This window comes from Streptomyces hydrogenans, assembly GCF_014656075.1.
Classification (GTDB): domain Bacteria; phylum Actinomycetota; class Actinomycetes; order Streptomycetales; family Streptomycetaceae; genus Streptomyces; species Streptomyces hydrogenans.
In genome coordinates this window covers 84,827-141,209 of the sequence record NZ_BNBS01000007.1, presented here as the reverse complement: position 1 = coordinate 141,209, position 56,383 = coordinate 84,827, and the positions used below count along the sequence as shown (strand labels likewise).

The 56,383-nt window shown below is 73.6% G+C and carries 47 protein-coding genes, 1 tRNA gene and 2 pseudogenes (1 of these 50 only partly in view); 23 read left to right on the top strand and 27 right to left on the bottom strand.

Going from position 1 to position 56,383, the window contains the following annotated elements:
- Nucleotides 1-301, top strand: the 3' portion of a protein-coding gene (locus IE321_RS05740; RefSeq protein WP_043228698.1) for a MarR family winged helix-turn-helix transcriptional regulator. Its footprint begins 206 nt before the window's first position; the window shows 301 of its 507 coding nt (coding positions 207-507); its start codon lies off the left edge, out of view; the stop codon is at nt 299-301.
- Nucleotides 302-424: 123 nt separating this feature from the next.
- Here the strand turns inward: IE321_RS05740 and IE321_RS05735 are convergent, their stop codons facing one another.
- Nucleotides 425-1,966 carry an MFS transporter gene (locus IE321_RS05735; protein ID WP_190221992.1) on the bottom strand — a complete coding sequence of 514 codons (1,542 nt, stop codon included), beginning with the start codon at nt 1,964-1,966 and terminating at the stop codon, nt 425-427.
- 268 nt (nt 1,967-2,234) lie between these two features.
- Nucleotides 2,235-2,915 carry a TetR/AcrR family transcriptional regulator gene (locus tag IE321_RS05730; protein WP_051842589.1) on the bottom strand — a complete coding sequence of 227 codons (681 nt, stop codon included), beginning with the start codon at nt 2,913-2,915 and terminating at the stop codon, nt 2,235-2,237.
- Nucleotides 2,916-3,186: 271 nt separating this feature from the next.
- Between IE321_RS05730 and IE321_RS05725 the strand changes: the two genes are divergently transcribed.
- A complete protein-coding gene (locus IE321_RS05725; RefSeq protein ID WP_043228702.1) occupies nt 3,187-4,458 on the top strand; it encodes a M6 family metalloprotease domain-containing protein in 1,272 nt (423 codons plus the stop codon).
- Nucleotides 4,459-4,520: 62 nt separating this feature from the next.
- On the opposite strand, the gene IE321_RS05720 is transcribed toward IE321_RS05725, so the two are convergent.
- Nucleotides 4,521-6,179: a class I adenylate-forming enzyme family protein gene (locus tag IE321_RS05720; RefSeq protein WP_372470251.1), complete on the bottom strand. Its 1,659-nt coding sequence runs from the start codon at nt 6,177-6,179 to the stop codon at nt 4,521-4,523.
- A 79-nt stretch (nt 6,180-6,258) separates the two neighbouring features.
- Between IE321_RS05720 and IE321_RS05715 the strand changes: the two genes are divergently transcribed.
- A tRNA-Arg gene (locus IE321_RS05715) sits at nt 6,259-6,334 on the top strand.
- Between the two features lie 66 nt (nt 6,335-6,400).
- Here the strand turns inward: IE321_RS05715 and IE321_RS05710 are convergent.
- The 4 genes from IE321_RS05710 to IE321_RS05695 form a co-directional block, all read right to left on the bottom strand.
- The gene (locus IE321_RS05710; protein ID WP_190221990.1) at nt 6,401-6,694 is read right to left on the bottom strand and encodes a hypothetical protein; all 294 of its coding nucleotides are present in this window, start codon (nt 6,692-6,694) and stop codon (nt 6,401-6,403) included.
- Nucleotides 6,695-6,729: 35 nt separating this feature from the next.
- The gene (gene lepB, locus IE321_RS05705) at nt 6,730-7,524 is read right to left on the bottom strand and encodes a signal peptidase I (protein WP_107063340.1); all 795 of its coding nucleotides are present in this window, start codon (nt 7,522-7,524) and stop codon (nt 6,730-6,732) included.
- Nucleotides 7,525-7,604: 80 nt separating this feature from the next.
- The gene (locus IE321_RS05700) at nt 7,605-9,293 is read right to left on the bottom strand and encodes a DUF8823 domain-containing protein (RefSeq protein WP_190222004.1); all 1,689 of its coding nucleotides are present in this window, start codon (nt 9,291-9,293) and stop codon (nt 7,605-7,607) included.
- A 679-nt stretch (nt 9,294-9,972) separates the two neighbouring features.
- A complete protein-coding gene (locus IE321_RS05695) occupies nt 9,973-12,396 on the bottom strand; it encodes a D-alanyl-D-alanine carboxypeptidase (RefSeq protein ID WP_372470252.1) in 2,424 nt (807 codons plus the stop codon).
- Nucleotides 12,397-12,669: 273 nt separating this feature from the next.
- Between IE321_RS05695 and IE321_RS05690 the strand changes: the two genes are divergently transcribed.
- From IE321_RS05690 to IE321_RS05680, 3 genes are all read left to right on the top strand, one after another.
- Nucleotides 12,670-13,368 (top strand): GOLPH3/VPS74 family protein, encoded by a 699-nt coding sequence (locus tag IE321_RS05690; protein ID WP_190221989.1) that lies wholly within the window; start codon nt 12,670-12,672, stop codon nt 13,366-13,368.
- A 317-nt stretch (nt 13,369-13,685) separates the two neighbouring features.
- Nucleotides 13,686-14,546, top strand: coding sequence for a helix-turn-helix domain-containing protein (locus tag IE321_RS05685; protein ID WP_043228709.1), 861 nt, complete (start codon nt 13,686-13,688; stop codon nt 14,544-14,546).
- 305 nt (nt 14,547-14,851) lie between these two features.
- Nucleotides 14,852-15,052, top strand: a complete 201-nt coding sequence (locus IE321_RS05680) for a DUF397 domain-containing protein (protein ID WP_043228711.1) — start codon at nt 14,852-14,854, stop codon at nt 15,050-15,052.
- A 130-nt stretch (nt 15,053-15,182) separates the two neighbouring features.
- Here the strand turns inward: IE321_RS05680 and IE321_RS05675 are convergent, their stop codons facing one another.
- Nucleotides 15,183-16,019 (bottom strand): hypothetical protein, encoded by an 837-nt coding sequence (locus IE321_RS05675; RefSeq protein WP_043228713.1) that lies wholly within the window; start codon nt 16,017-16,019, stop codon nt 15,183-15,185.
- Nucleotides 16,020-16,101: 82 nt separating this feature from the next.
- Between IE321_RS05675 and IE321_RS05670 the strand changes: the two genes are divergently transcribed.
- Nucleotides 16,102-16,887, top strand: a complete 786-nt coding sequence (locus IE321_RS05670; protein WP_190221988.1) for an SDR family oxidoreductase — start codon at nt 16,102-16,104, stop codon at nt 16,885-16,887.
- A gap of 15 nt (nt 16,888-16,902) precedes the next feature.
- Here the strand turns inward: IE321_RS05670 and IE321_RS05665 are convergent, their stop codons facing one another.
- The gene (locus IE321_RS05665; RefSeq protein ID WP_190221987.1) at nt 16,903-17,997 is read right to left on the bottom strand and encodes an ADP-ribosylglycohydrolase family protein; all 1,095 of its coding nucleotides are present in this window, start codon (nt 17,995-17,997) and stop codon (nt 16,903-16,905) included.
- Nucleotides 17,998-18,166: 169 nt separating this feature from the next.
- Between IE321_RS05665 and IE321_RS05660 the strand changes: the two genes are divergently transcribed.
- Nucleotides 18,167-19,222, top strand: a complete 1,056-nt coding sequence (locus IE321_RS05660) for a tyrosine-protein phosphatase (protein WP_190221986.1) — start codon at nt 18,167-18,169, stop codon at nt 19,220-19,222.
- A 6-nt stretch (nt 19,223-19,228) separates the two neighbouring features.
- On the opposite strand, the gene IE321_RS05655 is transcribed toward IE321_RS05660, so the two are convergent.
- On the bottom strand, nt 19,229-21,871 hold the full coding sequence (locus IE321_RS05655; protein ID WP_190221985.1) for a bifunctional FO biosynthesis protein CofGH: 2,643 nt from the start codon (nt 21,869-21,871) through the stop codon (nt 19,229-19,231).
- Between the two features lie 64 nt (nt 21,872-21,935).
- Nucleotides 21,936-22,769, bottom strand: coding sequence for an LLM class F420-dependent oxidoreductase (locus IE321_RS05650; protein ID WP_043228722.1), 834 nt, complete (start codon nt 22,767-22,769; stop codon nt 21,936-21,938).
- Nucleotides 22,770-22,870: 101 nt separating this feature from the next.
- Here IE321_RS05650 and IE321_RS05645 point away from each other — a divergent pair, with 101 nt between their 5' ends.
- Nucleotides 22,871-23,692: a GNAT family N-acetyltransferase gene (locus tag IE321_RS05645; protein ID WP_308076691.1), complete on the top strand. Its 822-nt coding sequence runs from the start codon at nt 22,871-22,873 to the stop codon at nt 23,690-23,692.
- 162 nt (nt 23,693-23,854) lie between these two features.
- On the opposite strand, the pseudogene IE321_RS05640 reads toward IE321_RS05645, so the two are convergent.
- Nucleotides 23,855-24,310: pseudogene (locus IE321_RS05640) on the bottom strand (GNAT family N-acetyltransferase); the annotation flags it as partial.
- A 58-nt stretch (nt 24,311-24,368) separates the two neighbouring features.
- Between IE321_RS05640 and IE321_RS05635 the strand changes: the two are divergent.
- On the top strand, nt 24,369-24,584 hold the full coding sequence (locus IE321_RS05635; RefSeq protein ID WP_043228727.1) for a hypothetical protein: 216 nt from the start codon (nt 24,369-24,371) through the stop codon (nt 24,582-24,584).
- Between the two features lie 95 nt (nt 24,585-24,679).
- Here IE321_RS05635 and IE321_RS05630 read toward each other — a convergent pair whose 3' ends face one another.
- From IE321_RS05630 to IE321_RS05605, 6 genes are all read right to left on the bottom strand, one after another.
- On the bottom strand, nt 24,680-26,245 hold the full coding sequence (locus IE321_RS05630; protein ID WP_190221982.1) for an APC family permease: 1,566 nt from the start codon (nt 26,243-26,245) through the stop codon (nt 24,680-24,682).
- A 384-nt stretch (nt 26,246-26,629) separates the two neighbouring features.
- Nucleotides 26,630-28,087, bottom strand: coding sequence for an aldehyde dehydrogenase family protein (locus tag IE321_RS05625; protein ID WP_190221981.1), 1,458 nt, complete (start codon nt 28,085-28,087; stop codon nt 26,630-26,632).
- On the bottom strand, nt 28,084-29,823 hold the full coding sequence (locus IE321_RS05620) for an N-acyl-D-amino-acid deacylase family protein (RefSeq protein ID WP_190221980.1): 1,740 nt from the start codon (nt 29,821-29,823) through the stop codon (nt 28,084-28,086). Before IE321_RS05620 ends, IE321_RS05625 begins: the two co-directional genes overlap by 4 nt.
- Before the next feature lie 169 nt (nt 29,824-29,992).
- A complete protein-coding gene (locus tag IE321_RS05615; RefSeq protein WP_043228731.1) occupies nt 29,993-31,117 on the bottom strand; it encodes an LLM class flavin-dependent oxidoreductase in 1,125 nt (374 codons plus the stop codon).
- A 90-nt stretch (nt 31,118-31,207) separates the two neighbouring features.
- A complete protein-coding gene (locus tag IE321_RS05610) occupies nt 31,208-31,969 on the bottom strand; it encodes an SDR family NAD(P)-dependent oxidoreductase (protein ID WP_043228732.1) in 762 nt (253 codons plus the stop codon).
- Between the two features lie 11 nt (nt 31,970-31,980).
- Entirely contained in the window at nt 31,981-32,898 is a 918-nt protein-coding gene (locus tag IE321_RS05605; protein ID WP_043228733.1) for a TIGR03619 family F420-dependent LLM class oxidoreductase, read from the bottom strand.
- Nucleotides 32,899-33,048: 150 nt separating this feature from the next.
- Between IE321_RS05605 and IE321_RS05600 the strand changes: the two genes are divergently transcribed.
- Nucleotides 33,049-33,321: a hypothetical protein gene (locus IE321_RS05600; RefSeq protein WP_190221979.1), complete on the top strand. Its 273-nt coding sequence runs from the start codon at nt 33,049-33,051 to the stop codon at nt 33,319-33,321.
- Nucleotides 33,318-33,710, top strand: coding sequence for a type II toxin-antitoxin system VapC family toxin (locus IE321_RS05595; protein ID WP_190221978.1), 393 nt, complete (start codon nt 33,318-33,320; stop codon nt 33,708-33,710). The genes IE321_RS05600 and IE321_RS05595 overlap by 4 nt, the downstream gene beginning before the upstream one ends.
- Before the next feature lie 21 nt (nt 33,711-33,731).
- Here the strand turns inward: IE321_RS05595 and IE321_RS05590 are convergent, their stop codons facing one another.
- Nucleotides 33,732-34,958: an amidohydrolase family protein gene (locus IE321_RS05590; protein WP_190221977.1), complete on the bottom strand. Its 1,227-nt coding sequence runs from the start codon at nt 34,956-34,958 to the stop codon at nt 33,732-33,734.
- Between the two features lie 472 nt (nt 34,959-35,430).
- Here IE321_RS05590 and afsR point away from each other — a divergent pair, with 472 nt between their 5' ends.
- The 3 genes from afsR (at nt 35,431) to IE321_RS42750 (ending at nt 39,306) form a co-directional block, all read left to right on the top strand.
- Entirely contained in the window at nt 35,431-38,451 is a 3,021-nt protein-coding gene (gene afsR, locus IE321_RS05585) for an SARP-family global regulator AfsR (RefSeq protein ID WP_491590480.1), read from the top strand.
- A gap of 222 nt (nt 38,452-38,673) precedes the next feature.
- Entirely contained in the window at nt 38,674-38,868 is a 195-nt protein-coding gene (locus tag IE321_RS05580) for a hypothetical protein (protein WP_043228789.1), read from the top strand.
- Between the two features lie 306 nt (nt 38,869-39,174).
- Nucleotides 39,175-39,306, top strand: coding sequence for a hypothetical protein (locus IE321_RS42750; RefSeq protein WP_264202460.1), 132 nt, complete (start codon nt 39,175-39,177; stop codon nt 39,304-39,306).
- A 6-nt stretch (nt 39,307-39,312) separates the two neighbouring features.
- Here IE321_RS42750 and IE321_RS05575 read toward each other — a convergent pair whose 3' ends face one another.
- Both IE321_RS05575 and IE321_RS05570 read right to left on the bottom strand, forming a co-directional pair.
- On the bottom strand, nt 39,313-39,996 hold the full coding sequence (locus tag IE321_RS05575; protein WP_190221976.1) for an LppU/SCO3897 family protein: 684 nt from the start codon (nt 39,994-39,996) through the stop codon (nt 39,313-39,315).
- Nucleotides 39,997-40,147: 151 nt separating this feature from the next.
- On the bottom strand, nt 40,148-41,698 hold the full coding sequence (locus IE321_RS05570) for a FadD3 family acyl-CoA ligase (protein WP_190222001.1): 1,551 nt from the start codon (nt 41,696-41,698) through the stop codon (nt 40,148-40,150).
- A 92-nt stretch (nt 41,699-41,790) separates the two neighbouring features.
- On the opposite strand from IE321_RS05570, the gene IE321_RS05565 reads away from it, so the two are divergent.
- Genes IE321_RS05565 through IE321_RS05555 form a run of 3 tightly spaced genes read left to right on the top strand, consistent with a single transcriptional unit; the run spans nt 41,791 to nt 44,154 of the window.
- The gene (locus IE321_RS05565; RefSeq protein ID WP_043228744.1) at nt 41,791-42,933 is read left to right on the top strand and encodes a lipid-transfer protein; all 1,143 of its coding nucleotides are present in this window, start codon (nt 41,791-41,793) and stop codon (nt 42,931-42,933) included.
- A gap of 13 nt (nt 42,934-42,946) precedes the next feature.
- Nucleotides 42,947-43,372, top strand: a complete 426-nt coding sequence (locus tag IE321_RS05560) for a Zn-ribbon domain-containing OB-fold protein (RefSeq protein ID WP_043228746.1) — start codon at nt 42,947-42,949, stop codon at nt 43,370-43,372.
- Nucleotides 43,369-44,154, top strand: coding sequence for an enoyl-CoA hydratase/isomerase family protein (locus IE321_RS05555; protein ID WP_190221975.1), 786 nt, complete (start codon nt 43,369-43,371; stop codon nt 44,152-44,154). Before IE321_RS05560 ends, IE321_RS05555 begins: the two co-directional genes overlap by 4 nt.
- A 9-nt stretch (nt 44,155-44,163) precedes the next feature.
- Here IE321_RS05555 and IE321_RS05550 read toward each other — a convergent pair whose 3' ends face one another.
- Nucleotides 44,164-44,730 (bottom strand): hypothetical protein, encoded by a 567-nt coding sequence (locus IE321_RS05550; RefSeq protein ID WP_226652104.1) that lies wholly within the window; start codon nt 44,728-44,730, stop codon nt 44,164-44,166.
- Nucleotides 44,731-44,864: 134 nt separating this feature from the next.
- Here IE321_RS05550 and IE321_RS41810 point away from each other — a divergent pair, with 134 nt between their 5' ends.
- The gene (locus IE321_RS41810; RefSeq protein ID WP_226652105.1) at nt 44,865-45,551 is read left to right on the top strand and encodes a hypothetical protein; all 687 of its coding nucleotides are present in this window, start codon (nt 44,865-44,867) and stop codon (nt 45,549-45,551) included.
- On the opposite strand, the gene afsK is transcribed toward IE321_RS41810, so the two are convergent.
- Together afsK and IE321_RS05535 are read right to left on the bottom strand one after the other, a co-directional pair.
- Nucleotides 45,548-47,887, bottom strand: coding sequence for a protein serine/threonine kinase AfsK (afsK, locus tag IE321_RS05540; RefSeq protein ID WP_190221974.1), 2,340 nt, complete (start codon nt 47,885-47,887; stop codon nt 45,548-45,550). The two genes, IE321_RS41810 and afsK, sit on opposite strands and share 4 nt — an antisense overlap.
- Before the next feature lie 284 nt (nt 47,888-48,171).
- Nucleotides 48,172-48,945, bottom strand: a pseudogene (locus IE321_RS05535) (VOC family protein); the annotation flags it as partial.
- 355 nt (nt 48,946-49,300) lie between these two features.
- Here IE321_RS05535 and IE321_RS05530 point away from each other — a divergent pair.
- The gene (locus tag IE321_RS05530) at nt 49,301-49,948 is read left to right on the top strand and encodes a TetR family transcriptional regulator (protein ID WP_190221972.1); all 648 of its coding nucleotides are present in this window, start codon (nt 49,301-49,303) and stop codon (nt 49,946-49,948) included.
- Nucleotides 49,949-50,056: 108 nt separating this feature from the next.
- Here the strand turns inward: IE321_RS05530 and IE321_RS05525 are convergent, their stop codons facing one another.
- Together IE321_RS05525 and IE321_RS05520 are read right to left on the bottom strand one after the other, a co-directional pair.
- Nucleotides 50,057-50,530: a nitroreductase/quinone reductase family protein gene (locus IE321_RS05525; protein WP_043228758.1), complete on the bottom strand. Its 474-nt coding sequence runs from the start codon at nt 50,528-50,530 to the stop codon at nt 50,057-50,059.
- Nucleotides 50,530-51,732: an acyl-CoA dehydrogenase family protein gene (locus IE321_RS05520; RefSeq protein ID WP_190221971.1), complete on the bottom strand. Its 1,203-nt coding sequence runs from the start codon at nt 51,730-51,732 to the stop codon at nt 50,530-50,532. Before IE321_RS05520 ends, IE321_RS05525 begins: the two co-directional genes overlap by 1 nt.
- 106 nt (nt 51,733-51,838) lie before the next feature.
- Between IE321_RS05520 and IE321_RS05515 the strand changes: the two genes are divergently transcribed.
- The 3 genes from IE321_RS05515 to IE321_RS05505 all read left to right on the top strand — a co-directional run bounded on the left by IE321_RS05515 (nt 51,839) and on the right by IE321_RS05505 (nt 54,211).
- Nucleotides 51,839-53,014, top strand: a complete 1,176-nt coding sequence (locus IE321_RS05515) for a thiolase C-terminal domain-containing protein (RefSeq protein WP_190221970.1) — start codon at nt 51,839-51,841, stop codon at nt 53,012-53,014.
- Nucleotides 53,015-53,267: 253 nt separating this feature from the next.
- Nucleotides 53,268-53,930: a pyridoxine/pyridoxamine 5'-phosphate oxidase gene (locus IE321_RS05510; protein WP_190221969.1), complete on the top strand. Its 663-nt coding sequence runs from the start codon at nt 53,268-53,270 to the stop codon at nt 53,928-53,930.
- Between the two features lie 32 nt (nt 53,931-53,962).
- Nucleotides 53,963-54,211 carry an SCO4226 family nickel-binding protein gene (locus IE321_RS05505; RefSeq protein WP_190221968.1) on the top strand — a complete coding sequence of 83 codons (249 nt, stop codon included), beginning with the start codon at nt 53,963-53,965 and terminating at the stop codon, nt 54,209-54,211.
- Between the two features lie 140 nt (nt 54,212-54,351).
- On the opposite strand, the gene IE321_RS05500 is transcribed toward IE321_RS05505, so the two are convergent.
- Nucleotides 54,352-56,229, bottom strand: a complete 1,878-nt coding sequence (locus tag IE321_RS05500) for an AMP-dependent synthetase/ligase (RefSeq protein WP_190221999.1) — start codon at nt 56,227-56,229, stop codon at nt 54,352-54,354.
- Nucleotides 56,230-56,383 lie beyond the last annotated feature (154 nt).

The following is a 56,383-nucleotide window of genomic DNA, read 5'->3' as shown; positions in this document are numbered from 1 at the left end:
CGCGAAGAGCGCCAAGATCACCCGCTCCCGGCTCTCGCACGCCGTCGCCCGTCTGGAGAAGAACGGCTGGGTCCGGCGCGAGGACTGCCCCTCCGACAAGCGCGGCCAGTTCGCCCAGCTCACGGACGAGGGCGTGGAGGTCCTGCGGCGCACCGCGCCCGGGCACGTGGCGGCGGTGCGCCAGGCGATGTTCGACCGGCTCAGCCCCGAACAGGTCGAGCAGCTCGGCACGATCATGCGGGTGATGGCCGAGGGCCTGGAGCCCGCGGGCCCGGACGCGGACCTGCCCTGGCTCCGCTGAGCGGGACGCGACGCGGAACCGCCCCGGGCCCGGCGAGCGGGACGCGACGCGGAACCGCCCCGGGCCCGGCGAGCGGGACGCTCGGCGGAGCCGGGGCAGGGGGCGCGTGGGGCCACCGGAGGGTCAGTGCGCGATGACCGGCACCTTCACCTCGTCCTCGGCGCCCGCGCCGGAGCCGGCGACCGCACCGGTGTCCGGCTTCCCGGTGGTGATCAGCACGGCCGCGAGGCCCGCGGCGACGGCCAGGATGCCGACCGCCCACCAGATCGCGGCGGTGTAGCCCTCGACCATGCCCTGGAGCTGGAGCAGCTTCTGGGCGGCCGGGGTGGTCGCGCCGGCGGCGTGGTCCGTGAGGTACGCGGTCGTCGCGGAGGCGGCGATCGTGTTCAGCAGGGCCGTACCGATGGCGCCGCCGACCTGCTGCGAGGTGTTGACCATCGCGGAGGCCACACCGGCGTCCTTCGGGTCCACGCCGTGCGTGGCCAGCGACATGGCCGGCATGAACGCGGTGCCCATGCCGAGGCCGAGCAGCAGCTGCGCCGGCAGGATCAGCCCGGCGTACGAGGTGCCGACCTCCAGCTGCGTCAGGAGCAGCATGCCGACGGCGGCGGTCAGGAAGCCGGGGGCCATGAGCAGCCGCGGCGGGACCCGGGTCATCAGCCGGGTGCCGATCTGGGTCGAGCCGATGATCATGCCCGCGATCATGGGCAGGAACGCGAAGCCGGTCATGACCGGCGAGTAGCCCTTCACGACCTGGAGGTAGTACGTCAGGAAGAGGAAGAGGCCGAACATCGCGATGACGGCGAGGCCGAGCGAGAGGTAGACGCCGCCGCGGTTGCGGTCGGTGAGGACGCGCAGCGGCAGCAGCGGGCTCTTCACCTTCGCCTCGACGAGCACGAAGGCGCCGAGCAGCACCACCGAGCCCACGAACATGGCGATCGTGCCGGCGTCGCTCCAGCCCTCGGACTCGGCGCGGGTGAAGCCGTAGACGAGCGCGACCAGACCCAGGGTGGAGAGGATCACGCCGGGGATGTCGAGCGCGGAGCGGTTGCGGCCGCCGGCCGGCTCGCGGATCACCAGGTACGCGCCGACGGCGGCGACGATCGCGAACGGGATGTTGACGAAGAAGGTCCAGCGCCAGTTCAGGTACTCGGTGAGGAAGCCGCCGAGGATCAGGCCCACGGCGCCGCCACCACCGGCGATCGCGCCGTAGATGCCGAACGCCTTGGCGCGCTCCTTGGCGTCGGTGAAGGTCACCGCGAGCAGCGACAGCGCGGCGGGCGCGAGCAGCGCGCCGAAGGCGCCCTGGAGCGCGCGGGCCCCGAGCATCATGGCCTCGCCGGTGGCCGCGCCACCGAGGGCGGAGGCGGCGGCGAAGCCGATCAGACCGACGACGAAGGTGCGCTTGCGGCCCCAGAGGTCGGCGATCCGGCCGCCGAAGAGCAGCAGGCCGCCGAAGGCGAGGGCGTAGGCCGTGATGACCCACTGCCGGTTGCCGTCCGAAATGCCCAGGTCCTGCTGGGCGGAGGGGAGGGCGATGTTCACGATGGTCGCGTCGAGCACGACCATCAGCTGGGCGAGGGCGATGAAGACGAGTGCCTTCCAGCGACCGGGGTCGGGCTGGAGGGCGGCCGTCGACCGGGAGGTCTCGGCGGTTTCGGGCATGGGAGTAGCCACCTCTTGGTGCGTACGGGAAGAAAAGGGACGTTCTCGGGAACGTTTCAAGAAGTCGGGGGGCTCGGTGGAGCGGGGGCGCCGAAGGGGCGACCGGTCGCGCCGGGGCCTTTCACTGGCGGGCCGGGGCCTTTCGCGGGCCGGGGCCTTTCGCGGGCCGGGGCCTTTCACGGGCGGGCCGGGCCTTTCACGGGCCGGGGCCTTCACCGGTGAACCGGGCCGGAACCCGTCACCCGCCCCGCGGTCGGGCCGGCGCCCGTCACGCGTCGCGTCTCAGGTCCTCCAGGGTCGCCGCCGCGCCGGGCAGCGTGGAGCGGGCGGGCGCCTCCAGGCCGTCGAGGAAGAGCTGGAGATGCCGGTGGACGAAGGGGGCGAAGTCCTCGCAGCCGGTGCCCGGCAGCGGCCGGGTCAGCTGGGAGACGCCGACCATGAGGTCGCCGACGCCGATGTCGGCACGGAGCCGGCCGGCCGTCTGCGCCCGCCGGACGAGGCCCTCGACGGCCTCCTCCAGGCGCTCGCTCTCGACGACCAGGTCGGGATGGTCCTTGTCGAAGGTGCCGTCGAGCATCGGGCAGAGCGCGCCGACCCTCTCGTCGGCCGCCGCGTGGACGAAGCGGCTGACGGCGGCGAAGGTGTCCGCCTCCTCGGCCGCCGCCCGCTCGGCCCGCTCGGTGAGCCGGGCGAGGATCGAGAGGACGACCTCGTGGACGAGCTCGGGGCGCTCGGGGAAGTTCCGGTAGAGCGTGGCGTTGCCGACGCCGGCCCGGCGCGCGATCTCGTCGTAGGGCACGGCGCAGCCGAACTCCACGAACATCTCGCGGGCCGCCGTCACCAGCCGCTCGCGGTTGCGGAGCGCGTCGGCGCGCGGCCGGGGCACGCGGCGCACGGGCGCGGCCTCGGCCGCGCCGTCGCCCGCGGGAGCTTCTCCGTCGGTGCGGATCACGCCACGACCTCCTCAGCCGTCGGGCCCCCGGCCTCTCAGCCGTTCGGAGCCATCCGGGGAAACAGTCCCCACTTCGTCGAACTCTCTTCTAAACGGGGAAGCAATCCCCGCTTATTTCGACTACGGATGTGACCTGGATCACTTTCTACGCTCCGTGCGGGGATACCCACGATCGGTCCACCCGGCGCGCGCCCCCGCGCCGCTCCGCACAGGCTGAGCCCACGGCGCACCACGCCGCTGACCTGGCCCCGACCGGAGAGGCGACCGCATGCAGCACACCCGCCGGCGGATACGCAGACCGGTCGCCCTCGCGGCGACCGCGGCCCTTCTGCTCACCGTGCTCGCCTCCGCGAGCACCACGCTCCCCGGGCCCGCCCCGGCCTCGGCCGGCCCGGTGGCCGCCGCGCCGGACACCACCCGGCTCGGACCGTGCCGCATCGCCACCACCCTCGGTGTGCAGATGTCGGAAGGGCTGCCGACCGCCCCCGGGTACGCCCGCTCCACCGGCGCCGTCCGCGCCCTCACGCTCATGGTCGACTTCCCCGACGCCCGCGGCGAGGGCACCGCCATGTCCCGCTTCCGGGAGTTCTTCCCGCAGACCTCCGACTGGTTCCGCGTCAGCTCCTACGGCCGCCTCCAGTACCGCGCCGAGACCCCGATACCCGACTGGCTGCGGATGCCGCGGCCGTTCTCCTCGTACGGCATCGAGCGCGGCGCCCCGTACGAACCGGGCTACCGCTCCTTCGTCGAGGACATCGTGAAGGCGGCCGACCCGAAGGTCGACTTCAGCGCCTACGACCTGGTCAACGTCCTGGTCACGCCGAACGCCGGCCCCTCCGCCCTCGACACCGTCCTGTCCGTGACCTTCTCCGGCAACGACGACGCCCCCTACGCCGACGGCGTCCCGCTCGCCAACACGTCCTTCGTCTACAGCCGCCAGGACGACGGCTCCGGCACCTACGCCCAGACCGGCTACCGCGTCCTGCCGCACGAGAACGGCCACGTCTTCGGCCTGCCCGACCTCTACACCGCCGACGGCGGCGGCACGGTCGGCCACTGGGACATCATGTCCGAGGACTGGGGGGCCAACAACGACCTGCTCGGCTGGCACAAGTGGAAGCTCGGCTGGCTCGACAACGACCAGATCCGCTGCGCCTCCGTCACCGGCACCAGCGAGCACCTGCTCACCCCGCTGGCCGTCGCCGGCGGCCCCAAACTGGTCTTCGTCCCGCTCTCCGACACCACCGGATACGCCGTCGAGGTCCGCACCCGCGAGGGCAACGACGAGGCCGTCTGCGAGCCGGGCGTCCTCGTCTACCGCGTCGAGTCCGACGTGGACACCGGCCACGGCCCGGTGACGGTCGCCGACAGCGACCGCACCAGCGGCGGCTGCACCCGCCGCCCCAACGTCCACGCGGAACTCTCCGACGCGCCCTTCCGCCCCGGCGAGACCTTCACCGACCGCACCAACGGCATCCGCATAGGCGTCGTCGACGAGGACGCCGCCGGCAACTTCCGCATCCGCGTCAGCCGCGACTGAGCACGACGGGCCCCTCCCCCGGCCCTCATGGCTCCCGCGACCCCTCCGACTCCCCGCGACTCCTACGGCTCGCCCGGCTCCCCCGGCTCCCGCCCGGCGACGGCGGACACCACCAGCTCCCGCAACTCCCCCTTGAGCAGCTTCCCCGCCCGGTTCCGGGGCAGCTCCGCGTCCGGCACGAGCACGACGTGCGCGGGCACCTTGAAGGCGGCGAGGCGCGCGGCGACGTGCGCCCGCAGCCCCTCCACACCCACCGGGGAGCCCGCCCGGAGCCGTACGACCGCCCCGACCTCCTCGCCCAGCAGCGGGTGCGGGACCCCGACGACGGCCGCGTCGAGCACGTCCGGGTGCGCGTGGAGCGCCTGCTCGACCTCCACGCAGTACACGTTCTCGCCGCCCCTGATCACCAGGTCGGTGAGCCGGTCGACGATCGAGACCCGCCCCCCGGCGTCCACCGTGGCGAGATCACCGGTACGGAACCACCCGCCGGGCGCGAACACGGCCCGGGTCGCCTCCGGATCCCCCCAGTACCCCCGGAAGAGCGACTGCCCCCGCAGCCACAGCTCGCCGACCCCGTCCTCCCCCGGCGCCTCGATCCGCGCCTCGGTGGCCGGCGAGGGCCGCCCCACGCTCCCGGGATGCTCGCGGTACTCGGCACCGACGTTGGCGAACACCCCGCCGCAGGTCTCGGTGAGCCCGTACCCGTTCCGGGGCGCGATCCGCTCCCCGTACCCCGCCGCCAGCTCCCCGGTGATCGCCGGCGGCGCGGCGGCCCCGCCCGTGCTCAGCAGCACGAGGCTCTCCAGCCCGTCCCCCGCCTCCCGGGCGAGCGCGAGCAGCTGCAGCGCGGTGGTCGGCACCCCCGCGTAATGGGTCACGCCGTGCTCCCGGATCAGCTCCAGGGCCCGCCCCGCGTCCCACTTCCGCATCATGACGAGCGTCCCCCCGGCCGCCATCACGGCGTACAGCGAGGTGAAGGCGGCGACGTGGAAGAAGGGAAAGGTCGTCAGGGACACCACCGGCGCGCCGCCCCCCGGCCGCTCCCCCCGCGCGATCGCCGCGGCGGCGGCGAAGTACCGCGGGTGCACCGCGGCCCCGGCCTGCGCGAGATGCGTGGCGACGGCCCCCTTGGGCCGCCCGGTCGTCCCGGACGTGTAGAAGATCGTCGCGTCGTCCTCGGGCGCCACCTCGACGTCGGGCGGCCCGAGCAGCGGATCGTCGTCCACCTCGTACGCCACGAACCCGGCCTCGGCCTCACCCCGGAACACGATCCCCGGCACCCCGGCGGCCCGCGCCCACTCCCGCACCCGCCCGACCCGCTCGCCGTCCACCAGCAGCATCCGCGGCGCGCAGTCGTCCAGCGCGTACGCGAACTCCTCCTCGCTCCACCACGCGTTCAGCGGCACGACGACGAGCCCCGCCAGCTGAGCCCCCCAGAACGCCACCTGCCACTCCGGCAGGTTCCGCATCGCGACCACGACCCGGTCCCCCGGCCGCAGCCCGTACTCCCCCACCAGCCGCCGCCCCAGCCCACAGGCGGCGTCGAAGAACTCCCGGTAGGTGACGCTCTCCCCCTCACCCACCAGAAAAACCCGGTCCCCGAACCCCCACACCACCTCGACGAACTCCCGCAACGTCCGAGGCCCCCGCACGTACACCCCGTCCACGACCTCGAACGGCGCCCCCTCGCCCGTCAGCACACCCACACCCCTCTCACCCACCCCACCGAAGCTACGCACCCCCGACCCCCACCCACAACCCCACCCCCCAACCCCCCATCCGCTAGGCTGTCCAAGCCCCGCCTCCGTAGCTCAGGGGATAGAGCACCGCTCTCCTAAAGCGGGTGTCGCAGGTTCGAATCCTGCCGGGGGCACCAGATCAGAAGGACCCCGTCTCCGGATTGCCGGAGACGGGGTCCTTCTGGGTTTCGGGGTGGGGCGGCTCAGCGGGTGACGTAGTGGTGGGCCGGGATGATCGTGGGCTTCAGGTCGGTGTGGCCGAGGGCGGCCAGGACCGGGGCGAAGGTCCGGGCGTGGTGGGCGAGGGCCTCCTCGCTCTCCCAGATCTCGGTGACGCGGAAGCCGCCGTCGACCGGGCCGGCCGCGTGGGAGAGGAGGCCGGGGTTGGGGAGGTCCGCGAAGCGGGTGAAGCCCTGGCCCTGGGTGACGCGGTCGATGACCGTGTCGTAGAGGTCCTGGCCCGCGCCGGGGAGGTCGAAGGTGACGATGATGGCCATGGGGTTGTCCTTCTGTGCGGGGGGCGCGGTCGCCGTCAGTTCCGGGAGTCGAAGGCGTCCGGGACCGGGAGGGTGGACCAGTGGGGGACGGGCCAGGCCACGACGACCGCCCGGCCGACGACGTCGGTGAGGGGGAGCATGCCGCCCTGGCCGTCGTCCTGGTGGTAGCGGGAGTCCTGGGACGCCTGGCGGTGGTCGCCCATGACCCAGAGGTGGCCGGCGGGGACGGTGACCTTGAACTGGCCGCCCGCGTCGTTGCTGCAGGGGGTGTTGCCCGCGTAGACGTACGGCTCGTCCAGGGGGGTGCCGTTGAGCTTCAGCGGGCCGGTGCCCCGGCACTCGATCGTGTCGCCCGCCACGCCGATCACGCGCTTGATCAGGTGCTGTTCGCCGGCCGCCGGCATCAGGCCCACGAAGCCGAGGGCCTTCTGGACGGTGGTGGGGGGCTTCATCTCGTGGCCGGCGAGCCAGTCGGCGGGGTCGCGGAAGACGACCACCTCGCCGCGGTCGGGTTCCGAGCCGAACCAGGGGGTGAGCTTGTCGACCAGGACGCGGTCGTCCTCCTGGAGGGTGTTCTGCATGGACCCCGAGGGGATCAGGAACGCCTGGAGCAGGAAGGTCTTGATCAGGAAGGCGAGGCCCAGGGCGACGACGGCCAGGAGGGGGTACTCCGCCCAGGGGGAGAGCCGGCGGCGGCGCCTGGGGGGCGGGGCCGGGGTCTCCCGCTCTTCCGGGGCCGGCCTCGTCTCCGTCGCCACGTCCCCCGCGTCCGCCGCGTCTCCCGCGTCCGTCACGTCCGCCCGCCCCGATTCAGTTGGTTCCTGCCGCATGGGACGACCCTAGGGCCCGTACCCGGGGGTGAGCAGCCCCCTGCCGCGTTCACCCTCCTTATGGGTGACCGCGCCGGGGGTCAGCGCAGTTCCTCCGGGCAGGCCGTGCCGCGCGGGAAGAGCTTGTAGGGGGCGGCCAGACGGTACGTACCGGCCTTGGGGGCGACCAGTTCCGTCCACTCGTCGCCCTCCTCGTCCGGCTCCGCCTTCACCAGGCAGCCGTTCTCGTTGGCGAAGACCTTCGGGATCTCGGTCTCGGACTCCTCCCGGGCCAGCTTGGACTCCTCCGTCTCCTGCGGGGGCTCCAGCTTGCCGCCGTTCTCGTCCATCAGGGCGAGCCAGGGCGAGTAGGGGACGCGGATCTTGATCCGGGCCGGGCGGTCGAGGTGGAGGACGACCTCGTTCTCGGCGGCACGCTCGACCTGGGCGGGGGCGTCGGCGAGGGGGGTGGCGCCGGCGACCTCGTACAGCCGCCAGTTCGCGTCGGACCACACCTGGTTCAGGTACGGCAGGCCCTTGTCGACCAGCTCCGCCTCGCGCTCCGCGCCCGAGTCGGGGGCGCCGGTCGGCAGGACGACGTACCGGACGGCCCAGCGGTGGAGCCACTCGCGGTAGTTCACGGCGTTGAGGGTGTCGTCGTAGAAGAGCGGGTTGCGCTCCATGTCGGCCTGGCGGTTCCAGCCGCGCGCCAGGTTGATGTACGGGCTGAGCGCCGAGGACTCGCGGTGGCTGGAGGCCGGGACGACCTCGACGCGGGCCTTACGGGCGTCCCGCACCTGGAGCTGGTTGATCAGCGGCGCCACCTCGAAGGCCCAGGAGGCGTCCGGGCGGGTGCGGATCACGTCGTCGACGCCCTTGAAGCCGATCCAGAAGTTCAGGCCGAGGAAGGCGACGACCAGCGCGTACCAGCGGACCGAGCGCGGGCGCGTGTACGGCAGGGCCGCCAGCAGCGCCACGCCCGCGAAGAGCATCGGCAGCCGCGAGATGTTCGACCCGATCTGGGAGTCGATCAGCCAGGTCAGGAAGGTGCCGAAGGTGTAGCAGGCGGCGGCCGTGCGGACCGTGCGCCAGTCCCTCGGGACGAGGACCAGGACGAGGATCCCGAAGAGCAGCGGCAGCGACGTCGACGCGAAGGACATCGGCTGCGTGCCGGAGAAGGGGAACAGCCAGGAGGAGAGCGCGACGACGGCGACCGGGGCGAGGCCGATGGCGTACGCGCCCGGCCTCCGCTTGTTGAGGAAGAGCGCCGCCGCCACCACGCCGAGGAACAGGCCCGCGACCGGGCTGCACGCCGTCGCGAGCCCGGCGAGCGGCGCCGCCACGGCGGCCTTCGCCCAGCGCCTGCGGCGCCAGCGGTGCGGCCAGCAGAAGACGGCGGCGACCGCGCCGACCGCGAACATCATGCCGAGCCCGAAGGTCACCCGGCCCGACAGCGCGTTGCAGAGGAAGGCGAAGACGCCCGCGAGGGAGCACGCCATGGGGTTCCGGACCGCCGGGACCCGCACCAGGATCAGCGCGGTCAGGGCGGCGGAGAGCGTGCCCGCGATCATCATCGTCGAGCGGACGCCGAGCACCGACATCACGTACGGCGAGACCACGCTGTACGAGACCGGGTGCATGCCGCCGTACCAGGCGAGGTTGTAAGCGGAGTCGGGGTGCCGTCCGACGAACTCGGCCCAGGCGTCCTGCGCCGCGAGGTCCCCACCGCTGTTCGCGAAGTAGAAGAACCAGAGGACGTGCAGGAGCGCCGCGACGCCCGTCGCCACCATCACGGGGTAGCGGCGCTTGCGGCGCCGCGGCGGAGGCGGGGACGGGTCCTGCGGCTGGGGCGAGGTCCGCTCGGGGGCGGTGCGCTGGTTCGGGAGCACTATTCGCGAAGGTGAACCGGGGGTGGTGGGAGCGGGGACGGTGGGGGCGTAGGCCGTGGTGGCGGAGGTCGGTGGCGCCTCCTGGATGCCATCCTGCGCGACGTCCGGCCCGGCGTCCTGCGGGGAGCGCGTGACGGTGGACCGGCCGGCGTCCGGTGCGCCGTTCCGGACGGCGTCCCGGTCCTGGTCGGCGGCCTGCTCGGGGAGGGGGGCGGCGGCCGTTCTGCGGCCCGCGCGTGTCGGCTCGGCGGTGGTCACTGCGGCCCTTTCCCGTGCTGCTTCCGTACTGCTTCCGTGCGGCTGTCGTGCGGCTCTCGTGCGACTTCCGACCACGTGTCCCCCGCGGCTTCCGGCCGCGTGTCCTCGCGGCTTTCCCTGCGGTTTCCGGCCGCGTTCCCGTGCGGCTTTCCTGCCGCTTTCCTGCCGCTTCCCTGCGGCTTCCCTACGGCGTCTCTCGGCTTGCCCGTGGCTTCCGGACGCGTTCCCGCGCGGCTTCGCGGGGCTCGTCCGGACCCGAAGACGCTAACAGCAGGGCGCCCCGGTCGTCCGGGGCGCCCTGCTGTTTCGAACACCCGGCCGGTCAGCTCACGCGGGTCAGCTTCTTGTCGAAGCCGGGTTCCAGCAGGTCGGCCTGGAGCGCCACCGGGGCGCTGACCTTCCCCGCGCCCTCGCCGATCGAGACCGTGCCGACGACGTCCCCGGCCTTGCCGGTGTGCGGGACGGCCTTGCCGCCGTCGGTCAGCGCCAGCTTGACCTTCAGGCCCGGCCAGCCGATCGCCTTGATCTCCTTCGTCGCCACGACCGGCGTCCGCCCGCCGAGACCGTCGTCGACGTAGCCGACGACCTGGCCCTTCTTCACGACGGCCGCGGACGTGACGCCGTCCTGCGCCTTCTTGATCAGCTCGTAGCTGTAGTCCAGCGACAGTTCCAGCTTCTTGTTCAGGGTCTCGGCGTTCTGCGCGCCCATCACGATGCCCAGGACGCGACGGGGCTTGTCGTCGACGATCGTGTTCGCCGACCAGAGCAGATTGCCGCCCGCCGGGGTGGAGGAGCCGGTCTTGATGCCGCTCACGCCCGACTTGAGCAGGAGCCGGCTGTTGTTGTTCTCGATGTAGCCGACGCCCTCGATGGTCGCGTTCGGCATGTCCACGATCTCGCGGAAGACGTCGTACTGCATGACGGCCTTCGCCAGCTTCAGCTGGTCCTGCGGGGTGGAGACGGTCGAGTCGAGCAGACCGGACGGGTCGGTGTACCGGGACTGGGTCATGCCCAGGTCCTTCGCGGCCGCGTTCATCTTGTCGACGAACGCCTGCTCCGAACCGGCGTCCCAGCGCGCGAGCAGCCGGGCCACGTTGTTGGCCGACGGGATCATGAGGAGCTGGAGGAGCTCCTTCTCCGTGTAGGTCTGGCCCTCCTTCACGGGCGCCGTCGACTCGTGCACCGCCTTCGCCTGGTCGGCGGCCTTCTTGTCGATCTTGATCTCGGGGCCCTGCTTCTTCCCCTTGATCGGGTGGTCCCGGAGGATCACGTACGCGGTCATCGTCTTCGTCACGGACGCGATCGGGGCCGGCTTCTGCGGACCGTACGTCCCCATGGAACCGACGCCCTCGACCTCCACCGCGCCCTGGCCCTCGCCGGGCCACGGCATCTTGAGCGCGCCGCCCTCGAAGGTGTACGTCGGGGAGGTGGAGAGCGTCAGGACGGGCGCCGGCAGCGGCCGGACCATCTGCACGATCGCAAAGACGATCAGGAGGAGCAGGACCAGCGGGGTCCAGATCCGGACCCGGCGGATGGTCGTGCGCCAGGCGTTCGGCGGCGGGGGCGGGGTGTTCGTCAGTTCGGCGAGCAGGTCGAGCGGGGGCAGCGGCGGGAGCGGCTGCTGCCGCGTCCGCTCGGGCTCCCCCAGCGCGGGCGCGACCGCGGCAGCGGGGGCGTCCGCCTTCGCCGGGGCCGACGGCTTCGGCGCCTGGGGGGCCTTCGCCGTCCCGGGGGCCTGCGGAGCCTTCGGGGCGGCCGGGGCGACGGGGGCGGCCGGAGCGGCCTGAGCGGCCGGCTCGTCAGCGGCCTTCGCCGCCTTCTGGTCGGCCGGGATGTCCGGACGCAGCGGTACGAAGGTGCTCGTCCGCTCGCTGTCGGAGTCGGGTCCCACGACGTCACGGGGCAGCTTGAGCGCGGTCGTCGGCTGGTCCACGGCGGGCGCGGCCGGCGGACGGACCGCCCGGAACATGGTGGTCGGCTGGTCGACCGGGCCCCGGGCGGAGGGCTTGGCGGCGGGCTCGGCGTCGGCGTCGGCCGTCGGGGCGGGCTTCGCGCCGCCCGCAGGCGCGTCGGTCTTCGCGGCCTCGGTCTTCGCGGCCTCGGTCTTCGGAGCCTCGGTCTTCGGAGCCTCGGTCTTCGGAGCCTCGGTCTTCGGAGCCTCGGGGGTCGCCGTCCCGCCCTTCGGCGCGGACTGCTCCCCGGTCTTCTTCGCGGCGAACCACGAGGGCTCAGGCGCCTTGGGCGCCCCGGCGGCCGCCTCAGGGGCCCTCTCGGGCTCCTCGGCGCCCTCGGCGGCGTCCTCGCCCGCTCCGGCGGCCGCAGCGGGCTCCTCGGACGCCTCGGCGGCACCCGGCTTCCCGTCGCCGCCCTCGGCGGCCTCGGCCCGACGGTCGCCCACGGCCTCGTCCTCGCCCGAGCCCTTGCCCGGGTTCTCGCCCGAGCCCGCCTCCGAGTCCTCGGCCGAGTCCGCGGCGGAGTCCGCGCCCCGGCCCCGCTCCCCGGCCCCGGCCCCGGCCCCGTCCGCGTCCGCGTCCGCTTCGGTGTCGCCGTCCGGCTTGGCCGTCGCGACCCACGCCGCGACGGCCTGCTTGAGGCGGTCGGCGCCGGGCTCGGGGGTGCCGGAAGCGTCCGGGGTCTCCGGAATCGATTCCTCAGCCGTCGTGGCCGTGTCGGCCGGTGCCTTCTCCGCGTCGTCCTCCGGAGTGCGCGGCGCCAGGGTCTTGAAGACCGCCGTCGGCTGGTCCACCTGAGCCGGCGCAACCGTCGACGACGTTCCCGTCGTCCTGCCCTCCGACGACCCCTGCTGCTCCGCCCTGTCGGGGGACTCGCCCGCCACCGTGCCTCCTCCATGCGTCATGCGTACGTCCGAACCGTCTACCAGTGTCCTGTGTGAACCCCTTGGCTCCCGTGCTAGACGAGAACGACATACCTACTGGTTCCCGGACTAACCACCCAGGCACTCTCGACAGATGAATGTGAGAGGGGTCACCCTGTCATTCATCCACGCGGGGAGGCATGGATGGGCAGGAGCCGCAGAAGTATTCCGGAAGAGCTTCTACTGCTCGCTCTGGACCCGACCACGGGTACCACAGCGCAGCCGCAGTCGCTCGATCTGGGCCTGGCCGGAGCACAGCTAGTAGAGCTGGCCCTGGCAGGACGGATAGCCCCTGACGGGGATCGTATCGCCGTGGTGATGCCACGGCCGACCGGAGATCCGACTCTGGACTCCGCACTGGAATTGCTGCGCAGGCGCGGCAGTCCGGTCCGGGCCGTCCATTGGATCGGCGGGCCCCGACTGGGGCTCCGCCAGACGTATCTCTCGCATCTGGAGCGATGCGGCATGGTGCATGCCGTGGAGGGCCAGATGTGCGGGGTGCTGCCGACGACTCGCTACCAGGCGACGGACACGGCGATCAGCCGGGAGATCAGAACCCGGCTGGACAGTGCGATCCGCACCGGCGTACCGCCGGACCCGCGGACCGCGGCGCTCGCCGCGCTGGCCCACGCGGTCGGTCTCGGCAAGCACCTGTACCCCGGCAACGAAGGACGGTCGTCGCGGTCCCGGCTGCGCGACCTGATCCGGCACGACCCCATGGGCGGTCTCGTGGCGCACGCCGTGATGGACGTCCAGAACGGCGCGGCCGCTCAGCCGCGCCGGGGCGGCCCGGGCGTACCCGCCCAGCCGCGCGGCAGCATGGCCCGCGCCGCCGCCCACTGAGGCCGGCGCACCACGCACGGCCACGCACCGCCGCACCACGTACGACCACGCACCGCCGCACCACGAACACCCGCACCACGCACGGCCACGCACCGCGCACCAGCGCACCGCCGCCGCGCACTCGCACCGCCGCACCACATACCCCTTCCGGGAGCCGCACAGGGTGTGCGGGGCGCCTCCGGGCGTCCCGCACATCCGCGTCCCCCGCACCGCGTTGTCGGGTTTTCCCAGCGCACGCGGCACCTTTGGTGGCAGTCTGCCAAGCAGTAGATACTCACAGCTACGCATCGCAGACAGCAGCAGGAGGTGCAGTTTCCGTGGCGTCCAGTGTCAACCCCACCGTCAGGCGACGCCGATTGGGCCAGGAGCTGCGCAAGCTCCGCGAGGGCAAGGGCATGACGGCCGAACAGGTCGCCGAGCGCCTCCTCGTCTCCCAGTCCAAGATCAGCCGTCTCGAGAACGGCCGCCGCTCCATCAGCCAGCGCGACGTGCGCGACCTGTGCGGGGTGTACGAGGTCGACGACGAGGCCATGGTCAACTCCCTCATGCAGATGGCCAAGGACTCGCGCCAGCAGGGCTGGTGGCACGCCTTCGGCGACATCCCGTACAGCGTCTACATCGGCCTGGAGACGGACGCGCAGAGCCTGCGCGTCTACGAGCCGCAGATCATCCCCGGCCTGTTGCAGACCCGCGCGTACGCCACCGCCGTCATCTCCGGCGCGCTGCCCGAGTCGACGCCGGCGGACATCGAGAAGCGGGCCACGGTCCGCACCCGCCGCCAGGACCGGATCCGCGACGACGAGCGTCCGCTGCGGCTGTGGGCGGTCATCGACGAGGCGGCGCTGCACCGGGTCGTGGGCAACCGGCAGGTGATGGTCGAGCAGCTGGAGCACCTCGTCGAGCAGTCGCACCTGCCGCACGTGACCGTGCAGGTGCTGCCCTTCGACACGGGCGCGCACCCGGGCATCAGCGGCCAGTACTCGATCCTGGAGTTCCCGGACGCCTCCGACTCCAGCGTCGTCTACATCGAGGGCGTGACGAGCGACCTGTACCTGGAGAAGGGGCCGGACGTGTCGAAGTACAGCTACATGTACGAGCACCTGCGGGCGCAGGCGCTGGGCGTGGAGCAGACGCGGGACTTCGTGGAGGGCATCGCGAAGAAGTACGCGCAGGGCTGACAGTCCCGGCAGTCGGGGCGCTTCCGGCACTCGGGGGCGCTTCCGGCACTCGGGGGCGGTCCCGGCACTCGGGGCGGTTCCGGCAGGTCAGGCAGGTGGAGACGGGTCGGACAGGTCTGAACCACAGGGGGCGAGTACGGTACACCCCCGACTCGGCCCGATGGAAGCTCAGTTGGAATATGCCACCCGGTCGTGTGAACGCCGGTCCCGTCGCTCGGGACCGGCGAGTAGCGTCGATCAGGCCGGTGGAGACAACCCCGGCGATGATCCCGACGCCTACGGGCAGAACCGGAGTTGAGCACATCATGGCCATCTTCCAGGGTGCGACCGACAACTGGACCAAGTCCTCCTACTCCGGCGGCAACGGCGCCTGCGTCGAGGTGAAGTCCCCGGTCGTCGCCGCCATCGCCGTCCGCGACTCCAAGGCCCCCGAGGGTCCGGCCCTCTCTTTCGGGCCGGGATCGTGGAACGCGTTCGTCGGCCAGGTGAGCAACGGGGCCCTCTGAGGTCCGCAGAGCCCCGCACGCCCCGTGTGACGCCGCCCTCTCGACCGGTCCGCCGTCCTGGCCGAGAGGGCTCGCCCATGCCCGGGGCCGCGCGCTCCTCCCGGAGCGGTCGGCCCCGGCGCCGCTCCCCCTACCGGCGCAGCCGGTCCACGTACGTGTCCGTGCCCGGGACGGTCGGGACGAAGGGCGCCACCAGCTCCACCCGGCCCTCCTCGCCCGCGAGGCCACCGAGGTCCGCGAAGTGCTCGGCCCAGCAGTCGCGCGGGTCCCGCTCCAGGAACCAGAGCAGGGTGAGCCGGGTGTCGACGCCCTCCACCTGCTTCACGTAGGTCATGCGGTCGCCGGGCAGCGGCGTCGGACGGAAGACGGTGACCATCGCCGCCGGCGAGCCCGCCAGACGGCGCGGGAGTTCCCGGGCGGCGAGCCGTTCGAGGAGGGCCTCGCGCTCCTCGGGGCCGGCGCAGTCCACGACCTGGAGGACCAGCCCCGCGTAGGGGTGGTCGAGGGCGTGGAAGTCGCGCGGGCCGGCCGCCCCGTCCCGGTACACCGTCGCCCGGTGGTCCTGGAAGGACGTGAAGACGTGGGTGCGGTCGTGGTAGACGCGGGCGTCGCGGTTGAGCCGCTTGTTGATGGCGACCGTCCACTTCATGTGCTCGTCGTAGCGGCCGTCGGTGATCCAGTACGTGGAGAGGTAGCAGCCGGCGGTGACCGGCTGCGCGACGGCGGACTTCTCGGGCGTCCGGAGCTCCTGGAGGTCGCGGGTGGCGACCCAGCGGCGGCCCGCGAACATCCAGGGCATCGCCATCGCGCCGGCGTAGTAGTGGTCGTCCTCGTACCAGCGGTTGTAGGCGTACTCGTGGCCCGGGTGCGGCTCCACCATGGTGATCAGGGCGTGGCCCGGGCGGATCCCGTACGGCCCCGTGGCGGCCAGCTCCCCGTACCTCTCGGCTCCTTCGGCGGTGCTCATCGCCGTCTCCCTTCCCTGTGCGGCTCGGGGCACCTACTCTGACGGACCGTCAGATCAGTGACCAGAGGCGGGAGACACCCGGATGCTGCTCCAGGGGAAGACGGTCGTCGTGTCGGGCGTCGGGACCGGACTCGGTCACCGGGTCGCCGAGGCGGTGGTGCGCGACGGCGGCAACGCGGTCCTCGGCGCCCGGACCGAGGCCAACCTCGTCAAGACCGCCGCCGCGATCGACCCGGCGGGCGGCAGCACCGCCCACCTCGCCACCGACATCACCGACGAGGCGCAGTGCGCGGCGCTCGCCGCGCTCGCCGTCGACCGCTTCGGCGGGATCGACGCGGTCGTGCACGTCGCCGCGTGGGACTCCTACTTCGGCGGGCTCGCCGACGCGGACTTCGCGACCTGGCAGGGCGTCCTCGACGTCAACCTCTTCGGGACCCTGCGGATGACCCGGGCCTGTCTGCCGGCGCTGCGGGACGCGGGCGGCGGGTCGGTCGTCTTCATCGGCACGCAGTCGGCGGTGGCCGCGCCGACCCAGGTCCAGCAGGCGGCGTACGCGGCGTCCAAGGGGGCGCTGACCTCGGCGATGTACTCGCTGGCGCGCGAGCTGGGACCTGACCGGATCCGGGTCAACACCGTGCTGCCCGGGTGGATGTGGGGGCCGCCGGTCGAGGCGTTCGTCCGCTTCACCGCGCAGGCGGAGGGGGTGGAGGAGGCCGAGGTGCTGGCCCGCCTCACCTCCCGCATGGCCCTGCCGGACCTGGCGGGCGACACGGACGTCGCCGACGCGGTCGCCTTCCTCGCCTCCCCCCGCGCCCGCGCGATCACGGGACAGTCGCTGCTGGTCAACGCGGGCGAGCTGATGCGGTGACGGCCCGCCCCGGCCTCACGACGTCGGGTAGCGGGTGTGCCAGGTCGGGGTGTGCAGGGTGCTGGACTGGGTGAGCTCCATCGCGAAGTCGTCCGAGAGCTCCAGCAGCGTCGCGCGGCCCTCCAGCGCGGCCAGCCAGGCCGGCGGGAGGGCCGTCTCGCCGTGCTGGGCGCCCAGCAGCGCGCCGGTGACCGCCGCCGTGACGGCCGAGGGGCCGTCGTGGTTGACGGCCAGGCGCAGTCCGTGGCGGACGTCCTCGCCGACCAGGGCGCAGTAGACGGCCGCCGCCAGCTGGCCCTCCGCGCGGTCCTCGCCGGCGCCGAGGGCGGTGACGCGGTCCGCGTCGGGGACGCCCTCGCGCACCGCCGCGAGCGCGCGCGTCAGCGCCTCGGTCACCGGCTCGTGGCCGGGGTGGGCGGCCAGCAGGCCCAGGGCCGTACCGGCGGCGGCCTCGACGGAGGCGCCGCGGGCCACGCCGTCGGCGGTGACGGCGCGGGCGCCGTCCGCGAGGGTCGCGGCGGGCGCGCCGTGCGTCTGGGCGGCGCACTCGACGGCCAACTGGCAGACGAGCTGCGGCTCCCAGCCGACGAGCAGACCCAGCGGGGCGGAGCGGGCGAGCGCGCCGGAGTCGTCGGCGTCGGGGTTCTTGGGCTGGTCGAGGGTGCCGAGGCGTTCGTCGCCGAGGCCGGTGAGGCAGGCGCGGGCGGGCCGGCGGCGGGCGTAGAGCCACTCCTGGCGGCCGAGCCAGCCGTTGTCGCGGCGCCGTTCGTCGGGGCCCCAGTCGCGCTGGGTGGCGGCCCAGCGCAGATGGGCGCGGTGGACGTCGCTGGGCGGGTGCCAGACGCCGGTGTCGCGGCGGACGTGGGCGCGGATGAGGCCGTCCAGGGTGAAGAGGCTCATCTGCGTGGCGGCGGTGACGGGCAGGGTGCCGTCGGGAGGCTCGGCGAGGCCCGCCTCGCCGTGCTCCGCGCGGATCTCCTTCAGCGTCCGCTCGTGCACGCCCGCGCCGACCGCGTCGCCGACGGCCGCGCCGAGCAGGCAGCCGCGGACGCGCGAGCGGAAGTCCTGTTGTTCGGTGCGGCCCCACACGGCCGCGGCAGTGGTGGTCACGACGTGCCCTCCCCCGTCCGAGGTCCCGTTCTCTCACCGGTCTCCGCAGCACTCTAATCGACCGGCTGTGTCCGTTCGGGGGTCGGAGACTTATGTGATCGGACGCCCTTCAGGCCGCTTTTGACCACAGTTCACCCGAGGTTCGCCGTTGGCCTGAACCATCCGCCGCATGACCCCCGTGACACGAGTCAAGTACCCCTCCGCCGCGCTCGCCGCAGCCCTCCTCCTCGGCCTGGCCGCCCCCACCGCCTCCGCGCACCCCGGGCACCGCGTCCCCTTCACCGCCGCCACCGTCACCGACCACGCCGACGGCACCTCCACCATCAGCTGGGACGCGCCCGGCACCCACCGCGTGACCGTCCGCTCCGAGGGCCGCACGGTCGCGCGCGGCGGCGCCACCGGCTCGGTCACCGTCCCGACCCGCGCCGGCGCCGACCGCCACTGGTTCGACCTGGTGCCCGACCGCGGTACGCCGCTCCGCCTCGCCGACCGGCTGATCCGGCTCCAGGGCACGGCCAACTTCCGCGACGCGGGCGGCTACCGCACCCGCGACGGACAGTGGGTGCGGATGGGCGAGGTCTACCGCTCCGACGCGCTCGACCGGCTCACCGACGCCGACCTCGCCAAGCTGCGGCGCCTCGGCGTCCGCACCGTCCTCGACCTCCGCATGGAGTCCGAGCGCGCCGCCGCCCCCGACCGCGTCCCGGTGGGCGCCACGCACACCGTCGCCGACGTGCTGGCCGGCAGCGGCACCTTCACCTCGATGCCGAAGTCCCCGGCCGAGGCCGAGGCGATGATGACCGGGGGCAACCGCTTCATGGTGAGCGGGGACACGGCGAGGGCCGCGTACGCCACCGTCCTCGACGAGATCGCCGACGGTGACGGTGACGGGGTCGTCTTCCACTGCACCGCCGGCAAGGACCGCACCGGCTGGGCCGAGGCCGCGCTCCTCACCGCCCTCGGCGTCCCCGAGGAGACGGTCATGGCCGACTACCTCGCCAGCAACACCTACCGCGCCGCCGCCAACGAGGCCGCCCTCTCCCACCTGCCGCCCGACCGGGCCGCCGTCTACAAGCCGCTCCTGGACGTCCGCCCCGGCTACCTCAACGCCTCCTTCGACGAGGTCCGCGAGGAGTTCGGCTCCTTCCGCGCCTACCTCCACGAGGGCGTGGCGGTCGACGCCCACCAGCTCAAGGCCCTCAAGCGCGACCTGCTGGTGGGCTGACCCGGCTCAGCCCTCGATCACCGGAAGCAGTTCCGGCAGGTGGCCGTCCGAGGCGCGGGCGGTCTCCTGGCGTTCCTTCGGGACCTCGCCGTAGAGGGTGGTGCGGGGGCGGGAGGGCCGGCCGGCCGCCTCCGCGATGGCCTCCAGGTCGCGGATCGAGCGGTACGAGCCGTAACTCGACCCGGCCATGCGCGAGATGGTCTCCTCCATCAGCGTGCCGCCCAGGTCGTTGGCGCCGGAGCGGAGCATCTCGGCGGCGCCCTCCGCGCCCAGCTTCACCCAGCTGGTCTGGATGTTGGGGATGTGCGGGTGGAGCAGCAGGCGGGCCATCGCCGTCACCGCGCGGTTGTCGCGGATCGTCGGGCCGGGCCGGGCGATGCCGGCCAGGTAGACCGGCGCGTTGGTGTGGATGAAGGGGAGGGTCACGAACTCCGTGAAGCCGCCGGTCCGCTGCTGGAGGGAGGCGAGCGTGCGGAGGTGGCCCAGCCAGTGGCGGGGCTGGTCGACGTGGCCGTACATCATCGTCGAGCTGGACCGCAGGCCCAGCTCGTGCGCGGTGGTGATGACCTCGATCCAGGTGGCGGCGGGCAGCTTGCCCTTGGTCAGCACCCAGCGGACCTCGTCGTCGAGGATCTCGGCGGCGGTGCCGGGGATCGAGTCGAGCCCGGCCTCCTTCGCCGCGGTCAGCCACTCCCGGATCGACAGGCCCGTGCGGGTCGCGCCGTTGACGACCTCCATCGGGGAGAAGGCGTGCACGTGCATGCCGGGGACGCGTTCCTTCACCGCCCGGGCGATGTCGAAGTACGCGGTGCCGGGCAGGTCCGGGTGGATGCCGCCCTGCATGCAGACCTCGACCGCGCCGACCTCCCACGCCTGCTGGGCCCGGTCGGCGACCTGGTCGAGGGAGAGGGTGTACGCGTCGGCGTCGGTGCGGCGCTGGGCGAAGGCGCAGAAGCGGCAGCCGGTGTAGCAGACGTTGGTGAAGTTGATGTTCCGGGTGACGATGTACGTCACCTCGTCGCCGGAGACCGACTTCCGCACGTCGTCCGCGACTGCGCACAGCGCGTCGAGGGCGGGCCCGTCAGCGTGGAAGAGGGCGAGGGCCTGGGCGTCGGTGAGCCTCGTCGGGTCGTCGGCGGCGACGGCCAGCGCCTCCCGCAGGTCGGCGTCGATCCGCTCGGGGACCGCGTCGGGGACCATGCCGGGCGCGGCGGCCTCCCGGAGCGCCTCCCAGTCGCCGTACACCTCGTCGAAGTCCTCGCGCCGGTCACCGGTCCGGCCCTCGGTGTCGATGGTGGCGTGCAGGTCGGTGCGGCCGGTGGCGGCGAAGGTCTCGTCCGGTTCCTGCCAGGGCAGGCCGCGGACCACCGCGTCCGGGTTCGCGAGGCCGGTCTCCGGGTCGGCCAGGGCACGGACGTGCGGCACGATCCGCGGGTCCAGCCAGGGCTCGCCGCGCCGGACGAACTCCGGGTAGACGCAGAGCCGTTCGCGCAGCTCGAAGCCGGCGGCGGCGGAGCGCTCCGCCAGCTCCTCGATCCGCGGCCAGGGGCGTTCCGGGTTGACGTGGTCGATGGTCAGCGGCGAGACGCCGCCCCAGTCGTCGACGCCGGCCGCGATCAGCCGCTCGTACTCGGCGTCCACCAGGTTCGGCGGCGCCTGGAGGCAGGCGGAGGGGCCCATGATGAGCCGGGCGACGGCCACCGCCGCGACCAGGTCGTCGAGCTCGGCGTCGGGCATCGCGCGCATGGCCGTGTCCGGCTTGGCGCGGAAGTTCTGGATGATCAGTTCCTGGATGCCGTGGTAGGCGCGGGCGGTCCGGCGGAGCGCGAACAGCGACTCCGCCCGCTCCTCGTACGTCTCCCCGATCCCCAGGAGCAGCCCCGAGGTGAAGGGGACGGACGAGCGCCCCGCGTCCTCCAGGACCCTCAGCCGCACGGCCGGTTCCTTGTCGGGCGAGCCGAAGTGCGGGCCGCCGGGCTCGGACCACAGGCGGGTGGCGGTGGTCTCCAGCATCATGCCCATCGACGGGGCGACCGGCTTGAGCCGCTGGAAGTCCGTCCACGACAGGACGCCCGGGTTGAGGTGCGGCAGGAGGCCGGTCTCCTCCAGGATCCGCACCGACATCGCCCGCACGTACGCGAGGGTGTCGTCGTAGCCGTGCGCGTCCAGCCACTCGCGCGCCTCCGGCCAGCGGTCCTCCGGCTTGTCGCCGAGGGTGATGAGGGCTTCCTTGCAGCCGAGCGCGGCCCCCTTGCGCGCGATGTCCAGCACCTCGTCCGGGGACATGAACATGCCGTGGCCCTCGCGCCGCAGCTTCCCCGGCACGGTGACGAAGGTGCAGTAGTGGCACTTGTCCCGGCAGAGCCGGGTGAGGGGTATGAACACGCTCTTCGAGTACGTGATCACGCCCGGCCGCCCGGCGGCTTCGAGCCCGGCGTCCCGGACCCGCCCCGCGACGGCCACCAGCTCCGCCAGGTCCTCGTCGCGCGCCCGCAGCAGCACCGCCGCCTCGCCGACGTCGAGCGCGACGCCGTCCCGGGCGCGCCGCAGCGCCCGGCGCATCGCGTTCCTGGTCGGGGGCGGGGCCGTCGGTCCGCTGTGCCGGTCGGCCCGGGGGTCGGTCTGCTGGTCGGCCTGGTGGTCCGTCATGCACCGAGCATACGAGCGGCCCCCGGACGCGGAGGAGGCATCCCCGGGGCTTGTCACGCGCCCGTCACGGCAGGAACTCCGCGTACGCGTCCAGCACCCGCAGCACCTCGTCCTCGCCGGCCGGCGGCAGCTGGAGGACGGTCTCCTCGCAGCCGAGCTCCGCGTAGTGGGCGAGCTTCCCGGCGCTCGGGAGGACGGCGTACGGCACGACCTGGAGGGCCTTCGGGTCGCGCCCCGCCCGCTCCCACTCGGCCCGCAGCACCGGCAGGGACTCCGACAGGCCGCGCCCGCCGATCGGCATCCAGCCGTCCGTCTGCCCGGCGACGGCCGCGAACAGCTTCGGCCCCGCGGCCCCGCCGAGGAGCACCCGCGGCGCCCCGCCGGCCGGCTTCGGCCACACCTCGGAGGCGCGCGCGGAGTAGCCGTACTCCCCTTCGTACGCCGTCGGCTCCGGCGCCCACAGGGCCCGCATGAGCGCCAGCCGGTCCGCGACCAGCTCCCGCCGCGTGCTCCAGGCGACGCCGTGGTCGGCAGCCTCCTCCTTGTTCCAGCCGTACCCGAGGCCGAGGGTGAACCGGCCGCCGGAGAGGTGGTCGAGCGTCGCGATCTGCTTGGCGAGGGCGATCGGATCGTGCTGCGCGAGCAGCGTGATGCCCGTCCCCAGCGCGATCCGGTCGGTGACGGCGGCGGCCTGCGCGAGCGCGACGAACGGGTCCAGCGTCCGCGCGTACTCGCGCGGGAGTCCGCCGCCCGCCGGGTAGGGCGTGGCCCGCTCGACGGGGATGTGGGTGTGCTCGGGGAGGTAGAGCCCGGCGAAGCCGCGCTCCTCCAGCTCGCGGGCGAGCCGCACGGGCGAGATGGTCTCGTCGGTCAGGAAGATCGTGGTCGAGATCCGCATGAGGGCACGCTAGGGGCTCCGGCCCGGGATTCCGAGGGGTGCGGCACCACGGCGGCGAAATCCGCGTGCCCTCCTCCCCGGCCGCGCCTACGGTGGCGCGCGTGCTGAATCGAATCGAGGCGTACTACGACGCCGTGCCCCGCTCCTCCGCCCGCGCGGAGGACTTCGGACCGCTGACCTTCTTCGTGCGGGAGGGGACCGACGGCTGGCCGTTCTACGCGCGGCCCACGCTCGGCCGCACCGGCGGGGTGTCGGTGGCGGACGTGGAACGGGTACGGGCCCGGCAGCGGGAGCTGGGGCTGCCGGAGGCGTTCGAGTGGGTGGCCGAGACGAGCCCCGGGCTGCGCGCGGCCGTGGCGGCGAGCGGGCTCGTCGTGCACGCGCACCCGCTGATGGTGCTGGACGGCGCCCCGCTCCCCGTGCCGGAACCCGTCGACGCCGTCGTGCGGACCGTCGACGCCGCCGACCCCCGGCTCGCGGACGCCGTCTCCGCGCCGTACGCGGCCTTCGGGGCCACCCCGGGGCCGGACGATGCCCGGCGGGTCGGCGACCGGATCGCGGCCGGACTGGCCGTCCTCGCGGCCGGCTTCGACACGGAGAGCGGCGAGGCGCTGGCGGGCGGCCAGCACCAGCCCGTCGGGGACGTGGCGGAGGTCGTCGGGGTCGGCACCCGCCCCGGCGCCCGCCGGCGCGGCCTGGGACTCGCGGTGACCGCCGCACTGGTCGCGGACGCCCGGGCGCGCGGCGTCGACCTGGTCTTCCTGACGGCCTCGGACGCGTCCGTGGAACGCCTCTACGCCCGCCTCGGCTTCCGCACGATCGCGACCGCCCTCATCGCGGAGGCACCGGAGACGTCGGAGGCGCTGGAGACGTCTGAGGCGACTGAGGCGACTGAGGCGACTGAGCGGTCAGAGGGCGTCTGAGCCGGAGCCGACGGTCGGATCCGGCCGAGGCATCCGAGGCACCGGATCCGGCTATGCCGTCCGCGGTGTCTGGACCGTCCGTGATGTCTGGACCGTCAACGGCGTCCAGGCCGGCCGCAGCGTCTGATCAGTCCGCGGCGTCTGGGCCGTCCGCGGCGACGCCGGCTCCCTGACCATGAACACGTCCACCGCGTCCTCCGCCTCCCGTACGAACCCCTCGCGTTCGTAGAGGCGGCGGGCCGGGCTGCCCCGGAGCACTTCGAGCCGGACGGGGGCGGACCGCTGGTCGGCCCCGGCCAGGAGGTGGCGCAGGACGGCGGTGCCCAGGCCGCGGCCCTGGAGGGCGGGCCGCAGGAGGAAGTGCTCCAGGTGGAGGGCGTCGCCGTCCGGGCGGAGGGTGACGCACCCGGCGAGGGCGTGTTCCGGGGTCTCGATGACGGAGGTGTGCGCGGGCGAGAAGCCGTCCCGCAGCCGCTGCCGCACCCGGTGCTCGTCGTAGCGGCCGAGCCGCTCCAGGTCGGCGCGCATGACCACCGCGCGCAGGTCGGCGATGGCCTCGACGTCCTCGGGCCGGCCCGGCCTCAGCCGCCAGCCCCCGCTTCCGTACCCCTGGTCCATGGCCTGATCGTAGGGAGCCGGTCGTAACCGCCCGCGCGGGGGTCGCGTTGGACCGGCCATGAAGAGGATCCTCACCGCAGCCGCCCTGACCGCCTTCGCCGCCACCGCCGGCCTCGCCTCCGCCGGAAGCGCCGCCGCCGACACCGGTGGCATGAACCTCCCGTCGGTCGTCCCGCTCAGCGGCGTCCTGGCCCCCAAGCCGAAGCCCGCCGCGGCCGCCGACCTCCCCGAGGCCAACAAGGCCGTGGAGGGCCTGCTGCCCGGCCGGCACTGACCTCGCCCCAAATAGGACGAAAGCGGCGATACCCCCCACGGGATCGCCGCTTTCGCGTTTCTGGATGACTCAGCCGTGCGGACGGCCCGGACCGGTCAGTCGGCCACCACCAGGGACGGCGTCTCCTTCGTCAGGACCTCGCCGCGGAAGAAGGCGGGGCTGCGGCGCTGCATGACGAGCATGAGGATCGCGCCGAGGACGAGGAGGCCGACGGCGATGACGAAGACGGAGCCGACGCCGAAGACGGCGGAGCCGGAGCCGTAGGCCGGGTCCCACATGTCGTAGAGGGTCTTGCCGAAGACGGCCGTGAGCATGACGCCGCCGAGGGCCGGCATGAGGCCCTTGAAGGCGAAGTCGCGGACGGAGCGGAAGAGCTCGGCGCGGAAGTACCAGACGCAGGCGAAGGCGGTGATGCCGTAGTAGAAGCAGATCATCAGGCCGAGCGCGTAGATGGTGTCGACCAGGACGTGCTCGCTGACCAGGGTCATCACGGTGTAGAAGGCGCCGGTCGCGATGCCCGCGACGACGGTGGCCCGGCCGGGGGTCTTGAAGACCGGGTGGACCTCGGTGAAGGACTTCGGCAGCGCCTCGTACGTGGACATGGCGAGGACCGTGCGGGCGACCGGGATGAAGGTGGTCTGGAGGCTCGCGGCGGCGGAGGCCAGGACGGCGACGAAGAGCAGGATGCCGAGGACCGGGCCCATGACCGGGCCGGCGAGGGCGGCGAAGACGTTGTCGGAGGTCTCCGGGTTGGCGAGGCCGAGGCCCTCCCCGCCGGAGCCGACGGCCATCTGCGCGGCGATGCCGGTGGCCAGGTAGGAGCCGACCAGGACGACCATCGCGATGAGCGCGGCGCGGCCGGGGGTCTTGTCGCTGCCGACGGTCTCCTCGTTGGACGCCATGCAGGTGTCCCAGCCCCAGTACATGAAGATCGAGAGGGAGAGGCCGGCGGTGAAGGCGGCGAAGGACTGGACGGCGAAGGGGTTCATCCAGGACCAGGAGAAGTCGACCGAGGTCTCGAAGGAGCCCGCCTTGCTCAGGGCCAGGGCGACGAAGACGGCGAGGACGACGAGCTGGAGGATGACGAGGGTGTACTGGACGCCCTTGGTGGCCGTCATGCCGCGGTAGCTGATCGCGGTGGCTGCGGCGATGAGGGCGAGGCAGGTGAGGATGTGGACGGCCTTGTTGTCGTCCAGGGCCGCGATCGACTCACTGCCGGTGATCTCGCCCGCGAGGAGCCAGAAGTACGAGGTGGCGACGCCGGCCAGGTTGGAGAGCACGATGATCGTGGCGATCACCAGGCCCCAGCCGCACATCCAGCCGATCTTGGGGCCGAACGCCTTCACGGTCCAGGTGAAGGAGGTGCCGCAGTCCGGCATGGCCTTGTTGAGCTCCCGGTACGCGAAGGCGACGAGGAGCATCGGGAGGAAGCCCGCGAGGAAGACGGCGGGCATCTGGAGGCCCACCTCGCCGGCCGTGGAGCCGAGGGTGGAGGTCAGGCAGTAGACCGGGGCGACGGTGGATATGCCGATGATCGCGTTGCCGAAGAGGCCGACGGAGTTGCCGCCGAGGCCCTTCTTGCGCACGCCGTGCGTGTCCCCCGGGGCGGTCTCGCCCCTTACCGTGTCTCCGGCCTGGGGCCGTACGTCCACCTGAGTCATGAACTTGACGTTAAATGCTGCGGTTTCCTTATCCGGAGGACTTGACTCCGCTCACTTGATCGATCATCGCCTTGCATTGCGAGGTCAGATCCGGGCACGCGCCAATGATTGAAAGATCGACGAACCCGACGGACCGACCAACTGGTAGGTCGGCCGCCGGGTGTCCGATATGCGGGAACCGCAGCCAGGCCCGAAATGTCCGGTTTCAAATTTTCCCGTGTGACTTTCCGGTGACCTCCGGACGGCTGTCGGACGACCGTCCGACGACTCCTTGATGACCCCCTGATGACCCCCCGACGACCGCCCGACGACCGTCGGACGGCCGTCGGAAGACCACCGCGAGCCCCTTCGGGCGGGGCCGGGCAGGGCCCCGCCCGTGGCCGCTCAGCCCGGCCAGACCACCGCCTGCAGCTCGCTGTAGGCGTGCAGCGCGTACGAGCCCACGTCCCGGCCCACGCCGCTCTTCTTGAAGCCGCCGAAGGGCGCCTCCATGTTCCGGCCGATGGTGTTGATCCCCACCCCGCCGGCCCGCAGCCGCCCCGCGATGCGGAAGGCGCGGGCGACGTCGCCGGACCACACGTAGTCGAGCAGGCCGTAGTCGCTGTCGTTGGCGAGCGCGATCCCCTCCTCCTCGTCGTCGAAGGGGACGACCACGACGACCGGGCCGAAGATCTCCTCGCGCACCACCCGCATCTCGTTGGTGCAGTCGGCGAGCAGCGTCGGCGCCACGTAGAAGCCGCGCGCGAGGTCCGGGCGCTCGCCGCCGGTCACGATCCGCGCCCCCTCCTTGCGGCCCAGTTCCACGTAGGACTCCACCCGGTCGCGGTGGGCCGCCGAGATCACCGGTCCGACGACCGTGCCCTTCTCCGCCGGGTCCCCCACCTTCAGGTGGCCGGTGTAGGCGGCCAGCTTCCCGACCAGCCGGTCGTAGATCCCGCGCTGGGCGAGCACCCGGGTCGGGGCGGTGCAGATCTGGCCGCTGTAGAAGGAGAAGGTGGTGCCGATCCCCATCACGGCCGCGTCCAGGTCGGCGTCGTCGAGGACGAGCGCGGCGCCCTTCCCGCCCAGCTCCATCAGCTGGCGCTTCATGGCGCGGCCGCAGACCTCGCCGATGGCCTGGCCGACGGCGGTGGAGCCGGTGAAGGAGACCATGTCGACGTCCGGGGAGTCGACGGCCGCCTCGCCCACGGCGGGCGCCGAGCCGGTGACCAGGTTGACCACGCCGGGCGGGGCGCCGGCCTCCTCCAGGGCGCGGACCATGGCGAAGACGGACAGCGGGTCCTGCGGGGCGGGCTTCACGAGGACGGTGTTGCCCATGGCGAGCGCGGGCGCGATCTTGCCGGCCGGGTTGGCCCAGGGGTTGTTGTACGAGGTGACGCAGGTGACGACGCCGACCGGGCGGCGTACCGCGACCGCCCCGAAGACGCCGGCCTTCCCCATCGGGCCGGCCTCGTTGATCTGCGGCGGCAGGGCCTCCTCGACCGGTTCCAGGGCGCCGCGCGCGTACCTCCGGAAGCGGGAGGAGCCGACGGCGACCTGCATGCCGCGGGCGGTGGCGGTGGTGGCGCCGGTCTCGGCGCGGGCGAGGAGGGTGTGTGCGTCGGCGTCCCGGGCCATGATCGCGGCGGCCCGGTCGAGGATCGCGGCGCGCTCCTCGGGCCTCGTGCGCGACCAGGTGCCGAACGCCTGGCGGGCGGCGGCGGCGGCCTCGTACACCTGGGCCCGGGACGCCTCGGGCGCGAGGCCGACGACCTCCTCGGTGGCCGGGTTCACCACCTCGTAGTGGCCGCCGTCGGGCTCGGTCCACGCGCCGTCGATGTAGAGCTTCTCGCGGATGGTCATCGGGTGTTCACCGTCCTCGTGTCGCGGCCCGAGCGCAGGACGCGCCCGGGTGTCGCCCCGGTCACCTCGTCGTCGCGGACCGTCTCGACGCCGTTGACGCGGACGGAGACGATGCCGACCGCCCGCGAGTCCAGGCGCGGGCTGTCGCCGGGGAGGTCGTGGACGAGGATCGCCGGGCCCGCGTCGATCCGCTCGGGGTCGAAGAGGACCAGGTCGGCGTGGAAGCCCTCGGCGATCCGGCCGCGCTCGCGGAGCCCGAAGAGCCGGGCCGGATCGTCGCTGAGCATCCGCACGGCCCGCTCCAGCGGCACCAGCTTCCGTCCGCGCAGGCAGTCGCCGAGGAAGCGGGTGGTGTACGGGGCTCCGCACATCCGGTCCAGGTGGGCGCCGGCGTCGGAGCCGCCGAGGAGGACGTCCTCGTGGTCCCAGGTCTCGCGGCGCAGCGCCCAGGAGGCCGGGTCGTTGTCGCTCGGCATCGGCCACAGGACGGTCCGCAGGTCGTCGTTGGCGCAGATCTCGACGAGGCACTGGAAGGGGTCCTGGCCGCGCTCGGCGGCGATGTCCTTCACGACGCGGCCGGTCAGGCCCTCGTTCTCCCGGCTGTAGGTGTCGCCGATGACGTACCGGCCGAAGTGGGCGAGGCGGCGGAAGACGCCGGCCTCCTTGGAGTCGGCGCGGCGCAGCATCTCGGCGCGCACGTCGGGGTCGCGGAGCTTCGCGACGCGCTCGGGGACGGGCAGGGCCAGGATCTCGCCCCAGCCGGGGATGAGGTTGAGGGCGCAGAAGGTGCCGAGGGACATGTTCATGGGGGTGAGGATCGGCATGGTGAGGGCGACGATCCGGCCGCCGGACTTGCGGGCCCGTTCGGAGGCGGTGAGCTGGCGGGGGACGCGTTCGGGGACGGCGGCGTCGATGGTGAGGACGTTCCAGTTCAGGGGCCGTCCGGCGGCGGCCGACATCTCGACGAAGAGGTCGATCTCGGCGTCGGAGAACTGGTCGAGGCAGCCGGCGAGGATCGCCTCGATCTGGGTGCCCTCGTGCTCGCCGACCGCCTTGGAGAGGGCGATCAGCTCGGCGGGGCTCGCGTGCCGGGAGGGGACGGGGGCGCCGTCGCCGTCGGAGTGGGTGGACGACTGGGTGGTGGACAGGCCCCAGGCGCCGGCCTCCATGGCCTCCTTGAGGAGGGCGGTCATCCGCGCGAGCTGGTCGTCGGTGGGCTGCCCGCCGACGGCGTCCTCGCCCATGACGTACCGGCGCAGGGCGCAGTGGCCGACCATGAAGCCGGCGTTGACGGCGATCCGGCCCTCCAGGGCGTCGAGGTACTCGCCGAAGGAGGACCAGCTCCAGTCGACGCCCTCTTCGAGGGCGGTGAGTGCCATGCCCTCGACCTTGGACATCATGCGGCGGGTGTAGTCGGCGTCCTCGGGCCGGTCGGGGTGGAGCGGGGCGAGGGTGAAGCCGCAGTTGCCGCCGGCGACGGTGGTGACGCCGTGGTTCATGGAGGGGGTGGCGTACGGGTCCCAGAAGAGCTGGGCGTCGTAGTGGGTGTGCGGGTCGACGAAGCCGGGGGCGAGGACGAGGCCGGTGGCGTCCTCGGTGGTGCGGGCCTCCTCGGTGACGGTGCCGGGTTCGGCGATCACGGCGATGCGGCCGTCCCGCAGTCCGACGTCGGCGGTGCGGGCGGGGGCGCCGGTGCCGTCCACGACGGTGGCGCCCGTGATGAGGTGGTCGAGCATGACGTCCCTCTCTCCGTTTCCGTACGGGGTGCGCGGGCCGCGCGGGAACGCGGATGCGCCCCGGACCGGGGCCGCCGCGGGGCTCCGGCCGGGGCTGCGCGGGCGGCGGTCCGGGAAGACGCCGCCCACGTGGGGTGCCCCCGGGGCGATGACCTCGGGGGAGGGTCCGCTACTGGCCGGCCGCCTGGCGGAAGCGGGTGGTGCGGTGGACCGGGTCGGTGTCGATCTCGGGGATGACGTGCTCGCCGATGAGCCGGATCGAGTTCATCGTGTCCTCGTAGGAGATGCCGATCGGGAGGCCGAAGGAGAGCTGGTCGGCGCCGGCCCGCTCCCACCGCTTGCACTGGGCGAGGACCTCGGAGGGGTCGCCGCAGATCATGAGTTCCTCGGCTATGAGGAGTTCGATGATCTCGGCCGAGTACTCGGGGAGCAGCTCGGGCCACTCGGGGATGCCCTCGGGGCGGGGGAAGGTGTCGTGGTAGCGGAAGAGCAGTGACTGGAGGTAGTTGAGGCCGCCGCCGACGGCGATCTCGACGGCCTTGTCGTGGGTCTCGGCGCAGATCGCGGTGGAGGTGACCATGACGTTGTCGTTGACGAAGTCGCCGACGGCCTTGGCCTCCTTGATCGCGTTCTTGTAGGACTCGACGACCCATTCCATGTCGGAGACCTTCTGGACGCTGAAGCCGAGGACTCCGAGGCCCATCTTCCCGGCCATGGCGTAGGAGGACGGGGAGCCGGCGGCGTACCACATGGCGGGGTGGGACTTGCCGTACGGCTTGGGGAGGATCTTGCGGGGCGGCAGGGACCAGTGCTTGCCCTGGAAGCCCGCGTACTCCTCCTGGAGCCACATCTTGGGGAACTCGGCGATGGTCTCTTCCCAGATCTCCTTGGTGTGGTTCATGTCCGTGATGCCCGGGAAGAAGCCGAGGATCTCGTGGGAACCGGCACCGCGGCCCGAGCCGAACTCGAAGCGGCCGCCGGAGAGGTGGTCGAGCATGGCGACCTTCTCGGCGACCTTGACCGGGTGGTTGACCTGGGCGAGCGGGTTGAAGATGCCGGAGCCGAGGTGGATGCGCTCGGTGGCGTGGGCGAGGTAGCCCAGGTAGACGTCGTTGGCCGAGAGGTGCGAGTACTCCTCCAGGAAGTGGTGCTCGGAGGCCCAGGCGTACTTGAAGTTGTACTTGTCCGCCTGGATGACGTACTCGGTCTCCTCCATGAGCGCCTTGTGCTCGGCTTCGGGATCGGTCTCGGCGCGCTTGCCGACGTATCCCTGTACGAAGATCCCGAATTCCACGGAAGTCACCGTCCTCGTGAGTTTCTGACGTGTCGTCAGATTCTTGGATGCACTGCGCCGTGTCAATACCTGATGGATCGTCAGATCAGTTCAGAACAGGGAGACGCCGGCCAGCCAGCCGCCGTCGATCACGAACGGCTGCCCCGTCACGTACGAGGAGTCGTCCGAGGTCAGGAAGAGGGCGAGGGCCGCCACCTCCTCCGGGCGGCCGATCCGGCCGAGCGGCACGAGCTTGCGGTAGAGCTCGCCGGTCGCGGCCGGGTCCACCCCCTCCGGGTTGCTCATGGCGGTGTCGATCGCGCCCGGGCAGACGGCGTTCACCCGGATCCCCTTCGGGGCCAGCTCCAGGGCCGCCACCCGGGTCAGCCCGAGCACCGCGTGCTTGGAGGCCGCGTAGGCGCCGACCCCGGCCATGCCGGTCACCCCGGTGTACGAGGCGGTGTTGACGATCGTGCCGCCGCCGGCCGCCGCGATCTCCGGCGCCACCGCCCTGATCCCGAGGAAGCAGCCCGTCTGGTTGACCGAGACGATCGCCTGGAACTCCTCCAGCGGGGTCGCGAGCAGTTCGTTGAAGCGGAGGATGCCGGCGTTGTTCACCAGGCCGTCGATCCGCCCGAACCGCTCCTTCGCCGCCGCCACCGCGGCCGCCCACTCCTCCTCGCGGGTCACGTCCAGGTGGACGTAGGACGCCCGCTCCTCCCCCAGCTCCTTGGCCAGGGCCTCCCCGGGGCCGTCGAGCACGTCCGCGAGGACCACCCGCGCCCCCTCGGCGGCGAAGAGCCGCGCCTCCTGCTCGCCCTGCCCGCGCGCCGCGCCCGTGACGATCACGACCCGCCCGTCCAGCTTGCCCATGCGCCTGCTCCCTACAGATGCGGGGCGACCCCCTCGGCGAAGGCCGCCATCTGGTCGATGAGTTCGCTGCGGCTCCGGCTGCGGAACCGCACCTGGATCTGGTCGACGCCCATCGCCCCGTACTCCCGGAGCGACGCCGCCAGCTCCTCCGGCGCGCCCGCGCGCGTGCGTCGGCCGACCTCCCAGCCGGGGGCGCCGACGTACAGCGGCTCGGCGATCGCGCCGAAGACGAAGGGCTCCGCGATCCCGGCCTCCTCGCGCAGGCGCCGGATCCGCTCGATCCGGCGCGCCAGCACGTCCCGGGGGTCGCCCTGCGGCAGCCAGCCGTCGCCCTTGAGCGCGGCCCGCCGCACCGCCGCCGGGGAGGAGCCGCCCACCCAGACCGGGACCCGCTCCTGCGCGGGCCGGGGCCGCTGCCCCAGGTCCTTGAAGGCGAAGCGCTCCCCCAGGTGCTCCGGGTACTCCTCCGGGCCGAGCGCCGCCCGCAGCGCGTCGAGCGTCTCGTCCAGCACCGCCCCGCGCCCCTCGAAGTCCGCCCCGACCGCCTCGAACTCCTCCTGGACGTGCCCGGCGCCCACCCCGAGGACCAGCCGGCCGCCGGAGAGGTGGTCGACGGTCGCGTACGCCTTCGCGGTGACCAGCGGGTGGCGCAGCCCCACGACGGCGACGTGCGAGAGCAGCCGGACCCGCTCGGTGGCGGCGGCCAGGAAGGAGAGCGTGGCGACCGGGTCGTACCAGACGGTGCTCATCCCGGCGGCGAGCCGGCGCGGGATGGCCACGTGGTCGCAGCAGGCGACGTAGTCGAAGCCGTGCGCGTCGGCGGCCCGGGCGATCGCGAGCAGGTCCGCGGGCCCGGCACCGGCCTCCCAGGGCTCGGCGTAGATCGCGGACTGGGACTGGACCGGCAGCTGCATGCCGTAGACCACCATGGGGACCCCCTTGTCTGACGCTTCGTCAGTTATGGCGACGGGGCCATGCTGTCGCCTGACGGTCCATCAGGCAAGGGGCGCGGAGGAGGGCGGGCACGCCACGGATGCAAATAACAATCGAATTATTAGTCGCCTGGTATCCTTCGCTCCATGAGCGAGCAGCCCGGCCCCGGCGAGGGTCCGACCCGTCCCGTCTCCGTCTCCCTCCACGAGGGGACGATCGCCGCGCTCAAGGAGCGCACCGGCAGGCGCGGCATGTCCGCGTACATCGAGGCGCTCGTCCAGCGCCAGCTGGAGCGGGAGCGGCTGCGCGAGCTGATCGAGGACGCCGAGGCGGAGCTCGGCCCCGCCGACGCCTCCGGCGTCGAGGCGAAGCGCGCGTTGCTCCGCGGCGAGGCCGCGAAGCCGGCGGACACCGCGTGAGCGGGACCCTCGTCCTGGACCGCGAGGGCCTGTCGCTGCTCGTACGACGCTCCGCCGACCTCCTCGAATGGCTCGTGGCGGCCGAGGCCGAGGACGTCAGGGTCGTCACCAGCTCCGTCACCCTCGTCGAGGCCCGGGACGCCCGGGTCCCGCAGGCCCGTTTCGACTACGCCGCATCGCGCGTGAACGTGATCCCTCCGAGCGAGGCGATCGCCCGCCTGGCCTGCAAGCTCCTGGCGGGCGCCGGCCTGCACGGCCACAAGTACGCCCTGGACGCCCTCGTGGCCGCGACCGCGCTGTCCTCTCCGGCACCGGTGACGGTGCTGACCTCGGACCCGGAGGACCTGACCGTCCTGTGCGGGCCCGGCATCCGCGTGTTCAAGGTCTGAGCCGGGCCCCCGCCCCTCGCCTCACGGCCGCCACAGCCCCTCCGGGCTCAGCCCCAGCAGGTCGACGGCGTTGCCGCGGACGATGCGCTCGACGACGTCCGGCGACAGGTGGCCCATCTGCGCCTCCCCCACCTCCTTGGACTTCGGCCAGGTGGAGTCCGAGTGCGGGTAGTCCGTCTCGTAGAGGACGTTCGCCGCGCCGATCGCGTCGAGGTTGCGCAGCCCGAAGGCGTCGTCGAAGAAGCAGCCGAAGACGTGCCCGGCGAAGAGCTCCGACGGCGGACGGGTGACCTTGTCGGCGACCCCGCCCCAGGCCCGGTTCTCCTCCCAGACGACGTCCGCCCGCTCCAGGATGTACGGGATCCAGCCGATCTGGCCCTCCGCGTACATGATCCGCAGGTTCGGGAAGCGCTCGAACTTGCCGCTCATCAGCCAGTCGACCATCGAGAAGCAGCAGTTGGCGAAGGTGATCGTGGAGCCGACCGCCGGCGGGGCGTCCGCCGAGGTGGACGGCATCCGGCTGGACGAGCCGATGTGCATCGCGATGACCGTGCCGGTCTCGTCGCAGGCCCGGAAGAAGGGGTCCCAGTGGTCCGTGTGGACCGAGGGCAGCCCCAGGTGCGGCGGGATCTCGGAGAAGGCGACGGCCCGGACCCCGCGGGCGGCGTTCCGCCGCACCTCGGCGGCGGCCAGCTCCGGGTCCCAGAGCGGGATGAGGGTGAGCGGGATCAGCCGGCCCTGCGCCTCGGGCCCGCACCACTCCTCGACCATCCAGTCGTTGTAGGCGCGCACGCAGAGCAGGCCCAGCTCGCGGTCGGACGCCTCGGTGAAGGTCTGGCCGCAGAAGCGCGGGAAGGTCGGGAAGCAGAGCGCGGACTGGACGTGGTTGACGTCCATGTCGGCGAGCCGGTCGGGGACGGAGAAGGAACCCGGCCGCATCTGCTCGTAGGTGATGACTTCGAGGCGTATCTCGTCCCGGTCGTAGCCGACCGCGGTGTCGAGACGGGTGAGGGGCCGGTGAAGGTCCTCGTAGACCCACCAGTCGCCGATCGGCCCGTCGTCGCCCTTCGCGCCCATGACGGGGGCGAACTTGCCGCCGAGGAAGGTCATCTCCTTCAGCGGGGCGCGGACGATCCGCGGACCGGTGTCGCGGTACCGGGACGGGAGCCGGTCCCGCCAGACGTGCGGGGGCTCCACGGTGTGGTCGTCCACCGAGATGATCCTGGGGAAGGTCTCCTGGGTCTCCATGTCCTTCACGGTAGCGCCGATCTGACGAACCGTCAGCTTCTCTGACGGCCGGGCCCGGTCACAGCTCCTCCACAACGTCGCCCCGATGCTGACGCGCTCCCTCCGGACAAGGCAGACTGTCCGGGGCGATACCACCGGTAGGGCAGGGGGAGCCATGGGGCAGGACAACGGACCGCGCGTCCCGGCGCAGGGCCGCCCCGGCAGGCACGAGGCCGGGGCGGACATCGACGTACCCCGGCAGCGGGCGGGGGCGGCGGAACGGGGCGGGGGCGGGGGGACGGGTACGGACTCCGGCGTCGTGACGGGGTCCGGTACGGGTCCGGACTCCGGCTCCCCGACGGGTACGGACTCCGGCTCCGGTACGGGTACGAGCTCCGGCTCCCCGACGGGTACGGACACCGGCTCCGGTACGGGTACGAGCTCCGGCTCCCCGACGGGTACGGGCTCCGGTCCGGGTACGGACTCCGGCGCCGTGACGGGCACCGGTACAGGTACGGGCTCCGACTCCGCCACGGGAACCCCCGCGGGCACGGTCACGGGCTCCGGTCCCGCCACGGGCCCCGCGCCCACACCCGCCACGGCCCCCGCGGGTCAGGCGGGCCCCGCCGGGCTGCGGTTCGGTGTGCTCGGGCCCGTGCGGGCCTGGCGGGACGGCGAGCCGCTGGCCACCGGGTCGCCGCAGCAGCGGGCCCTGCTCGCCGCGCTGCTGCTGCGCGGCGGCCGCACCGCCACCGCCGCCGAACTCATCGACGCGCTCTGGGGCGAGGAACCCCCCTCCCAGGCGCTCGCCGCCCTCCGCACCTACGCCTCCCGGCTCCGCAAGGTCCTCGGCGCCGAGGTGCTGACCAGCGAGTCCGGCGGCTACGCCCTGCGGACCGCCGCGCTCGACCTCACCCGCGCCCGGGAGCTCGCCGCCGAGGCGGAGAAGCTGCGGGCCGGCGGCGACCGGGCCGGCGCCCGGACCCGGCTCGCCGAGGCCCTGGACCTGTGGGACGGCGAGGTCCTGGCCTCCGTGCCCGGGCCCCACGCCGAGAACCAGCGGACCCGCCTGGAGGAATGGCGGCTCACCCTCCTGGAGGCCCGCCTCGACGTCGACCTGGAGACCGGCGCGCACGCCGAGGCCGTCTCCGAACTGACCGCGCTCACCGCCGCCCACCCGCTCCGCGAGCGGCTGCGCGAACTCCTCATGCTCGCGCTCTACCGGGGCGGACGGCAGGCCGAGGCGCTCGCCGTGTACGCCGACACCCGCCGGCTCCTCGCCGACGAGCTCGGCGTCGACCCCACCCCCGAACTCGCCCGCCTCCAGCAGCGCATCCTCCAGGGCGACGCCGAACTCGCCCGCCCCGTCGAGGAACAGGCCCCGGCCGCCGCCCCCGTGGCCCGCCCCGCCCAACTCCCGGCGACCGTCCCCGACTTCACCGGACGCGCCGCCTTCGTCCGGGAACTGGGCGCCCGGCTCGCCACCGCCGAGGGCCACGTCATGGCCGTCTCCGCGCTCGCCGGCATCGGCGGAGTCGGCAAGACCACCCTCGCCGTGCACGTCGCCCACGAGGCGCGCCCGCACTTCCCCGACGGGCAGCTGTACGTCGACCTCCAGGGCGCGGGCGCCCAGGCCGCCGCCCCGGAGACCGTCCTCGGCTCCTTCCTCCGCGCCCTCGGCACCCCCGACTCGGCCATCCCCGACGCACTGGACGACCGCGCCGCCCTCTACCGCTCGACGCTCGACGGCCGCCGCGTCCTGGTCCTCCTGGACAACGCCCGGGACGCGGCCCAGATCCGCCCCCTGCTGCCCGGCACGGCGGGCTGCGCGGCCCTCGTCACCAGCCGCATCCGCATGGTCGACCTCGCGGGCGCGCACCTCGTCGACCTCGACGTGATGTCCCCGGAGGAGGCCCTCCAGCTCTTCACCAGGATCGTCGGCGAGGAGCGGGTCCGGGCGGAGCGCGAGGCGGCCCTGGACGTCGTCGCCGCCTGCGGCTTCCTCCCCCTCGCGATCCGCATCGCCGCCTCGCGCCTCGCGGCCCGCCGCACCTGGACGGTCTCCGTGCTCGCCGCGAAGCTCGCCGACGAGCGCCGCCGCCTCGACGAGCTCCAGGCCGGCGACCTCGCCGTCAAGGCCACCTTCGAGCTGGGCTACGGCCAGCTGGAGCCCGCCCAGGCCCGCGCCTTCCGCCTCCTGGGCCTCGCCGACGGCCCCGACATCTCCCTCGCCGCGGCGGCGGCCGTCCTCGACCTCCCCCTGTGGGACACCGAGGACCTCCTGGAGGCCCTGGTCGACACCTCGCTGCTCGAATCCGCCGCCCCGGGCCGCTACCGCTACCACGACCTGGTCCGGCTCTACGCCCGCGCCTGCGCCGACCGCGACGAGCACCCCCCGACGGAGAAGGAGGCCGCGCTCTCCCGCCTCCTGGACTTCCACCTCTCGACGGCGGCCCGGGTCTACGCCATCGAGCGCCCCGGCGACCGGCTCGTCGACCACCTGGAGCCGACCACCTACGAGGGCCTGGCCTTCACCGACCGCCACGAGGCCCAGGACTGGCTCTACGCAGAGTCCCACTGCCTCCTCGCCTGCGTCCGCCAGTCCGCCTCCTCCCCCACCACCCTCCGCCGCGCGGTGGACCTCCTGTGGGCCTCCCTCGACCTCGCCGAGTCCGGCGCGAACTCGAAGGAGTACGAGGCGGTGGCGACCCTCCTGCGGACCGCGGCGTCGAAGACGGGCGACGTGCGGGCGGAGGGGCGGGCGGCCAACGCCCTGGCGTACGTCCACCACTACCAGGGCCGGTTCGACCAGGCGGACCGCGAGGCGGAGTCGGTGGTCGCCGCCGCGCGGTCGATCGGCGACCCGCTGCCGGTCTGCTGGGCGCTGAACGCCCGGGGGGCGATCGCCCACTACCAGGCCCGCTTCGGGGACGCCGACGAGCATCTGACGCTGGCCATCGCGCTGTTCCGCGAGGCCGGCGACCCGGCGGGCGAGGCCGCCGCCCTCTGCAACCTCTCCCGCATCCGGCTCGCGACGGGCCGCACGGAGGACGCGGTCCGGATGGCGCGGAAGGGGGCGGACATGTACGAGGAGATGGGCCACGCCCTCAAGGGCGCCAACGGGCGCTACGCGCTGGGGCTCGCGCTCACCGAGGACGGGCAGCTGAAGGCCGCCCGCGACCAGCTGCGGGAGGCCCTCGCCGTGTTCGCCGACAGCCGTCAGCGGCTCTGGGAGGGCATGACGCTCTTCAGGATCGCGGAGGTCGACATGGCCGACCGGCGCTACGGCGCCGCGGCCGCGGGCGCGGAGATGGCCCTGACCCTGCTGCGGGGCATCGGGGGCGAGTGGCGGCGGGGCATCGTCCTCACCGTCCTCGGCAGGGCCCTCGACGGCATCGGGCAGTCGGGCCGGGCGCGGGTCTGCTGGCAGGAGGCCCTGGCCCTGTACGAGGAACTGGGCGCGCCCGAGGCGGCCGAGGTCAAGGGGCTGCTGGGGCGGGCGCTCGCGGCCTGATCCCGGTCCCCCGGGGCCGCGTTCATCATTCGTTTATCGCCGACCGGCAGAGTCTTCCTCAACGATCCGTCGTGTCGGGGGGCAGACGGGTCGGGACGAAGGTCGTCACCTCGACGCACTAGGGTGAGCGATCCTGAGGAGCCCGTCCGGTCGTCCATGGGGGAACCGCCGGACGGGCCCCGCGAACCAGCACGCGAAGCCATCCATATGGAGGGGACCTACATGGGCGACATCGACGCCACCGACCCGATCGCCAAGCCCGAGAACCTGCACATCACGGGCGAGGGCAGCGAGACGATCGGCACGAAGAACCTGCACATCACCTCCGAGCCGGCCGACGCCATCGCGGACAAGGTCCTCGGTGACGGCGGTGCCTCGACGGACAACCTCCACATCACGTCGGAGCCGGCCAAGTAGACCACTCCCCACGGGGACGACGGCATCGGCGGCGACTTCGGGGGAGCTGCCGGTGCCTCCCAGGAGGCCCGGTCGACGGGGGAGCACACGGTCCCGGGGGACTCCGGACGGAACCAGGGGGGATTCGTCCGGGAGGGACCGCGCGCAACGCGATCGGACCACCGACAGGAGGGGCCGGGCAGCTGCCCGGCCCCTCCGCCGTGTGTCCGGCCACCTGACGAAGTAGACGGTTCCGCTTCGCGGTTCCCCGAAGGGCGCCGCGAGGATCGATCTGCCCGATTACCACCACTTCATGAGGAGTCCGCCGTGCGCCGTACGAAACACCTGCTCGCCCTCGCGGTCGTCACCGCCGCCCTCGCCCTCGGAGCGGCGGCCCCGGCCTCGGCCAACATGCACATCACCGCCGACACCTCCTACAACGACCTCCGCGTCGACTGACCTTCCCTAGCCGCGCGCGTACGACCCCAGGCCGACCAGGCAGTACACGTACTCGCTGATGGTGGTGCCGTTCATGGTGTAGCGGTGCGAGAAGGCGTACTGGGTCTTGGGGTTGTCGTTGCAGCGGTTCATGTCGGAGGTGAAGGGGAAGGTCTGGATGACCTTGTAGTGGGCGTCCGAGGCCGAGCAGGAGACCTCCTCGACGCCGCTGACGGACTGGGCGGTCTCCGAGTCCGGGAGGGTGCCGTTGAGGCAGGTGCCCTTCTCGTACGGGTCGGGCTCCTCCTCGGTGGGGGTGGGGTCGGCCGTGGGGTCGAGGTTCAGGCTGGGGAAGGGCGAGACCGAGAAGGTGGGGAAGGTCGGGCGGGAGTCGCTCGGTTCGTCCTTGTCGTTGCTGTTGAAGAGGTACGAGCCGCCGATGATCGCGCCGAGGACGAGCAGCGGCACGAGGCAGCCGGCGACGCCGGACCGGCCCTGCCGCGGGGGCTGGGCGCCGCCCGCGACGGTGATCCGGAGGAGGACCGTTCCGCCGGCGAACCGGACCGGGACGAGATCGCCGTGGCGGCAGGGCGGGACGTGGAGCTGGGCGGGGCCGCCGCCGGGCAGGTCGGACGGCAGGTTGACCGGGATGACGACGCCGGTGGCGGCCTGCTGCGGGGTGAGGGTGAGGGGGATCTCCTGCGTGGACACTGCTGCTCCTCGGAGGGGAAGGTCGGAGGGGGAAGGGGTCACGCGTCGCCCCTATGACGTGGACACGCTGTCGGCCGGTTGCGCTTCCGGGGCCGCTCCGACCCTTTTTCCATAATCGGATTCCAATACTCCGTAAGCGGCCGTCCCGCGCTCAACCCCGCTTCCGCAGCTCGCCCTTGACCACCTTCCCGCTCGCGTTGCGGGGCAGTTCGGCGACGAACTCGACCTGCCGGGGCACCTTGTAGTTCGCCATCTCCCGCCGCGACCAGGCGATCAGGTCGTCGGCCGTGACCCGCGCGCCGGGACGCCGTACCGCGAACGCCTTGCCGACCTCGCCCAGCCGGGGGTCGGGGACGCCGATGACGGCGACGTCGGCGATGTCCGGGTGCAGCCCGATGAGCTGCTCGATCTCGGCGGGGTAGGCGTTGAAGCCGCCGACGATGAACATGTCCTTGAGCCGGTCGGTGATCCGCAGGTTGCCCGCCTCGTCGAGGACCCCGATGTCGCCGGTGCGCAGCCAGCCGTCCGGGTCGATCGCCTCGGCCGTGGCCGCCTCGTCCTCGAAGTAGCCGCGCATCACGTGGTGGCCCCGGACCAGCACCTCGCCCGTGTCCGAGAGCCGCACCTCGGTGCCGGGGATCGCGCGGCCGGAGGTGGTGGCGACGACCTCGTCCGGGTCGTCGCGGTGGCACATGGTGACCAGGCCGCTCGCCTCGGAGAGGCCGTAGGCGGTGAGGACGGTGCCGACGCCCAGCTCGGCGCGGAGGCGTTCCACGAGCCGCAGCGGGACGACGGCGGCGCCGGTGACGACCAGGCGCAGGCTCGACAGGTCGTGGGACGCGCGGCCCGGATGGTCGAGCAGCGACTGGTGGAGGGTGGGCGGGCCCGGCAGCACGCTGATCCGCTCGGCGGCGATGTTGGCGAGCACGGTGTCGACGGTGAAGACGGGCTGCGGCACGATCACCGCGCCGCGCATCAGGCAGGCGAGGACGCCCGCCTTGTAGCCGAAGGTGTGGAAGAAGGGGTTCACGACGAGGTACCGGTCGCCCTCGGCGAGACCGGCGAGCGCGGCCCACTCCTCGTAGCAGCGCAGCGTCTGGGCGTGGCTGATGACGGCGCCCTTGGGGCGGCCGGTGGTGCCGGAGGTGTAGATGACGTCCGAGGGACTGTCGGGGTCGACGGCGTCCGCGCGGGCCCGGACCCGCGCGGCGGGGACCCGGTCGCCCTCGGCGAGGAACGCCTTCCAGGTGGTCCACTCGGCCTCGTCGGGCGCGGTGTCGCCGAGGACGACGACCCGCTCCAGGTGTGGCAGGGGCACTCCGGCGCGGCGCAGCGAGGCGACGTACGAGGTGCCGAGGAAGGTGCCGGTGACGAAGAGGAGCCGGGCGCGGGAGCGGGCCAGGACGTCGGCGGCCTCGGTGCCCTTGAAGCGGGTGTTGAGCGGGACGAGGACGGCGCCGGCGGTCACCGCGCCGAGGGCGGCGACGATCCAGTCGAGGCTGTTGGGCGCCCAGACCGCCACCCGGTCCCCGGCCCGTACGCCGGTGGCCAGGCAGGCGGCGGCGGACCGTTCGACGCGGGCGGCGAGTTCGGCGTAGGAGACCCGGACGCGGCCGTCGACGACCGCCTCCCGATCGCCCCACCGCTCGCCCGCCGCCCGGACGAGTCCCGGGATCGTGCCCCACTCCAGGTCACCACGCATGCCCATACCCCCAGCCTCCCTGTAGCTGACTATCCGTCAGATTAGTTGTAGCCTGGCGCGCTGTCAGCAGTGCTGCCCCATAAGGAGGTCCGGTGCTCAAGGACGCCACAGCCATCGTCGGGATCGGTCAGACTCCCTTCGCGAAACAGCTCCCCGAGACCGAGAAGGCCCTCGCCTGCCGGGCGATCCTCGCCGCCCTCGACGACGCCGGCATCGCCCCCTCGGAGGTCGACGCCTTCGCCTCGTACACCATGGAGGAGACCGACGAGGTCGAGGTCGCCAAGGCCATCGGCGCCGGCGACGTCACCTTCTTCTCCAAGGTCGGCTACGGCGGCGGCGGCTCCTGCGCCACCGTCGGCCACCTCGCCGCCGCCGTCGCCACCGGCCAGGCGAGCGTCGGCGTCGCCTGGCGCTCCCGCAAGCGCGGCTCCGGCCCCCGCCCCTGGAAGAACACCGCCGTCCAGCTCCCCACCCCCGGCCAGTGGACCCGCCCCTACGGGCTGCTCCGCCCCGCCGACGAGATCGGCATGCTCGCCCGCCGCTACATGCACGAGTACGGCGCCACCCGCGACCACCTCTTCAACGTCGCCCTGGCCTGCCGCAACCGCGCCAACCAGAACCCGGACGCGATCATGTACGAGCGCCCGCTGACCCGCGAGATGTACATGACCTCCCGCTGGATCAGCGAACCCCTCTGCCTCTTCGACAACTGCCTGGAGACCGACGGCGCGCTGGCCTGCGTCATCGTCTCCGCCGAACGGGCCCGCGACTGCCGCCGCAAGCCCGTCTACATCCACTCCGCGGCCCAGGGCCTGCCCGCCCAGCACCACGGCATGGTCAACTACTGGAACGACGACCCGCTGTCCGGCCCCGCCTGGACCGCCGCCCGCCACCTGTGGAAGAACGCCGACTTCGGCCCCCAGGACGTCGACGTCGCCCAGATCTACGACGCCTTCACCCCCCTCGTCCCGCTCTCCCTGGAGGGCTACGGCTTCTGCGGACGCGGCGAGGGCGCCGCCTTCACCGAGGGCGGCGCCCTCGAACTCGGCGGCCGGCTCCCCCTCAACACCGGAGGCGGCGGCCTCTCCGAGGCGTACGTCCACGGCTTCAACCTCATCAACGAGGGCGTGAAGCAGCTCCGCGGCACCTCCACCGCCCAGGTGCCCGGCGCCGCCACCTGCCTGGTCACCGCCGGCGAGGGCGTCCCCACCTCCGCCGTCCTGCTGCGAGCCTGAGGAGCTGATCCGAGTGCTGAACCCCGTCATCGACGAAGACGGCGCCCCCTTCTGGGAGTTCACCGCCCGCGGCGAACTGAGGGTCCAGGGCTGCGCCGACTGCGGGGAGCTCCGCTTCCCGCCCCGCCCCTGCTGCCCGCACTGCCAGTCCTTCGCCACCGAGTGGCGGCTGATGTCCGGCCGCGGCCGGATCTGGTCGTACGTGCTCCCGCACCCGCCGCTGCTGCCCGACTACGCCGAACAGGCCCCCTACAACGCGGTCCTCGTCGAACTCGCCGACGCCCCCCGCATCCGCCTGGCCGGCAACGTCGTCGCCGCCCCCGACGCCCGCCTCGACTCCGTCGACCCCGCCCGGCTCCGCATCGGCGCCGCCGTCCGGATCGCCTTCACCGAGATCGACGGGCTCGCCGTCCCCCGCTGGCTCCTGGAGCGCGGATGAGCGCCCCCGGGATCCGCGTGGAGCGCGACAAGGAGACCGGCGTCGCCGTCGTCACCCTCGACCGGCCCGAGCGGCTCAACGCGATCACCCTCGCCATGGCCCGCGAACTCGCCGCCGTCTGGCGCGGTTTCCGCTACGAGGACGACATCCGGGCCGTCGTCCTCACCGGCTCCGGCGGACGGGCCTTCTGCACCGGCATCGACCGCGACGACGCCGGACGCGTGCCGCAGCCCTCGTCCCCGTACACCATCGACGACCCGCTGGTCACGATCGGCCCCAAGGCCAACGACCTGTGGAAACCGGTGATCGCCGCCGTCGAGGGCATGGCCTGCGGCGGCGCCTTCTACCTGCTCGGCGAGGCCGAGTTCCTGATCGCCGGCGAGACCGCGGCCTTCTTCGACCCGCACACCACCTACGGCATGGTCAGCGCCTTCGAGACCGTCCACATGGCGCAGCGGATGCCCTTCGGCGAGGTCGCCCGGATGGCGCTCATGGGCGCGGCCGAACGGATCTCGGCCCGGCGGGCGTACGAGACGGGCCTGGTCAGCGAGGTGACGGAACCCGGCGGGGCGGCGGCCGCCGCGCGGGAGGCGGCCGCCGTCCTCGCCTCCTACCCGACCGAGGCGGTGCAGGGCACCGTACGGGCCCTGTGGTCGGCCAAGGAGGCCGTCAGGTCCCAGGCCCTCGCCCAGGCCCCGCACCTGGTGACGCTCGGGAACCTGCCGGCGGAGCGGCAGGCGGAGCTGTTCACGAAGCGGGGGACGGGATACCGGACGCGGTAGCGGCCGGTCCTAGACCTCGTGCGCGTCGAAGACCTCGCACGCCTTCACGTCGTCGACGCGGCCGGGTTTCGTCATCTTCATCTCGACGTCCTTCTGCTCCCCGTGCCCCACCTTCACCTTCGTGGTGATCGTGTCGGCCACGGCACCCTTGGCGTTCTTCAGCCACAGGGTGACCTCGAAGGTCTCGGTGGTGCCGTACAGCGCGTTGTTGGTGATCCGGACCGTCGCCGTGGTGTCCGCCTTGCGGGCCGGCTTCCCCTTGCGCTTCTTCTGCGCGGGCTTCACGCAGTCGACGACCGTCACCTGGAGCCCCGCGGTGGAGGCGGAGGCGCTCGGCGCCGGCTCGGCGGTGTACTCGCCGCCCGAGCCGCCCGAGCTGTCCGAGCCGCCGGATCCGCTGTAGTCGTCGTTGTCCTTCTTGTCGCTGGAGCAGCCGCCCCCGCCGCCGCTCTTGGACTTGCTCTTGCCGCTGCCGCCCTTGCCGCCGCCGCTGCTGCTCGTCTGGAAGCCGGTCAGCGCCAGCACCACCACCGTCAGCGTGGCCGCCATCTTCAGCCGGGTCCGTACCACTGTCACCGTCTCCCCGTCGGTTCGGTCATGTGCGCGCCACACCCTAGCGGGGCCCGGGCCCCGCATGGCGGGGCCCGCCCGGCGGGCGTAGCGTCGACAGCGAGAGAGCCGGACCGCGAAGCCCCCGAGGAGGCCGATCGATGATCCGCAACGTCGTCGGCTCGGTCCTGGCCCTCGCCGGAGCGACGGCCGCCGTCTGGAGCCCCTTCCGTGCCTGGTACGACGGCCGTCACGGCAGCGACTATCCGATCGGGGACCTCTTCACCGGCATCACCGACGACAAGGCCGACGTCCTCGGCTCGATCCTGCTGCCGTTCGCCTTCGCCGCCCTCGTCACCCTGCTCGGGGTGGTGCTGCGCTCCCGGCTGCTCGTCGCCCTCGCCGGGGTGATCGTCCTCGGCTTCACCGTGCTGTGGATGGTGCGCGTCGGGCAGGCCGAGGGCAGCCTGGTCGTCTCCGGGAACGGCCGCGGACTCGGCGACGGCGTCGCCAACGCGTTCGGCGGCGGAGTACTGATCCTGCTCGGCGCGCTCGTCATGTCGGGCCGCCACCGGACCCACCTGCTCCATCCCGCCGCGCCGCCGCCCACGCACCCGACGCTGGACGGCCCGCCGCCCGCGGGAGCCCCGTACGGCACCGGGGACCAGCGGGGGGCCGGGGACCCGTACGGGACGGAGGACCCGCGCGGCACCGGGGCCCCGTACGGGACGGAGGACCCGTACGGCACCGAGACCCGGTCCATGCCGTACGCCGCCCCGGGCCGCTTCGACGTCCCCGTCGATCCGCCCGGCGACGGGACCCGGCGGGACGACCGCCCGCCGGACTAGCGGGCCGCCGCGCCGCGGCCCGTCGCCGTGCCCTTCGCCGCGTCGAGCGCGTACACGCAGCGGTCCTTGCTGCACGCGTACACGACCCCGCCCCTGACCACCGGCGAGCCGGTGATCTCGCCGCCGGTCGCGTCCAGGGTGTAGAGGACGTGGTCGGCGGAGCCGAAGTGGACCCGGCCGTCGGCGACGACGGGGGTGCCGACCAGCTCGGCGCCGGCCGCGAACCGCCACCGGGGGGTGCCGGTCACCGCGTCCAGGGTGTACAGCGCGCTGCCGCTGCCCACGTGCACGTTGCCGTCCGCGACCAGCACCGGCTCCGAGGACTGGCGCTGCTCGGTCGCGATCCGCCAGCGGTCCTGCCCGGTGGTGGCGTCCAGGGCGTACACCGTGCCGAGGTGGTCGGCGAGGTAGACGCCGCCGCCGGTCACCGCCGGGCCGGGCGCGAAGGCGGGCGGGGCGAGGAAGACGGCGGGCGCCTCGAAGTGCCAGCGGACGTGCCCGGCGGCGATGTCGATCGACAGGACGCGGGTGCCCGCGGAGACGTACACACAGCCGTCCTCGGCCGGCGCGACCCGCACCGGGACGTGCCCGCAGGAGGCGGCGTCGCCGATCGGGTACGACCAGCGCTCGGTGCCCGTCCGGGCGTCCAGGGCCCGCAGCCGGGCGTCCTGCCAGACGTACACGGTGTCGCCGTGGACCGCCGGACCGGCCTCCGGGGTCTCGAAGTCCGTCTGACAGCCGGTGACCTCCCACAGCTTGGCGCCGTTGGACGCCTCCCAGCCCTGCACGCCGCCGCCCCGGGTGCCGGTGACGACCGTGCCCCGGTCCACCCGGAGGGAGTACACCCAGGCGTCGGTGCGGTGCCGCCAGCGCTCGCCGCCGTCGGTGGCGTCCAGCGCGTACAGCGTCGGCCCGTCGGAGGCGTGGATGCGGCCCTGGGCCACCGCCATCGACCAGGCCACGTCCCGGGTCTTGAACTGGCGCCGGCCGGAGCCGGTGTCCAGCGCGTGCACCTCGAAGGAGGTCACGTACAGCAGGTCGCCGTCGACGACCGGCGTCCCCCACACGTCGTTGGACATGCGGAAGCGCCACGGCCGCCACGCCCCGGGCTCGGGCTGCGCGGCCCCCGGCCTCGGCTGCGCCTGCGGCGGCACGGGCGCCGCCGCCTCGCCGCCGGGCGGGCGGACCCAGCCGGTGGCGTGCGGGTCGGCGGCCTGGCCGAGGGCGAGCGCCGCCCGGGTGTCCGCGACCCGCGGGCCCGGCCCGATCGGCACGGTGGCCCCGCCGAGTCGCACCGGCCCGCCGGACTCCTCCGCCGGTCCCGCGTGCCGGCCGCCCGCGTGGGCGGGCTCGCGCGGGTCCCCGGACCAGCCGCCGCCGTCGGGCTGCCGGGGCGGGCGCGGCGGCATCGGCGGCGGGGTGACGGGCGGCGGCGGGTTGGGCCGGCCGCCGCGCCGGGTCTCGATCATGGTGACGGCGTTCTCCGGCAGCCACGCGGAGGCGGTGCCGCTGTCGTCGCTGCCCGGACCGAAGAGGTGCGGGGCGAGCATGGCCTGGAGGTCGGCCGGGGTGGGCCGCTGGGCCACGTCCATCTGCATGCACGCCTCGATGAGCGGCCGCAGCTCCTCCGGCATGCCCTCCAGGTCGGGGCCCTCGCGGAGCAGCATGAAGACGGTCTCGACCGGGTTGGCGCCGTGGAAGGGCGCGTGCCCGGTCGCGGCGAACACCAGCATCGACCCCAGCGAGAAGACGTCGCTGGCGCCGGTGACGCTGCGCGAGTCGCGGGCCTGCTCGGGCGACATGTAGGCGGGGGTGCCCACGGCGACGTTGGTCATCGTCAGCCGCGTGTTGGAGACCCCGGACGCGATGCCGAAGTCGATCACCCGGGGCCCGTCCTCGACCACGAGCACGTTGGACGGCTTGAGGTCGCGGTGGACGAGCCCGGCGCCGTGGATGGACTGGAGGGCCTCGGCGACGCCCGCGGCGAGCCAGCGGACGGCCTGGGCCGGGAGCGGCCCGCACTCGTTCACTATCTCTTCCAGCGAGGGCGCCGGGACGTACGCGGTCGCGAGCCACGGCACGGCGGCCCGCGGGTCGGCGTCGACCACGGCGGCCGTGTAGAAGCCGGACACCGCCCGGGCGGCCTCCACCTCGCGGGTGAACCGCACCCGGAACAGCTGGTCCTCCGCGAGCTCCGTGCGCACGGTCTTGATCGCCACGCGCCGGCCGGACGCCGAGCGCGCGAGATAGACCAGCCCCATGCCGCCCGCGCCGAGCCGGCCCAGCACCTCGAAGGGCCCGATACGTCTCGGGTCGTGCTGCGTCAGCTGTTCCACTTGCCTGCCACCTCCCCGTACGGGCCATGACGGTACGGCCCGGGGCCCTGATTCTTCCTGTCCGGAGCCCTGGTTGCGAACCCGGGGGCGGATCGGGGTGTCACAGGTCATACGGAGCGGATCGCTCACGTCCCGGTGGGGGGCTCCGAGAGGGTGGACCGCGGGGGTGTGGGGCGGGTGAGGGGGACCGTGTCGGTGGAGAGGGCGCCGGAGTCCGGGTCGGCGGTGAGGGGCTCGGCGGGCAGGTCCTCGGCGAGTCCGGGCTCGGCGGGGGCGGGTTCGCCGGCCGGTTCGGCGAGGACGGCGAAGCGGGCGCCCTGGTTGTCGTGGAGGACGGCGATGCGGCCGTAGGGGGTGTCGACGGGGGGCTCGGCGATCCGGCCGCCGAGGCGGACGGTGGTGGCGCACGCCTCGTCGCAGTCGCGGACGGCGAAGTAGACGAGGACGTGCCCGGGCATCTCGGCGGGGAAGGCGTCGGTGATGACGGCCCGGCCGCCGAAGGCGGTGTCGTCGCCGGCGCGGGAGCCGGGCGGGGACCAGACGCGGTAGTCGAAGCCGGGTTCCTTGCCCTCCTCCGCGGGGTCGGCCTGGCGGCCGAGCCAGCCGAAGACGGAGGCGTAGAAGGTGTCCACGGGGCCGGGGCGGCGGGTGTAGACCTCCATCCAGCAGAAGGAGCCGGGTTCGTTGACGACCTCGAAGCCGTCGTCGTCGCCGGACTGGCGCAGTCCGAGGACGGCGCCGCCGGGGTCGGCGGCGAGGGCGAGGACGCCGAAGGGGCCGACGGGGTAGGGCTCCATGACCATCTGGCCGCCGGCGGCCTTCACCCGGGCGGCGACGGTGCCGGCGTCCTTGGTGGCGAGGTAGACGGTCCAGGTGGTGGGCATGCGGCCGTCGCGCTTGGGGAGGAGGCCGGCGACCCGGCGGCCGTCGAGCAGGGCCTCGTCGCGGTCGTCGTCGAAGGTCCAGCCGAAGAGCTCGCCGTAGAAGCGCTTGCCCGCCACCAGGTCGGGGAGCTGCGCGTCCACCCAGCACGGGGTGCCCTCTGCGTATACGGCCATGCCTCCACGCTAGGGCGGCGGGGACGGGGGCGCGCTCCGGTGTGCGCCGTCCGGGGCGGGGCGTGTGCGCCGTGCGGGGCGGGGCGGGACGGGCCGTGGGCGCCGTCCGGGGCGGGGCGTGGGAGCGGTGCTCCTTTCGCGTTGTCCACCGAAGTTGTCCACAGGCTGTTCATAAGGGGGGAGGGGTGGGGTCCGGGCGGTGCGGGCGGGCGGCTACGGGGAGAGGCGCGGGCGGTCTGGCGCGATCCCGTCCCACGACGCGCCGAGGACACCCCCGCCGACCTCGGGGAACGGTGTGCACCCCATTTGCAGTCGGCCGAATCGCGCGCTGATCCCCCCTCGGTAAGCTGACGGCATGACAGGACAAGTACGCACCGTCGACGGCCGCGTGGCCGGACGACGCGGCCAGGCGACGCGGCAGAAGCTGCTCGACTGCCTCGGTGAGATGCTCAGCTCCTCGCCGTACCGGGACGTGAAGGTCATCGACGTGGCCCGGAAGGCGGGTACTTCACCCGCGACGTTCTATCAGTACTTCCCGGACGTCGAGGGCGCCGTCCTGGAGATCGCGGAGGAAATGGCGAAGGAGGGCGCCGGGTTGACCGAGCTGGTCTCCGGCCGCTCCTGGGTCGGCAAGGCCGCCTGGCAGACCTCCGAGGAACTCGTCGACGGCTTCCTCGACTTCTGGCGCAGGCACGACGCCATCCTGCGGGTGGTGGACCTCGGCGCCGCGGAGGGCGACAAGCGGTTCTACAAGATCCGCATGAAGATCCTGAACTCGGTCACCAACTCCCTGACGGACGCGGTGAAGGAGCTCCAGGCCAAGGGCAAGGTCGACAAGGAGGTGAGCGCGGCCGCGATGGCGGGCTCGCTGGTGGCCATGCTGGCCGCGGTCGCCGGCCATCAGAAGGGCTTCACCACCTGGGGCGTGAAGCAGGCCGAACTCAAGCCGAACCTGGCCCTGTTGGTGCACCTGGGCATCACCGGCAAGAAGCCGGTCAGATAGCCCCGGGGCTCTCCTCTCCTTCACCCGTCCTGTCGTCGACGCCGACGCCGGTCACCGCCTCCGCGAGGGGCGGGACCGCCGTCGGCGTCGTCGTGTCCGGGCCCCGCCTCACCTGCGGGTGAGGCGGAAGAGCCGGATCTCGCGGTCCACCCGGGCCTGGTAGGAGGCGTACGGGGGCCAGAAGGCGAGGGCCGCCGTCCACGCCTCCGCCCGGTCCGCTCCCGTCAGCCGTTCGGCCCGCACGGGGATGGCCTCGCCCTTCCAGCTGATCTCGACGTCCGGGTGGGCGAGGAGGTTGGCGGTCCAGGCGGGGTGGCCGGGGCGGCCGAAGTTGGAGCCGATGAGCAGCCAGGTGCCCCGGTCGGGCTCCGGCATGCAGGCGAGCGGCGTGGTCCGCTCCAGGCCGCTGCGCGCCCCCTTGGCGGTGAGCACGACGCCGGGCAGCATCTGGGCGCTGAGCAGCGTCTTTCCCCGGGTGAGCCGGTGCACGGCCTTGTCGAGCGCGGGGATCACGTGGGGGGCGATCTTCGCGAAGGTCCGGGTCGAGGAGACCTTCTGGACGAGTTTCACTCCGATGGGCATCAGGCGGCCGCCTCTCCGAGGAGTCCGGTGCGTTCCGCCGCGCGGGCCCTGAGCCGTCCGGCGGGCCCGAAGAGCAGCTCGTCGGCGGCGGCTCGCCGGCCGTAGCGGTCGGTGTCGTGGGGTGGTACGGCTTCGCCCGCGGCGGCGCGGAGGGCTTCGAGGGCCTGGGCGAGGGCGAGCGGCCCGCTCTCGGGTCCCGGTCCCGGCTCGCGGGCGGCGCAGTAGGTGAGCGAGCGGGCGGCCTCGACCTGGACGTGCAGGTCGGCGAGGCGGTGGCGGGCGCCGTGGAGGGTGCCCGCGGCCCGGCCGGAGTGCTCGCGGGTGGTGACGTGCCCGAGGGCGCGCTCCAGGGCGCCGCGGGCGGCTCCGGTGGCCTCGGCCGCGAGGAGGACGGCGGCGGTGCGGCCGGCGGTGGCGAGGGCGCGGGTGACGTCGGCGGGGTCGGCGGGGTCCTCGCCGAGCAGTTCGGCCGGGACGTCGCGGAGCTGGACGGTGGCCGGGGAGCGGGTGGGGTCGAGGCCGGGGTGGCGGGTGCGGACGAGTCCGGGACCCGCCTCCTCGGCGCGCACCAGGTAGAGGAGCGTACGGCTGCGGGCGAAGCCGCCGGTGTGGGCGGCGACGAGGAGCAGTCCGGCGCTGTGGCCGTCGAGGACCTGCTCGGCCTCGCCGTAGAGCAGCCAGCCGCCGGGGGCTCCCTCGGGGGCGGGCCGGGCCTGGATGCCGCCGGCGCGGCCGTCGCCCGCCCAGGCGCCGGTGGTGTTGTCGCCGGTGAGGCCGAGGGCGTGGGCGAGGGAGCCGCCGGGGGCGGCGAGCGCGCAGGTGAGGCCGCCGTCGGCGATGCGGGGCAGCAGGGCGGCGCGCTGGGCGGGGGTGCCGAGGGCGGCGACGAGCGGGGCGGTGAGGACGCTGGTGGCGAGGAGCGGGGAGGCGGCGAGGGCGCGGCCGGCCTCCTCGCAGGCGAGGGCCAGTTCGGGGGTGCCGCGGCCGGCGCCTCCGTACTCCTCGGGGAGGGCGAGGCGGGCGAGCCCGAGTTCGCCGGACATGCGGGCCCAGAGGGCGGGGTCGTACCCCTCGGGGGCGGGGGTGGCGGGGCGGGCGGCCGGGGGGCCGGTGTGCTGGTCGAGCAGCTCCCGCAGGGTGCGGCGGATCTCCCGCTGTTCCTCGGTGAGCGCGGTGGGCTCCGCGCCTTCGGCGGTCTCCATGGGGCTCCCTCCGTATCTGACGGTGCGTCATGCTAGGGCTGCGGAGGGACGGTTGCCCAGAGCGACGCGGGTCCCGATCGCAGAGATCTGATGTACCGTCAGATTCATGACCGCCACCACGCGCACCGCTCCCGCCGGCCGGCGCCGGGTCGCCGTCGCCGGCGTCGCCCTCTCCGACTGCGGCCGGGTCGACGAGGCCACCCCCTACGCGCTCCACGCCCAGGCCGCCCGCCGCGCCCTCGCCGACAGCGGCCTCGACCGCTCCCTCGTCGACGGAATCGCCTCCGCCGGGCTCGGCACGCTCGCCCCGGTGGAGGTCGCCGAATACCTGGGCCTGCGCCCCACCTGGGTGGACTCCACCTCCGTCGGCGGCGCCACCTGGGAGGTCATGGCCGCGCACGCCGCCGACGCCATCGCCGCGGGCCGCGCCAACGCCGTCCTCCTCGTCTACGGCTCCACCGCGCGCGCCGACATCAAGGCCCGGCGCCGCACCTCGAACCTCTCCTTCGGGGCGCGCGGCCCGCTCCAGTTCGAGGTGCCGTACGGCCACACCCTCGTCGCCAAGTACGCGATGGCCGCACGCCGCCACATGCACGAGTACGGCACCACCCTGGAACAGCTCGCCGAGGTCGCCGTCCAGGCCCGGGCCAACGCCGCGCTCAACCCCGAGGCGATGTTCCGCACCCCGGTCACCACCGACGAGGTCCTCTCCGGCCCGATGATCGCCGACCCCTTCACCAAGCTCCACTGCTGCATCCGCAGCGACGGCGGCTGCGCGGTCCTGCTCGTCGCCGAGGACTACGTGAAGGACCTGGCGAAGCCGCCCGTCTGGATCCTCGGCGCCGGCGAGCACACCTCCCACACGACGATGTCCGAGTGGGAGGACTTCACCGTCTCCCCCGCCGCCGTCAGCGGCCGCCTCGCCTTCGAACGGGCCGGTGTCACCCCCGCCGACATCGACGTCGCCGAGATCTACGACGCCTTCACCTACATGACCCTCGTGACCCTGGAGGACCTCGGCTTCTGCGCCAAGGGCGAGGGCGGCGCCTACTTCGCCGACAAGTCGGCGGTGCCCGTCAACACCGACGGCGGCGGCCTCTCCGCCTGCCACCCCGGCATGCGCGGCCTCTTCCTCCTCGTGGAGGCCGTCCGCCAGCTGCGCGGCGAGGCCCCCGGCCGCCAGACCCGCCGCCCCGACGGCTCCCTCCCCGAACTGGCCCTGGCCTCCGGCACCGGCGGCTGGTTCTGCTCCTCCGGCACGGTCATCCTCGGCCGGGGGTGAACGGAGCGGTCCGACTCCCGGCGAGCGCCGCGCCCCGGATTCCGGCCGGGACCCGGACCCGGCCCGGGGGCGAGCGCAGCGCCCCGGGCTCCGACCGGGCGTGAGCACCGCACGCTCGTCCTCGGCGACCGCCATGCCCCGAACCCGGACCCGGTCCCGGTCCCGGCCGGACGTGAGCACCGCGCCACGCCCCCTCGAGCGCCGCGCCCCGCCCCCGGCCCGGCGTGAGCGTCGCGCCTCCTACGCTCCCCCCATGAGCGACTTCCACCACGCCCTGCGCTCGCTGCGCGTCTGGGACACCGACCTGCCCGCCTTCGATCCGGCGACCGCGCCGGAGGAGCCCCTCGCGCTCTTCCACGCGTGGTTCCTCGCCGCCGTCGCCGCCGGCCAGACCGAGCCGCACACCCCCTCGCTCGCGACGGCCGGCGCGGACGGCCGGCCCGACGTCCGCACCGTGATGCTGCACGACGCCGACGACCGGGGCTGGCACTTCGCCTCGCACGCCACCAGCGCCAAGGGCCGCCAGCTCGCCGACCGTCCCGAGGCCGCGCTCGGCTTCTACTGGCCGGTCCAGGGCCGCCAGGTCCGTGTCCGCGGCCCCGTCACGACCGCGAGCCACGCGGAGGCGTACGCCGACCTCCACGCCCGCACCACCGGCGCCCTCGCCGCCGCCCTCACCGGCCGCCAGAGCGAGGTCCTGGACTCCCCCGCCGCCCTCGCCGAGGCGAGCGAGGCCGCCTGGGCGCGCGCCGAGGCCGAACCGGACGCCGACGCCCCCACCTGGACCCTCTACGTGGTCGAGCCGGCCGAGGTCGAGTTCTTCCAGGGCGACGCCCGCCGCCGCCACCTGCGCCTGCGCTACCGCCGCGACCCCGGCGCCGCCACCGGCTGGGCCAGGGAGCTGCTCTGGCCCTGAGGGCGCACCATGGAAGGGGAGGTGTGAGAACCATGGCCACCTCCATGGACGTGCACCGCGGCATGGTCGGCATCACGGCGGACCAGCTCATGGAAGCCCACCGCGCCGACCTCGCCATCGAGAAGGAGGAAGGGGTCCACTTCCAGAAGGCGTGGGCGGACCCCGCTTCGGGGACCGTCTACTGCCTGTCGACGGGCCCCTCCGCCGACGCCGTGCAGCGCATCCACCAGCGGACCGGACACGCGGCCGACGAGATCCACGAGGTACCCCTCACGGTGTGACCGGGGGACGGACGGGGGCGCCCACGCGGACGCCCCCGCCCGTCCACGGCGAACACTTCCGCCCGCCCGTCCGCGACGAGCGCTTCCGCCCGCCCCTGCGCCTCGGACGCGCCCCCGACCCGCCCCGCGCGGGCCCGCCCCTACTCCTCCCCCGCCTCGTACATGGACTCGACCTCGCGCGCGAAGTCCCGCAGCACCGCCCGGCGTTTGAGTTTCAGGGACGGCGTGAGGTGGCCCGAGGTCTCGGAGAACTCGGTGGTCAGGACGCGGAAGGCGCGGATCGACTCGGCCCGGGAGACCAGCCGGTTGGCGTCGTCCACCGCCTTCTGGACGACCGCCAGCAGCTCCGGGTCCCGGGTCAGCTCCCACAGCGCGAGGTGGTCCTTCTGCCGCATCCGCCGCCAGTGCGCGAGCCCTTCGTGGTCCAGGGTGATCAGCGCGGAGACGAACGGCCGGTCGTCCCCGACGACCATGCACTGGGCCACCAGCGGATGGGCCCGCAGCCAGTCCTCCAGCGGCGCCGGGGCGACGTTCTTGCCGGCCGAGGTGATGAGCAGGTCCTTCTTGCGGCCGGTGATGGTGAGGTAGCCGTCCTCGTCGAGCGTCCCGATGTCCCCGGTCGGGAACCAGCCGCCGTCCGTGTACGGCACGGCCGTGCCGCGCTGCGCGTCCCAGTAGCCGGCGAAGACGTGCGGCCCGTGCAGCCACACCTCCCCGTCGTCCGCGATCCGCACCGCCGTGCCGGGCAGGGGCAGGCCGACCGTGCCGGTGCGCGGCGCGAGCGGCGGGGTGACCGTGGACGCGGCCGTGGTCTCCGTCAGGCCGTACCCCTCGAAGACCTCGACGCCCGCGCCGCGGAAGAACTCCGCGAGCCGCACCCCCAGCGGCGAGCCGCCGCAGATCACGTACCGCACCCGCCCGCCCAGTGCCGCCCGGATCCGGCGGTAGACCAGCGGGTCGTACAGTGCGCGCGCGGCCCGCACCGGGAGCGAGGGCGCGTCGGTGCTCCCGAAGCGGCGGGCGGCCCGCGCGGCCCGGTCGAAGGCGGCGCCCTTGCCGGACCGTTCGGCGGTGGCCCGGGCCCGGTTGTAGACCTTCTCCATCACGTACGGGATCGCCAGCAGGAACGTCGGCCGGAAGCCGGCCAGGTCGTCGAGGAGCTCCTCGCCCTCCACCGACGGCGCGTGCCCGACCCGTACCCGCGCCCGGACGCAGCCCACCGACACCATCCGCCCGAAGACGTGCGAGAGCGGCAGGAAGAGCAGCGTGGACGGCGGCTCGCCGCCCTCGGGGGCGAAGACCGGGTGGAGGAGCCGGACCGCGTTGTCGACCTCGGCGAAGAAGTTGGCGTGGGTGAGGGCGCAGCCCTTGGGCCGGCCGGTGGTGCCGGAGGTGTAGACGAGGGTGGCCAGGGCGTCCGGGGTGAGCAGCCCCCGCCGCGCGGTCACCGTCTCGTCGGGCACCCGCGCCCCCGCCTTGCGCAGCTGCTCCACGGCTCCGGCGTCGAGGACCCAGAGGTGGGCGAGTCCGGGCAGCTGGCGCCGTTCGGCGGAGACGAGCCGCCCCTGTCCGGCGTCCTCGACGACGCAGGCGACGGCGCCGGAGTCCTGGAGGATCCAGCGGGTCTGGAAGGCGGAGGAGGTCGGGTAGACGGGGACGGTGACGAGTCCGGCGGCCCAGGCCGCGAAGTCCAGCAGCGTCCACTCGTACGTCGTGCGGGCCATCAGCGCGAGCCGGTCGCCGGGCCGCAGCCCGTGCGCGATGAGCCCCTTGGCGACGGAGTGCACCTCGGCGGCGAACCGGGCGGCGCTGACGTCCCGCCAGCCGCCGTCCTCCGGGTCCTTCCGGGAGAAGACGACCGCGTCGGGGTCCTGGCGGGCGTTGTCGTACGGCAGGTCGGCGAGCGAGCCGCGGTCCACCCGGGGCACGAGGGCGGGGGCGGAGACCTCCCGAACCCGTCCGTCGACACGGATGAAGGCAAGGTCGGTCGACACGGGCGGCTCCTCGGTCTGCGCGATGAACGAAAGGTCGTGCGTCGTGGAGCAGAAGTACGTGGAGCGGAAGTACGTGGAGCGGAGGTGCGTGAAGCGGAGGTCATGCGTGGTGCGGAAGTACCCGTGGTGCGGAAGTACCCGTGGTGCGGAAGTACCCGTGGTGCGGAAGTACCCGTGG

Bases quoted from the DNA above. Each gene is read 5' to 3' on its own strand.
- IE321_RS05735 (WP_190221992.1), bottom strand. From the start codon at position 1,966: ATGCCCGAAACCGCCGAGACCTCCCGGTCGACGGCCGCCCTCCAGCCC.
- IE321_RS05725 (WP_043228702.1), top strand. From the start codon at position 3,187: ATGCAGCACACCCGCCGGCGGATACGCAGACCGGTCGCCCTCGCGGCG.
- IE321_RS05710 (WP_190221990.1), bottom strand. From the start codon at position 6,694: ATGGCCATCATCGTCACCTTCGACCTCCCCGGCGCGGGCCAGGACCTC.
- lepB (WP_107063340.1), bottom strand. From the start codon at position 7,524: ATGCGGCAGGAACCAACTGAATCGGGGCGGGCGGACGTGACGGACGCG.
- IE321_RS05700 (WP_190222004.1), bottom strand. From the start codon at position 9,293: ATGGTGGCGACGGGCGTCGCGGCGCTCCTGCACGTCCTCTGGTTCTTC.
- IE321_RS05690 (WP_190221989.1), top strand. From the start codon at position 12,670: ATGGGCAGGAGCCGCAGAAGTATTCCGGAAGAGCTTCTACTGCTCGCT.
- IE321_RS05680 (WP_043228711.1), top strand. From the start codon at position 14,852: ATGGCCATCTTCCAGGGTGCGACCGACAACTGGACCAAGTCCTCCTAC.
- IE321_RS05675 (WP_043228713.1), bottom strand. From the start codon at position 16,019: ATGAGCACCGCCGAAGGAGCCGAGAGGTACGGGGAGCTGGCCGCCACG.
- IE321_RS05670 (WP_190221988.1), top strand. From the start codon at position 16,102: ATGCTGCTCCAGGGGAAGACGGTCGTCGTGTCGGGCGTCGGGACCGGA.
- IE321_RS05660 (WP_190221986.1), top strand. From the start codon at position 18,167: ATGACCCCCGTGACACGAGTCAAGTACCCCTCCGCCGCGCTCGCCGCA.
- IE321_RS05655 (WP_190221985.1), bottom strand. From the start codon at position 21,871: ATGACGGACCACCAGGCCGACCAGCAGACCGACCCCCGGGCCGACCGG.
- IE321_RS05650 (WP_043228722.1), bottom strand. From the start codon at position 22,769: ATGCGGATCTCGACCACGATCTTCCTGACCGACGAGACCATCTCGCCC.
- IE321_RS05635 (WP_043228727.1), top strand. From the start codon at position 24,369: ATGAAGAGGATCCTCACCGCAGCCGCCCTGACCGCCTTCGCCGCCACC.
- IE321_RS05630 (WP_190221982.1), bottom strand. From the start codon at position 26,245: ATGACTCAGGTGGACGTACGGCCCCAGGCCGGAGACACGGTAAGGGGC.
- IE321_RS05625 (WP_190221981.1), bottom strand. From the start codon at position 28,087: ATGACCATCCGCGAGAAGCTCTACATCGACGGCGCGTGGACCGAGCCC.
- IE321_RS05620 (WP_190221980.1), bottom strand. From the start codon at position 29,823: ATGCTCGACCACCTCATCACGGGCGCCACCGTCGTGGACGGCACCGGC.
- IE321_RS05610 (WP_043228732.1), bottom strand. From the start codon at position 31,969: ATGGGCAAGCTGGACGGGCGGGTCGTGATCGTCACGGGCGCGGCGCGC.
- IE321_RS05605 (WP_043228733.1), bottom strand. From the start codon at position 32,898: ATGGTGGTCTACGGCATGCAGCTGCCGGTCCAGTCCCAGTCCGCGATC.
- IE321_RS05600 (WP_190221979.1), top strand. From the start codon at position 33,049: ATGAGCGAGCAGCCCGGCCCCGGCGAGGGTCCGACCCGTCCCGTCTCC.
- IE321_RS05590 (WP_190221977.1), bottom strand. From the start codon at position 34,958: ATGGAGACCCAGGAGACCTTCCCCAGGATCATCTCGGTGGACGACCAC.
- IE321_RS05580 (WP_043228789.1), top strand. From the start codon at position 38,674: ATGGGCGACATCGACGCCACCGACCCGATCGCCAAGCCCGAGAACCTG.
- IE321_RS05570 (WP_190222001.1), bottom strand. From the start codon at position 41,698: ATGCGTGGTGACCTGGAGTGGGGCACGATCCCGGGACTCGTCCGGGCG.
- IE321_RS05555 (WP_190221975.1), top strand. From the start codon at position 43,369: ATGAGCGCCCCCGGGATCCGCGTGGAGCGCGACAAGGAGACCGGCGTC.
- IE321_RS41810 (WP_226652105.1), top strand. From the start codon at position 44,865: ATGATCCGCAACGTCGTCGGCTCGGTCCTGGCCCTCGCCGGAGCGACG.
- IE321_RS05530 (WP_190221972.1), top strand. From the start codon at position 49,301: ATGACAGGACAAGTACGCACCGTCGACGGCCGCGTGGCCGGACGACGC.
- IE321_RS05525 (WP_043228758.1), bottom strand. From the start codon at position 50,530: ATGCCCATCGGAGTGAAACTCGTCCAGAAGGTCTCCTCGACCCGGACC.
- IE321_RS05520 (WP_190221971.1), bottom strand. From the start codon at position 51,732: ATGGAGACCGCCGAAGGCGCGGAGCCCACCGCGCTCACCGAGGAACAG.
- IE321_RS05515 (WP_190221970.1), top strand. From the start codon at position 51,839: ATGACCGCCACCACGCGCACCGCTCCCGCCGGCCGGCGCCGGGTCGCC.
- IE321_RS05510 (WP_190221969.1), top strand. From the start codon at position 53,268: ATGAGCGACTTCCACCACGCCCTGCGCTCGCTGCGCGTCTGGGACACC.
- IE321_RS05505 (WP_190221968.1), top strand. From the start codon at position 53,963: ATGGCCACCTCCATGGACGTGCACCGCGGCATGGTCGGCATCACGGCG.